Genomic DNA, 53,686 nt, shown 5'->3' on the forward strand with positions numbered 1-53,686 from the left:
TGTGGCCGCCCTCGAGGCGCTGCGCGCTCACCTCGCCGCGGTCGAGGCCGAGTTGTTGGCCGAGGTCCACGCGCGTGCTGCCGCCAAGACCGAGCTCGCCTGGGCGTCGACCGCGGACTGGTTCACCCACCTCGCCGGACTGCGCCGCGCGCAGGGCAAACGGGCGGTGGACCACGCCGGCCTGTTGCGCGGTGAGCGCCGCGCCACCCTCGAGGCGCTACGTCGTGGGGATGTCTCGCCCGAGCAGGCGGCGGTGATCGTCGACGCGATCGAGCAGCTCCCCACCAACCCCCAGCTCCGTGCCGAGGCCGAAGCCCTGTTGTTGGCCGAGGCCGGGGTCCTGGATGCCTCCGAGCTCGCCAAAGCAGCCCGCCACCTCATCCACGTCATCGACCCCGACCGCACCGAACGCGACCTCGAGAAGGCCCTCGACCGCGAAGAGCGCGCCGCCCACCTGGACCGGTTCCTGTCCATCGTCGATGACGGCGCCGGCGGCGTCCGCGTGAAAGGCCGGGGTTCGGTGGAGGACGCCGCGATCCTCAAAGCAGCACTGCTGCCGTTGACCAAACCCCAGCCCGCGCTCGACACCGGCGAAAACGATGAGGGATGCAGTGGTGAGGTCACCGACCCCCGCGATCATGGTGCCCGTCTGTGGGACGCACTGATCCAGAACGCGCAGCACGGCCTGGATACCGACCAGGCCCCCGACGGCCACGGCGCCAGGCCCCGGGTCACGGTCACCATCGACTACCAAGCTCTGGTCGGCCACCTCGACCGCACCGCCCTCTCCACGCTTGAGGGTGGGATCGACTGGCCACTGCTCGGCCTCGACCACACCGGCACCACCACCGGCTTGGCCGCGGACCTCGCTGCCGGCTTGGGGGTCACCGACGAAGGACTCGTCATGTCCGCGGCCACCGCACGCAGGCTGGCCTGTGACGCCGACATCATCCCCGTCGCACTCGGGGGTCCGAGTGAGCAGCTCGACGTCGGTCGGGCCTACCGCCTGGTCACCCCCGCGTTGTGGCGGGCCCTCGTCGTCCGCGACCGGCACTGTGCGTTCCCTGCCTGCACCAGGCCCCCGGTGATGTGCCACGCCCACCACATCACCCACTGGACCGACGGCGGCCCCACATCGTTGGACAACATGGTGCTCCTGTGCGGACACCACCACCGCACCATCCACCACACCCCCTGGGAAGTCAGACTCAACCCACGCGACGGGCTCCCCGAGTTCCAGCCACCACCACGACGACGACCCCGACGTGACAGCGACCCACCAGCCCAACCGCCCGGCTGGGGCAGACACCGGCCGCGCCGCGAATAGGGATGCCGACCTCGTGCCCAACCTGCGTGGACAGAACCGCTAGTCGAGCCCCGCGTCGAGCTCCTCGTCGGAGACGCTGCACAGCAACTCGTGCGAGTGGGGCACCTTCTCCTGTGCTCGTCTCAGTGCGTCGATCCAGCGAGCGTCGTCACCTCCGTGGATGGTGCCCCAACCCGACCCCGTCCCCACGATGTTGCTCACGAAGACGATCTCGGCCGAGAACAACACCCGCGTCCAGTCCAGACGTGACAGCGGACCACCGAGCTCTACGGCGGCGATGAGACGCTCGACCTGGCGCTCCAGGTCCGAGCACCCCGAGAAGCCCATGGCGATCGCCAGCGCCTCGTGGCAATAGGCCGGGCCGCCCCAGTCGCGCAGCCCATAGGTGAGCAGGGTCAGCTCGTCGTCGTCCAACTCAACCGATGACAGCTCGTCCAGGCCCTCCACCCGGACAGTATGTCGCTGCCCGGACAGGCTGACGCCCGAGCCCGTTCGGCCGTACCTTGCTCTCTGGACACGGCGGGAGGGACGAGGAGACCCCGGCGGGAGGCAACGCGTCTGCCGGTGCGACGAGCAAGGGCGGCAGATCCTCCGCTTCGTCCCGCGGAGTCTCGCCATGGACGACGCCCCGCTGGACGTCGACGTGGTCCGCGCCGCAGGGGCCGCGGTCCGGTCCATCCATGACGCGAGCGCTGGTCTGCCGGTCTCGGAGGATCGCCTGGTCTTCATCGACTGGGGCGGCGCAGGGCCCTCCACGCGGCTGTGGGACCTCGCCTACGCGGCGGTCTCGTTCGGTCACCTGTTCGCCGCCGCGGAGGTCCGCCGGTCAGCGGCTCGTCTCGCCGCCTTCGTGGATGGCTATGGCGCTGACACCGACCTGAGGGGCGCGCTCCCGGAGAGCATGGCGGAGGGGGCCGGAGCCATGCACGATCTGTTGCGGCGATCCCACGAGACAGGCCGCGAGCCGTGGGCCTCCTTGTATGCGCAGGGACATGGACGGCTCTGGCGCGACACGACGACGTTCATCACCGAGCACCTCGCCGAGTGGCGGCGTGCCGTCGCGCGCGACGTACCAGCACAATGAGTCGTATGCGCGCCGCTCCGGAGACCTCTCCCGCCGCGGTCGGATCCGCGCCGGACCGGCTCAACCGCCGCGTTCTGGTGAGCAACCTCGTCGCCGGCGCAATGTGGCTGGCGATCCCGGCCGGCCTCGGGTCGTGGCCCCTGTCCCTGCTCGGGGCGGTGTACGTCGTCCCGACCAGCATGTTCCTGGCGGCGGCGTACGCCGGCGGCCGGCTCCCCAAGAAGGCCGAGGCCCTGGTGTGGGCCACTCCGTGGCTGGCTGCGGGGGTGCTCTGGGCTGGAGTCCTCGTCAACCTCGACGGCGCAGACGAAGATCCGAGTTGGCTGTCGGCTCTGGTGGAGGGCCTGGTGATCGCCGCGCCCTGCTATCTGGGCTGGCAGATCCTGGCACTGGCGGTGCGGCGACTGCTCATCTGGAGGCACAAGTGAACGGCAATGAGCTCCTCGACGAGCTGGTGGCGCAGGAGTCGCGCCTCGTCTTCGATCGGTTCGACGAGGAGACGGCCTGGGCGCTCGGGGTCGCGTTGCGAGATGCCGCGCTGGCCGCGGCGCTCCCGGTCGCGATCTCGATCCGTCGCAACGGCCAGCGCCTGTTCCACGCTGCGCTCCCCGGTGCGTCGGCGGACAACGACGGCTGGCTCGCCCGCAAGTGCGCCGTGGTGGACCGCTATGGGCGATCCTCGCTGCGGGTGGGGGAGGAGTTCCGCGTCGAGGGTGGCTCGTTCGATGCTGACGCCCGACTGCCGCTGACGGAGTACGCCGCGCACGGCGGCGCCTTCCCGATCCTGGTGCGCGGCACCGGCTGCGTAGGGACCGTCGCGGTCTCCGGCCTCCCGGAGCTCGACGACCACCGGCTGGTCGTCGAGACTCTCGATGGCTTCCTCGCCGGGCCTTAGCCGGCGGGCCGCACCTCGCGCCGAGCTGCGACGCCGCAGACCACGGCGGCGAGGAGCAGCAGAGCGACGTTGGTGATCAGTGCGGCCGCGAAAGCGTCCTCGGGGCTGGCGCCCCCGGCGAGCTCGTGGCTGAACACCACACCGAGGATCGCCGGGCCCAGCGCCGCGCCGTACTGACGCAGCACGGTGTTGGTCGCGGCCGCCATGCCGGCCATCCGCATCGGAGTGGAGTTGATGGCGGCCGTGGTCACCGCGGTCATCATCGTGGTGTTGCCCAGGCCGAAGATCGCCAGGCGCCAGCCGAGGTCCCACACGCCGGTGTCGGCGGTGATGAAGGTCAGCGAGAAGAGGCCGGTGGCGCCGATGACCAGGCCGAGAGCCAGGACGTGCAGCGCCTTGAGTCGCTGCATCAGCTTGGCCGCGACCGGTCCGACCGCGACGCCGAGGCCGGTGGCGAAGAGCAGACGCAGCGCGATCTCGAGCGCGTCGAGCTGCTGCACGAAGCCGAGGAAGAGGCTGAGCAGGAACATGCCGCCGACGATGGAGAACATCGCGATGACCCCGGCGAAGCTGGAGGCGGAGAAGGCTGACGAGCGGAAGAGGGTCAGGTCCATCAGTGGGGCGTCGCTGCGGTGCTCGATCACCAGGAATGCAGCGAGCGCGACGGCGCCGACGATCAGGCCGCCGAGCGCCTGCCAGGACGTCCAGCCCTGCTCGCCGCCCTCGATGATGCCGAAGATCGAGAAGGCGATCGCGATCGTGGCGGTGGCCTGACCCGACCAGTCCAGGCGTCGGCCCTCGACCGGTGCCGACTCGGGGAGCAGACGCAGCGCGATCACGGCGGCGATGGCGGCGAGGGTGGTGGTTGGGGCATAGATCCAGTGCCACTCGCCGAGCTTCAGCACGGTCCCGGAGAAGATCGGTCCCAGGGCGAGCCCGGCCATCAGGCCCATCGACCAGAAGCCGATGAACTTGCCGCGGGCACGGAAGTCCGGGACCGCCTGGGCGATCAGGGCCAGCGTGGTCGGGATCAGCAGCCCGGCCCCGAGGCCGGCGATCGCCTGCCCGGTCCACAGCGAGCGGAGGGCGTGGTCGTCGAGCAGCGCCGAGCCGAGCCCGGCGGTCGCGCCACCCAGGACCGTGAGCACCAGACCTGCGAGGAACACCCGGCGTCGACCGTGGATGTCGCCGAAGACGCCGGCGGAGAGCACCGCCGCCGCCATCGGGATCACATAGGCGTCCGAGACCCACTGCAGCGCGGCCGTGGAGGCGCCGGTGTCCCTGCCGATGGTGGTGAGCGCGACGCTGACCGCGGTGATGGGGACGTAGGTGACGAAGATGCCCAGGATCGCCAGGGCGATGGTGGCTCTGGCGTGGTCCGGGTGGCCGGCGGGCAGAGCTGCGCCGCGCTCAGGCGCGGCGATGGCGGGTGACGACATCGGGTGGGGAGACCTCCAAGTTGTTTGACGCTAATGTAGTCACAGCGTTGAACTAATTTCTAACCGAGGAGGTCCCATGGTGGACAGCCCCCGTGACCGGGTCGACTCGATCCTGGACCACGTCCGCGGGCCCGGGGTGGACCTGACGCTCAAGGAGGTGCACATCCGGCTGCGCCGCCTGGCCCACTACGTCGACACCGAGGCGCGCCGCCGGCTCGCTCCTCAGGGCATCGAGTTCTGGGAGCTGCCGCTGCTCTCGAGCCTGATGCGATCTGATGGTCCGCTCAGCGTCCGCGCCATTCAGGACCTGGCTCAGGTCACCCCTGGAGCCGTCACCCACCGGATCGCCAAGCTCGAGGAGGCGGGCGCCGTGCTCCGCACCTTCGACGCGCGCGACCGGCGTCAGGTCAACGTCGAGATCACCGACGCGGGTCGCGCGCGCTTCGAGCAGCTCGTCGCCGCGGTCGCCGCCGTCGAGACGGAGCTGTTCGGTGAGGTCGACCGCGACCTGATGGAGCGTCTGGCTCGCGACCTGCGCCTCTTCATGCTGGCGACCGAGGGGCCGGATCCGGCCCCCGGCCCGGGTCAGGTGAGTACGGCGGTCGCCTCGAGCTCGACGAGCACGTCGGGCTCGAACAGGTAGGCGACCCCGATCAGCGAGGCCGGGGGCAGCGGGGACGGCAGGTCCAGCTCGTCGCTGACCTGAGCGACGCCGGCCATGAAGGCGTCGATCTGGTCCGGCGTCCACTGGGCGACGTAGAAGGTGAGGCGTACGACGTCGTGGAACCCCGCGCCGGCGGCCCGCAGGCCCGCCGCGGTGTTGCGCAGCGCCTGGGCGACCTGGCCGGCCAGGTCGCCGGGGGCCACCGGTGTGCCGTGCTCATCGCGCGCGATCTGCCCGGCCACGTGGACCTGGCGGCTGCCGGTCGCGATCGCGACGTGGTGGTAGGGGACGGGCTGCATCAGCTCGGGAGGGCTGAGGAGGTGGACGGGCATGGCGAGCTCCTGGTGCGGTGGTGGACGCGGCTGCGTTTTAGCCGGTATCGCATTGATATCTGGTCACCGCAGGACACTTCAACGAGACTAGGTGTCATGCTGGAAACCACGCTGGAGATCACCGCCCCCCATCGCGAGCTCCTCGACCAGGTGCTGGACAAGTGGTCGCTGGAGGTCCTGGAGACCCTGTGCGAGCGCCCCTCCCGCTTCAACGAGCTGCGCCGGGCCATCCCCGCTGTGACGAGCAAGTCGCTCACCGCGACGCTGCGTCGGCTCGAGCGCAACGGGATCATCGAACGACGGGTCGTGGACGCGCGTCCGGTAGCGGTGGAATACCGCATCACCCCCCTCGGCAAGACGATGCGCGACCCCGTCGACGCGTTGCTGGCCTGGAGCGCGACCCATCTGCCGGCTATCGAGGCCGCACGCGCCCGGTTCGACGTGAGGTAGCTCGACAGGGCAGCTGCTCCGGGGCTGCTCCGGAGCTCAGCGGCGCCGTGCTCCAGGGCCGGGCTCACCGAACCACGCCACCAACGCCTCGCGCAACGAGGGCGCTGCGGTCTCAGCGGCCTCGTCGACCCCGCCCGCCCACGCGATCTGGGCATCCGGCAGGAGGAGCAGGGCGTCCGCGGGCCGCTCCTCGAGCGCCCTGCTCACGACGTCGACGCGGTCCTGCCACGCGCCGGCGATCTCCCGCAGGTCCGCACGGTGGGCGAGGTCGAGGAGCACCGGCCGGCCGCGCCGCAGCATCCCGGCGGACCGGCGGTCCTCCTGCCCGAGACGCAGGGCGTGGTCGGTGGCGAAGGCACCCACCAGCGGGTGCACCACCGAAGCCGCCGCCCCCACGTCGGTGCCGGCCATCAGCGCTCCGAGACGGAGCAACGGCTGCTCGTCTGCGGTGAGCTCGAGAAGGAGCTTCCGCAGGGCGTCGCCCCCCGGGCCGTGCGCCCGGCGCAGCGCCACCTGGGCGCGGGTGTGCAGCAGCGTGCGCTCGGCGGCGGCGCGCCGCTCCTCGTCGTACGTGTCGAGCAGGCCGGACGGCGCCCAGCCCTCGACGCTGGCGGCCAGCTTCCACGCGAGGTTGGCTGCGTCGAGCATTCCGGCGTTGACCGCGACGCCGCCGGCGGGGAAGAGGTGCGCGGCATCTCCGGCGAGGAAGACGCGGCCGACGCGGTAGGTGTCGGCCTGCTTGGCCGAATAGCCGAAGCGCGTCATCCGCAGCGGCTCTCCCAGCGGCAGGTCGATGCCGAGGACCCGGCGCACGCTCGCGGCCAGCTCCTCGACGCCCATCGGCACGTTGTCGTCGTACTCCCTCGCCTCCACCTCGGCGGTGTAGACGCCCATCTGGTCGCCCATCCCGTTGCAAGCGAAGACGCCGCACTCGGTCGCGGTGTAGCCGAACGGGAGCCTGCCGACGCCCGCGACCTCGAGACTGCCGTCGTCCAGCACGCTCACCCCGGCGGGCACGGTGACCGAGGCCAGCCGCTCGATCTCGGGGAACGCTGTGCCCGGGAACCCGACACCGGCCAGCTCGCGGACCCGGCTGCGCCCGCCGTCGCAACCCACCACGAACTGACAGGCGAACTCATCGGGCCCGTCCGGACCACGCACCTCGACGGTCACCGCCTCCTCGTCCTGGCGCAGTCCCACCACCTCGTGCCCACGGCGTACGACGACGCCACGCTCGGCCGCGCGGTCGGCCAGGAGAGCCTCGAGGCGGGGCTGGGGGAGGGGCATGGCGCGCATCGGGGAGTGCTCGAGACGGGTGAAGTCCAGGTGCACACCGCCGAACGGGAACCGCGGAGCCGGCTCCGGGACGCCGCTCGCCGCACGGAAGCGCTCCAGCTCTCCGCGGTAGTGCAGCAGCTGCAGGACCTGCCCCGCGATGCCGCCGGCCTTGGCCGTCTCGGACGGCTCCGGCCGTCGCTCCAGCACCAGCGCCCGCAGGCCTGCCCGGCCCAACTCGCCGGCGAGCATCAGGCCGGTCGGGCCGGCCCCCACCACTGCTACGTCCACGTCCGCCATCGCCACTCCCCGGTTGTCCCTCGCCTGGATCCGGCCTTGGCCGCCGAGTGTGGAGGACGACAGGGGGCTTGTCGCAAGACCCCCACTGCCGTATACGTTGAGACTGGAGGGGCAGTTAGTCGGCGTCGCCCGTCACGCGATGGCGCAGCCACACGACGCCGTCCGGGAAGTGTCGTGCCTCCACGAGCGTCATCCGCCTGCCGATGGCGGGTGCGCCGCCATGCCACGGGCGCCTGTCAGTGGCGCCCGCGAGGGCGGGGTGGACCAGGAGGCTGATCTCGTCGACGAGGCCGGCGTCGAGCAGCGCTCCGTTGAGCGCGCCGCCGCTGTCCACCCGAACGACGCCGGCGCCGAACCGCTCCCGCATGGCCAGCAGCATCGCTGCGAGGTCGACCCGGTCGTCACCGGCCACGATCTCCGCGAAGCCATGGTCGCGGGGAGGGGTGCCGGCGGCATGGACCGCGACCACTCGCGACCAGTAGCCCGCGTCGAGCAGCGCTTGCCAGGCACGCACGCGGCCGCGTCCGTCGACGACCGCCAGGATCGGCCCGCCAGGGGCGGGGCCGGGCAGGTCGGCCGCGGAGAGCGCCGCCTCCTGGGCCAGGATGGTGTCGGATCCGGCCAGGGTGACGTCCTCGTGCCACGTGGCGGCCAGCTCGTAGAAGCGGCCCACATCGGGCTCGAAACCTGCCGTGGACCCATCCAAGGACACAGCAACGTGCACGATGACGCGCGGCCGCTGGTGGGTGCTGCCCATCTCCGGGCTGTTCACCTCGCCCACGCTACGCCTGTGCCGCGGCGGCATCAGCCAGTCCACGGGAGCGACACGGACGTGGCGGAGACGAAGCGGCTTCCTCCACGTGCAGTCGCCCTCAGGCGCTCAGGCGCTCTGCGTGTGGGGGAAGAGCCGGGTGAGCAGGTCCGCCATCGTGATCACGCCCGCCGTGGCGCCGTCCTTCTCGACCAGCACCAGCTGGCTGCCGGTACGCCGCATGTGGGCCAGCGCCTCATAGATCCTGGTGGTGTGCGACAGGATCCGCACCGGCCGCACGAGATCGTCGATCGGCGCGTCGCTCGGGCGGGTCAGGGTGTCGCGCACGTGCACCATGCCGACGTACTCGACCTGTCCTGCCTCCGGGGCGTGGACGAGGACCCGGAGGTGGCCCGAGTCCCGGGCGACTGCCTGGACGTCGTCGACCGTGGCGTCGCGGGACACACGACTGAGCGCGGTGGGCTCCACGAGGTCGGCGAGCGTCATCTCCTCCAGCTCCAGGACCCCGGAGAGCTGATCTGCATAGCTGGCGTCGAGCGCGCCCACGTTGACCGAGTGCTCGACGAGGTGCCGAAGCGCAGCCGGGTCCTGGCCTGCGGATGCGTCCACGTCGGGATCGACCCCGACCCGGCGCAGGCACCAGTTGGCGGACTCGTTGAGCCCGCGCAGCACGGGACGTGTCGCCCACATGAAGGCCCGCATCGGGAGAGCCAGCATGATCGCCGAGCGCTCCGGGTGGGCGATGGCCCACGACTTGGGCGCCATCTCCCCGACCACCAGGTGCAGGAACGTGACGATCGCCAGCGCGAGGACGAACCCCGTCGCGTCCGCTCCCCAGGCCGGCAGGCCCCAGGACTCGAACGCGGGCGTCAGCCAGTGATGGACCGCCGGCTTGGTGAGGGCGCCGAGCGCCAGCGTGCACACCGTGATGCCCAGCTGGGACCCGGCGAGCAGGAGGGTGAGCTCGGAGTGGCTGCGCAGGGCCGCGCGGGCGGAGCGGCTGGTCGCGGCGGCGTCCTCGATGCGGTTCCGGCGAGCCGCGATCAGGGCGAACTCGACGGCCACGAAGAAGGCGCTGAGAGCGATGATCACCGTGGTGACCGAGACGACGATCCAGGGGTTGTCGGTCACTGGTCTGCCTCCATGGCGTCGGACGCGAGCGTGATGCGGACCAGCGTGGGGATGTGGCCGACGACTTCGAGGACCTCGAGCTCGGCATGCTCGACGACCGGCTCGTCGGCCTGGGCCCAGCTGCGGGGGTCGATCGGCAGCGGCACCCGGACGACGTCGCCGGCCTCGGGGAACCTGCCGTGGTGGGCGATGACGAGCCCGCCCAGGGTCTCGTAGTCCCCGTCGGGCAGGTCGCGTCCCAGCGACCGCTCGACCTCGTCGACATGGGCTCCGCCGGGGACGGTCCACACCCGCTGCCCGGGCTCGGACGCCACCTCGGGGGCGGGCGCCCGGTCGTGCTCGTCGGTGATCTCGCCGACCAACTCCTCGGCGAGGTCCTCGACCGTCAGCACTCCGTCGAAGCCACCGTGCTCGTCCAGGACGCAGGCAAGCTGGTTGCGGGTGCGGGACAGCTCGCGTACGGCGTCGGGCAGCCGCATCAGCGTGGGCAGCATCAGGGCCGGACGGGCCAGGTCGAGGGCCCGCAGCTCTCCGCCATCACCGTCGATGTCGAGGATGTCGACGAGGTGGACCACACCGACGATCCGCTCGTCGTCAGCGAGCACGGGGTAGCGGGAGTGGCCGCCGGACATCTCGTTCCGCAGCGCGACCAGGGTCGCGTCGGCCGGCACCGTGTCGACGCGGACCCGGGGGATCATCGCGTGCCCGACGGTCTCCCCGGGGAAGTCCAGCACGCGGTCCAGCAGCATCGACAGCTCGACCGGAAGATCGCCGGTCTCCCGCGACGCCGCCACGATGTGCTCGAGGTCGCGGGCGGTCGCGGAGTGCTCGACGTCGTGCACCGGCTCGATGCGCAGCGCGCGCAGGAGCAGGTTGGAGGACTGGTCGAAGATCCAGATCAGCCAGCCGGCCACCTTCAGGTAGAGCAGCGTCGAGCCCGCGAGCCAGCGGGCGACGGGCTCCGGACGGGCGATCGCGAGGTTCTTCGGGAAGAGCTCCCCGAAGACCATCTGGATCCCGGTGGAGACCAGCAGCGCAAGGGCTGTCCCCACCGCCAGGCCGACGGCCGTGGGCACGCCGACGCCACCGAGCAGCTCGCCGAGGGACTCGCCGATCAGCGGCTCGGCCACGTAGCCGACCAGCAGTCCGGTCACCGTGATGCCGAGCTGCGCGCCGGACAGCATGAACGACGTGCGGCCGGTCACCTTCAGTGCTCGGGTGGCCGCGGCGTCGCCGGCCGTGGCGCGAGCGCCCAGCCGGGAACGATCCACCGACATGTAGGCGAACTCCTGGGCCACGAAGTAGCCGGTGACCACGGTGATCAGCAGCACCACCAGAAGGCCGAGTGCCAGGGTCAGGAGCGCGCTCACCTCAGCTGGTCCTCGGTCAGCAGCTCGCCGGGAGGCACGCGGAGGGGACGGATCGAGGTCGTACTTTGAGGCTCCATGGCTCTTTTCACGTCAGGCGATGTCACGGGGCTCAACGATCGAGGCACGGGCTTGGTTCCGAGAGGGCGAGTCATTCTCGCTGACCTTCGCCGTCAGGCGAGGGTGTGCGCAGCGGCGCCGGCGGTGGATAGTGGCAGCATCCCTGCACCCCAGACTCAGCATCGCGAGTGGAGCCATGGCCCAGACCTCGAGCCCGACGCAGCGACCTGATCTCGCCCAGCCGCCGGCGCCGTGGGCCTACCTGTGGTGGGCGGTCACCGGTGCCCTGCTCGCCTTCGGCGTGGTCGGCATCCTGACGATCGGCGTCGTCCTCCTGGCGATCGCAGTCGGGCTCGCCCTGGTGGGGGCTCGGTGGACGCCGCTGCGCAACCGGTCGGTCGTCGCCCTGGTGGGCGGGCTGTCGGCAGCACCCCTGTCTCTCGCCTGGCTCAACCGCGAGGGCCCCGGGACTGTCTGCGAGACGCTGCGCGACGACGTCACCCAGTGCACGGAGCGCTGGAGCCCCTGGCCGTTCCTGGCCGTGGCCGCCGTGCTCCTCGCGATCACGCTCACAGTCCTCGCGCGGCGCGGATCCCGAGGGTCGTCCCGGACCCGCTGACCGAGGTGCGCGCCGTACGCTCGAGCCTGCCCGCCGCTCCCGAGCGCCCCCAGGAGACACCGTGCCCCACGCCGCAGATCGATTCCGGACGATGATGCCCGGATCCGGCCGCGCCGCCCTCGGCGCGACCATCGCCGGCGGTGTGCTGACCGGCCTGGCCTCGGCCCCCGAGCGGATCGGCGGCCTGTTCCGTCGCCGCTACCCGACCGTGGCGGTCACGGGGATGACCGGGGTCGGCAAGACCCAGCTCGCCGACCGGCTCGCGCGGCGTACCTCCGGCGACGCCGTGGGCGAGGTCGGCTCGGCGGTGATGGAGCGCCGCACCCGCCGCTCCGCGCGGCTGCACGGCTTCCGCTTCCTGGTCGTGCCCGGCGACAACGCGGCCACCCGCCTCGGAGCCCTCGACGAGGTCTTCCACGACGAGCCCGTCGACGGGGTCATCCACGTGGTCGCCAACGGCCACGCCACCCCGCGCCGTACGGCGGGCACCACCGGGTCGGCCGTCGGCACCCGCGAGGAGCAGCTCGCCGCGGAGCTCGAGGACTGGTCGATCACCGCGCACCGGATCGCCTCGATGGCCGTGCGCCGCGACAAGCCGGTCTGGCTGGTGATCGCGGTGACCAAGGCCGACCTCTTCGCAGACGAGCTCGATGACGTGGTGCGCTACTACTCCCCGGGCAGCGGCTCGCCGTTCGCCAAGAAGATCGACGAGCTGCGGGCGCTGGCCGGAGGGGCGAGGCTCTCGGTCGACGTACTCCCCGTCTCCAGCCAGGGCGGTGACCGCACCTCGGCGATCTCGGCCAAGCGGGCCGGCGCGATGGTGGAGGCGCTCGCTGCGCGGTTGGAGCAGCTCAGCGGACACGTCTGAGTCCTGAAGATCCTATTTCGGACACTCTGACCTGATACTTGGTTCATGCATTCCTCCCGGCGGCCGCGGCGCGCCACGACGGCCCTGCTCGCGGCGACGTTCGCCGCGCTCATCGCCACGTCCTGCTCGTTCGCCTCGCAGTCCCCGAGCGCGGGAGGCACCGAGCCCGCTGCGCGCGTCAGCGCCGCACCGGAGGTCGCCCTCCCGGCACCGATCGCGATCCCCGCCCGCGCCGCCCGGGTGCCGGACTCGGCGCGTCCGAACATCGTGTTCATCTCCACCGACGACCAGCGCCTCGACGACATGGCCCACATGCCGTTCACCCGCCGGCTCCTGGGCGGGAGCGGGGTCACCTTCTCCGAGGCGGTGTCGCCGCACCCCCTGTGCTGCCCGGCCCGGGCCGAGTTCGTCACCGGACAGTACGGGCAGAACAACGGCGTCCAGCACAACTCGGGGGAGCAGGGCGGCTACAAGGCGCTGCGCGACCCGGGCAACAACGTCGCCCGCTGGCTCGACAAGACCGGCTACCAGACCGCGATGGTCGGGAAGTACCTCAACCTCTACAAGCCGACGACCGGCAGCGAGGCCGGCTGGGACCACTGGAACCCGGCCGTCAGGGACGTCTACTCCTTCACCAACACGACGTTCTACAACGACGGTCAGCAGGTGCTGCACACCGACCACATCGACGACGTGGTGACGGCCTATGCGAGCAACTACATCCGTGAGTTCGCCGCCAACCCCGCGCCCTTCTTCGTCTGGGCCTCGAACCTGTCCCCGCACGGCGCCACCGAGTCCGAGGGCGGCGACGAGTCGTCCTGGAGTGCGCCGGTCGTCGCTCAGCGGCACCGGGGCAAGTTCGCGGGCGTGCGGAACCCGGCGATGCGCAAGCCCTCCTTCAACACCTCGATCGTCAACGGCGAGGCCGGGAGCCTCACGGCGCGGGGGAGGTGGAAGGCGAGGACGTTCCACCAGGCGCGCGTCGAGTCGCTGCAGACCGTCGACGAGGGCGTGCGCGACATCGTCGAGACCCTGCGTGAGACCGGGGAGCTGGACAACACCTACATCGTGTTCACCTCCGACAACGGCTTCCTGCTGGGCGAGCACGCCAAGATGACGAAGAACTTCATCTTCGACGAGGCGCTGCGCGTGCCGATGATCGTGCGGGTGCCCGGACGCACCACCCCGGCCGTCTCGAAGGTCCCCGTCACCTCGGTCGACATCGCTCCCACGATCGCCGCCCTCGCCAAGGCGACGCCGATGCGCAAGGTGGACGGCGTCTCCTTCGCGGCGGCGCTCAAGGGCTCCGGCGCACGCTGGCGCGACACGCAGCTGATCCAGACGGGCACCAACAAACCCGGGACCGACGAGGCCGGCTGGGACATCCGGGGCGTGCGGACCGAGCGGTGGACCTACGGCCGCAGCGGCCGCACCCACGACGAGCAGCTCTACGACCGACTCCGGGACCCCTACGAGCTGGTCGACCTCGCGACGATCCCGCGCTTCCGGCGCGTGGTGCTCGAGCTGCGTCAGCGCACGCGCGCGCTCAAGGACTGCTCGGGGGCGGGGTGTTGGCGCTCGTTCGGTCCGGTGCCTGCGCCTGCGCCTGTGCCGAAGCGTCGCTGAAGGCCCGCGCGGAGTCGCGGAGGAATGCCTCCAGCGACCGCGCCGGCCGGCCCGTCACGCGCTCCACCGCCTCGCTGACGCGGGCGAAGCTGCCCGCGTGCACCCGCTCGAACGTCACCTGCGTGAGGTCGCGCTCGAATCCCTCCAGCCCCTCGAGACTGTCCTCGATGGTGATCTCGCGGTGCGCGACAGGATGCCCGGATGCGGCCGCGAGCAGCTCGGCGGTGCGCGTCAAGGAGAGCGCCTCCGGGCCCGTGATCTCGTAGGTCCGCTCGCTGTGACCCTCCTCGAGCAGCGCCCGCTCGGCCACCGAGGCGATGTCGCGGGCATCGATCCAGGCCACCTCGCTGCCGCCGCTGGAGAAGCGCAGCCGCCCGGTGGTCGCGATCTCCTCGAGGAAGAAGCGAGGGTCGGTGAAGACCTGCATGAACCAGCTCGGTCGCAGGATCGTCCAGTCGCGCCCACTGTCGCGTACGACGCGCTCGACGCGCAGCGCCCAGCCGTCGGGCGCCACGGAGTCGGCGTCCTGCTCAGAGAGCAGCACGAGGCGTGTGCCGGGGGCGGTCCGGGCGAGCAGGTCGCCGACCAGCTCCGGGGCGTCCGCGCGGTCCGGCCGCACGACGTACACCGCGTCGACGCCGGCGAGCGCGCCCGCCCAGCCGGACGGGTCGTCCCAGGAGAAGAGGGTGGGCCGCACGCCGGAGAGGCCCACCGTGGTCGGATCGCTGCTGCCGCCGAGCACCTCCACCTCGGGGTGGGCAGCGAGCAGTCGGGCCAGCGGATCACCGGTCTTGCCGCGCACCCCGGTCACCAGCACACGTGTCATCGGAGCTCCCCACCGAGCGGCTCACGGACCATCCGGCCATGATCCTCGCGTGATGCCGACCTGGCCAGAGGCGCCTAGGGTCGTCGCATGACCGAGACGCCGGACGACACCCCCGCACTCCGGGCGCTGACCGAGGCCGGCCTCGCGCACACCGTCACCCGGCACGGCCGCGTGCGGTCGCTGGCGGAGGCGGCCGAGATCCGCGGTGTGCCACCGCGGGCGATCGTCAAGACCATGGTCGTGCGGCGCGGGGCGGGCAACCACCTGTTCGTCCTCGTGCCCGGCGACCGCGAGATCTCCTGGCCCAAGCTCCGCGCCCTGCTGGGGGTCAACCGGATCTCGATGCCCGACGCCGAGGCAGCCCGCGAGGTGACCGGCTATGAGCGCGGCACGATCACGCCGTTCGGCTCGGCGACGGCGCTGCCGGTCATCGCCGACGAGCGGGTCGAGGGGACGATCTCCATCGGAGCCGGCGCCCACGGCGTCGCCGCCACGCTCGCGGCCGAGGACGTCATCGCGCACCTCGGGGCGCAGGTGGCGGACGTGACCGACCCGGCCTGAGGCGTGCCTGCGCTCAGTGGGCGAGCTTGAGCCCGATCACGCAGCCGAGCAGCCCAGCGAGCAGCAGCACCTTGACGACGCTGATCGCCTCGTCTCCCGTCGCCATGCCGTAGGTGACGGTGAGTGCCGCGCCGATCCCCACCCACACGGCGTACGACGTGCCGATGGGCAGCGTCCGCATCGCATAGGCGAGCCCCGCCATGCTCAACGCGAGACCACCGACGAAGACGAGCGACGGGGTGAGCCTCGAGAGGCCGTCGGACTTGCCGAGCGCCACCGCCCAGACCGCCTCGAGACCACCGGAGATGACCAGAACCAACCACGCCATGTCGAACTCCCTGGCGGCCGTCTTGTCGCGTTCCGGGTACGGCTCCCTCGTCCGGTCGAGCCCGCTCGGCCCGCGCGGCGAGTCTACGGGCCGGCTGCTGGCGCCCATCGCAGACGCGTGTCCTGCCTCAGAGGGAGATCCAGAAGCGACGCTTGCCCAGGAGCGTGCTCTCGAAGACGCCGCCCTGGGTCTCGATCGTGCGCGCGGAGGCGACGTTGTCCTCGTCGCAGGTGAGCAGGACCCGGTCCAGTCCGAGCTCGCGGGCCCGATCGAGCCCGAGGCCGAGGGCCCTCGCGGCGTGCCCGCGGCGGCGACGCGACGGGCGGATGCTGTAGCCGATGTGCCCGCCCTGGGTGCGCAGGAACTCCGTGTCGATCGAGTGGCGTACGGCGAGGAACCCGACCATGTCGGCGCCGTCGGTCACCCAGTAGTGGTCGCAGCGCACGTGGCCGTCGTTCGGCTTCGTCGCCGGATCGGTCGACGCCGCCACCACCTCGAGGAGGGCTGCGAACGACGCGGCGTCCGGCCCGAGCCCGGGGACCTGCCAGTCTCCCGAGCCGTCGCGTGGACCGTCGCCGAAGTCGCGGACGCAGCCCAGCCACGCGTCGTACAGGGCGGGCGACGGAGTCGAGAGCGCGGTCACGGCCCCATCCAAGCACCGCGCCAGCGGGGTGACCCGTAAGTAACTGGCGTTCTTCCTTCACCGGGTGCGTGCACATCTCCAGTTACCTGCGAGTTGCACCGAGGCCGGGGCCGGTGAGGCGCTGCGGGGCTAGGTTGGCGGCGTGCGCGAGCTCTGGGAGGTGGCCGAGTCGGTCGTGCTGCCGGCTGTGCGCGCCGTCTTCTCGAGCGGGAGCGATGCGGACTGGTCCGAGCGTCTCCGCGCCAACCCCCTTCGCGGTCGGGGGACGGGGCGTCGACCCGTCACTCGCTCCACGCCGTATGGCGTGTTTGGTCGAGGGAGTGACGGGTCGGCGGGTGGGGCTCAGGCGGTGACGGGCATCTGCGCGCCCAGCGAGGCATGTACGGCGAGCATCCGGTCGACGGCGAGGTCCCAGCCGAACAGCTCGGCGCGCGCCCGCGCCGCGGCCCGCCGTGCGTCCTCGGGGCGGGAGGCGACCTCGAGTACGGCGTCGGCCAGGCGGGCGGGGTCGGGGGCGGCCCAGGCGCCGGAGGTTGCGTCGACCAGCTCGCGGGCGCCGCCGCGGTCGGCCGTCACCACCGGGGTCCCGCAGGCCAGCGCCTCGAGCACGGCCAGCCCGAACGTCTCACCCGGACAGACCGACAGCGAGACGTCGGCCGCGGCGATGCGTCGGGACAGCGACTGGCGGCCGCCCACGTGGCCGTGGAACCGGACCGGCGCGTCCCCGGCGAGGGCCCGCAGCTCGTCGAGCATCGGCCCCGCGCCATACACGTCGAGGCGCACGTGAACGCCGCGGCGGTGCAGCTCGACGGCCGTCGCCACCGCCAGGTCCGGGGACTTCTCGCGGGAGAGCCGACCGGCGTGCACGAGGCGCAGCGGTGCGCCGGCGGCCCGGGGGAGCGGATGGCGGGGCCGGAATGTCGACAGGTCGACGCCCAGCGGCACCCGCACGACCGGGCAGCCCGCGGCGGCGGCCGGGGCCGCGAACTCACCGAGAGCGAAGTGCGAGGTCACCACGATCGTGTCGACGTTGCGCACCAGCACGCGGTCGAGCAGCTTCACCGAGGCGCGGGCGCTGGAGTCGAGGCCGGTGCGCATCGCGAGCATGTGGTCGAGCCGCTCGTGGGAGAGGAGGACGGAGGCGACGCCGTTCTTGCGTGCCCAGCGGGCAACGGGCAGCAGCGTGGTCTTGTCGCTCAGCTCCACCGAGGTCGGGTCGAACTCCTCGAGCACCTCGGTGACCCGCCAGGGCTCCAGGATCAGCCGATAGCCGTTGCCCACCCGCGGAGCGCGCAGCTGGACGACCTCGCCGTCCGCCGTCTCCCAGCGGGAGTCCCGGGGGCCGGGCACGACGAGGAGACGAGCGACGCCGGCCGCGGCGTACCCCGCACCGAGGGCGCGCAGGGCAGCCTTCATGCCACCGGAGGAGGGACCGACGAAGTTGGCGAGCTGAGCGATGCGCACCCGGCGACCATGCTGCAACCAGGTGAACCCTCGGAGACGACAGCACAGACGCCTCAAGAAGCCGCGGGTGTCCACCGAAGGTGACCATGATCCGCCCGCAGTTGCTTCCTTGAGACCGGCTGCGGGGGGATCGCTCAACGTGTGCAGGACCGCCAGAATGCGTGGAGCGGGCGATCGGAGCCCGACGAGGACGGAGATGTGTTGGCCGGTGTGACGATCGGCGAGGACGGCGTCGCGCGGTGCCCCTGGGCGGGCACGGCGCCGATGATGCGCGCCTACCACGACGAGGAGTGGGGCTGTCGCGTCGTCGGCGAGGCGGCGCACTTCGAGCGGCTCACCCTCGAGGCCTTCCAGTCCGGTCTGTCCTGGTCGACGATCCTCGCCAAGCGCCCCGCCTTCCGCGAGGTCTTCGCCGGCTTCGACGCCGACGTCGTCGCGTCGTACGGCGAGCAGGACGTGGCGCGGCTGATGGCCGAGGCCCGCATCGTCCGCAACCGTCGCAAGATCGAGGCAGCCGTCGTCAACGCCCGGGCCACCCTCGCCCTGCGTGACGCGGAGGGGCTGGAGGGGCTGATCCTGTCGTTCGCCCCCGACGTCGCACCGGCCCCGGCCACCACCGAGGAGCTCGCCACGACCTCCGCCGAGTCGCTCACCCTGTCCAAGGAGCTCAAGCGTCGAGGGTTCGCCTTCGTCGGTCCGACCACGATGTATGCGCTGATGGAGGCGATCGGCATCTTCGACCCCCACCTGGTGGACTGCCACCGACGCGGCCAGGCCCCGACAGGCGGTGCCGCGTGAAGACGCAGTTCGCCGCCATCGGCTTCGCCGTGCTCCTGGCGCTCTTCGGCAACTGGACCTCGTCCGAGAACGATCCCGAGGCCCAGCGCCCCGGCCAGCACGACCGTCGCGGGCCCGCCCCCGAACCGGCCACCGTGGGCCGCACCGAGTACGACGAGTACGACGCCGCCGACGGCGTCGTCGCCGCGTCGCTGCCCGCAGGTGGACTCGCCGGCGGCGTCTTCGACGGCAACGGGCCGCAGCTCGTCGGGGTCCTGCTCCCCGAGGTGCCGACGACTGACCCCTGGGCGATCGAGCCGGAGCTGCCGCTGCCGCTGCCGGAGGTGCCGGTCTGGGAGATCCCCGTCCCTGAAGAGACCGTCCCTGAAGAGACAGTTCCTGAAGAGACAGTCCCTGAGGAGACCGTCCCCGAGGAGACCCTCCCGGTCGACCTCGAGGCTCCGCTGCCGGTCATCGACCCTGTCACGGGTGAGCCCGTGCCGTCCCTCGAGGACGGCGAGGTCCCGGCCCTCGAGGTCACTCCGGAGCCCGAGACCGCCCCGATCGTCGGCGAGCCCGTGGTGACGGCGCCGGTGGTCGAACCCGAGCTCGAGGCACCGCTGGCCCCCATGGCCCCGGAGGAGACCCTTTCCTTCGAGCTCGTGCCGGCCGAGGCCGGCTCGACGGAGACCGGCTCGACCGAGACCGGCGGGCTCGAGCTCGCCTCTCCGGACGGCGTTCCCGGCCTGGGCGTGGTGGCCGTCGGCGCCCTCTGGTTCAGTGGGGGCCGACGTCGACCCGCACGGAGGACCGCATGCGCACCACTCTCACCGCCCTCGCCCTAGTCGCAGGCCTGGCCCTGTCGGGCTGCTCGGGCGACGACGACCCGGAGGGTGCGGAGCCCACGGTCTCCGACCCGACCCAGTCCCCGGAGGAGACCGACGACCGCGAGCCCGCCGAGGTGCTGCACGACGCGGTCGACGCCTCGCTCACCGCGACGTCGTTCGAGATCGACAACCGTGCCGAGCTCGACATCGGCGACCAGCGCCTGGTGCTCGACATCGACGGGGCGGTGGACTACGACGAGCTGATCGCGGACGCCACCATCGCCGTCGACCAGTCCGGCACGACCGGCGAGATCGAGATGCTCTCCGACGGCGAGCTGCTGTGGGTGCGCGGGGAGGGACAGGGCGTCGCCGAGTTCCCCGACGGGGCCACATGGGTCGAGGGCGAGTCGAGCCGGCTCGGCAACGACGGCTCCTTCGAGCAGGCCGGCCTGATGGGCGTCGTCCTCGTGCTCCGCGGGGCCGAGGACGTCGAGGAGGGCGAGACCGACGAGATGGACGGCGTGACCGTGCGTCAGTTCACCACCACGATCCCCTACGAGGACGCGGTCGAGGCGGCCGGCGACGGCGCCGACGACCTCGCCTCGTCCTTCAGCCTCACCGGCGGTGCGACGGAGTCCGACCTCGTGGTCGAGGTCTGGGTGGGCGAGGACGACGTCGTCCGCAGCTTCGACATGGAGATCGACGGCGGCGAGCTGCCCGTCGGGGGCGACTACGTCTTCACCCTCGAGAACGTCGACGGCGAGATCACGCCCCCAGAGGCGCCCGCTGACGACGAGATCCTCCGCGGCCCCGAGGCCGAGGAGTTCCTCGACGCGCTGATGGCGCAGTAGCCCTCAGGCGAGCGCCACGTCCGAGGGGTGCGTAGCCAGCGGCGTCACCGTGATCTCCATGTAGGGGAACAGCGGCAGCCCGGAGAGCAGGTCGTGCAGCTCGTCGTTGCTGTCGACGTCGAAGATGCTGACGTTGGCGTACTCCCCGACGATGCGCCAGAGGTGGGGCCACTTTCCCGAGCGCTGAAGCTCGTGGGAGTAGGCCTTCTCCCGAGCGACGACCTCGGCCCTGACCTCGGGGTCGAGGTCGTCGGGGATCCGGACGTCCATCTTCACGTGGAACAGCACGATGCTCTCCTTCTTCTCTCCGATGCGGAGGGTCAGCTGCGGACCGGGTCGAGCACGAAGCCGTAGTCGACCGTGACCGTGCCGTCGCCGGCGGGCTTGGGGTCGAGGATCAGCTCGGGCTTGACCGCCTGGGCGATGTCGTCGTCGTTGTGCTCGTCACCGGGGAAGTAGAGCTGCGCGGTGAGCAGCTCGTGGCCGGGCGCGGAGACCTTGACGTGCAGGTGCGCGGGGCGCCACGCGTGCCAGCCGGCGGCGGCGATGAGCTTGCCGCAGGAGCCGTCGGTCGGGATCTGGTACGGCGCGGGCTGGACGGTGCGGATCTCGAAGGCGCCGTCGTCGCCGACCGTGAAGGAGCCGCGCAGGTTCCACTCCGGGATGCCGGGCGCGAACTGCGAGTAGAAGCCCATGTCGTCGGCGTGCCACAGCTCGACCTTGGCGCCGGCCAGCGGCGTACCGTCCGTGGAGCGCACCGTGCCCGACCAGGCCAGCGGGGTGCCGGGCTCGTCGTCGCGCATCGGGACGGCGCCCTGGGCGCCCTGCTCGGGAGAGTTCGGCACGTAGTAGGGGCCCTCGATCGAGCCCTTGTTGCCCTCGCGGTGCTCGGTCGCGACGTCCTCGACGACGTGCTCGACCCACACGTCGAGGAACAGCGGCCACTCGCCGTCGAGCCCGACCTGGATCAGCCACGCCTTGAGGGCGTTGTACTCGTCGTAGGTCACCTTGTGCTTGCGGATCGTGGCGTAGACCGACTCCAGCACCTCGCGGGCGAGCAGGTCGACGCGCTCCTTCGGGGTGTCGCGGACCGCGTCGTAGGGCGACTTGTCGGAGATGAAGTGCTGGGTGGCGTTGGCGCCGGAGTCGGCGGCGCGGGCGGTCGCCTCGGTGGAGGCCTCGGGGGTGGTCTGGGTGCTCATGGCGGTGCTCCCTGGGTGGTGGTGGGGTTCTTTCGGGGTGGTGGTGCGGGACGTGGTGCTGCGGGGCGGCTGCCGCTCAGGTGTCCTGGCGGTAGCGCGCGAGCTTGTCGGGATCGATCTGGACGCCGAGTCCGGCGCCGGGGCGGACGGCGAGCTCCCCGCCGCTGATCACCAGCGGCTCGGTCAGCAGGTCGTCGCTCATGTCGAGGAAGTTGGAGAGCTCGCCGGCGCGCTGCGTGGTGTGGCGGAAGGCCGAGCCGAAGACGACCGTGCACATCGAGCCGAGCTGGCCGTCGATCTGGTTGCCCATCACGACCTCCAGACCGAGCCCCTCGGCGAGGTGCAGGGTGCGACGCGACGTGGTGAAGCCGGTGCGCGCGGTCTTGATGCTGATCGCGTTGGCCGAGCCGCCCAGGACCTCGCGGGTGACGTCGGCGGGGAAGACCGCGCTCTCGTCGGCGATGAACGGCACGGTGCACTGCTGGACCAGCCAGCGCCGGCCGAGCACGTCGTCGGCGGGGCACAGCTCCTCGGCGAAGGTGAGGGCGAGGTCGTCCATGTCGCGCATCGCCCGCGCCGAGGTCGAGGCGGACCAGCCGCGGTTGCCGTCGACGTACAGCTCGACGTCGTCGCCCAGGCCCTCGCGCAGAGCGCGGACCACGGCGGTGTCGAGCGTGTACGGCGTGCGGCCGACCTTCACCTTGAACGTCGTGATGCCGTAGGTGTCGCGCATCCGCTCCGCCTCCGCCACCATCGCGGCCGGGTCGGCGAAGCCGAGCATGTGCGAGACCCGCATCCGGTCGGTGTAGCCGCCGAGCAGCTGCGTGACCGGGAGGTCGAGGGTCTGGCCGAGCGCGTCCCAGATCGCCATGTCCACCGCGGCCTTCGCGACCGGGTTGCCGACGGTGCGGTGCAGACGGGCAGCGACGACCTCGCGCTCGAGCAGGGTGAGACCGACCACCTGCGGGGCGAAGATCTTGTCGATCACCGCGATCACGCCGTCCTGGGTCTCGCCGTAGGTGAACGGGCGCGGCGGCGCCTCGGCGACGCCGATGACTCCGTCGTCGGTGTGCACGCGCACCAGCACGTGCTCGGCGACGTGGACCTCGCCGGAGGCGAAGCGCAGCGGCTTGGCGTAGGGGATGGCGAAGGGGATCGCCTCGACCTGGGTGATCTTCATCGGAGTACCTCGATGTCGGGGAGGGACGCGTCGGCCGCGGTCGGCAGGGGAGAGGAGTCGAAGAGTCCGTGCGCCTCGAGCATCGTCACGACGGCCTCGACCAGCGCCGAGGAGGAGTCGCGCCGCCAGGCCAGGGCGAGCTCGCTGACGGCGGCCCCCTCGACCTCGCGGAAGACGACGCCGGCCAACGGTGCGGCCTGGACGGAGTCGGGGACGAGCGCGACGCCGAGCCCGGCCGCGACCAGCGCCAGCAGGACCGTCGTGCCGGGGGCGTCGTGCTCCCGGTGCGGGGAGAAGCCGGCGTCGCGGCAGGAGCGGAGCACGGCCTCGTTGACCGCGGAGTGGCTGTCGGCATACATCACGAACGGCTCCGGGCGCAGGTCGCGCATCGCGATCTCGGGCTCCTCGACCAGCCGGTGGTCGGCCGGCAGCGCGAGCACGAGCCGCTCGACGGCGATCGTGCGCACCTCCAGGTGATCCCCCGAGACCGGCGGGCGGAGCACGCCGAGGTCGAGACGCCCGTCGAGCAGGCCCGCGCTCTGGGCCGGGGTGAGCAGGTCGGCGTGGATCTCCAGCGCCACGTGCGGCAGCTCGGCCTTCACCAGGCGGGCGATGCGGGGGAGCTGGGTGTAGGCCGCGGTGCCGGTGAAGGCGATCCGCAGCAGGCCCAGGCGGCCGTCGGCCAGGCGTCGTACGCCGCGGACGCTGTCGTCGACGGCGCCCAGGATCCGCTGCGCCTCGGCCTGCAGGAACTCGCCGGCCGGCGTCAGCGACACCTGGCGGGTGGTGCGCGTGAACAGCGGCGTGCCGAGCTCGGCCTCCAGCTGACGCACGGACTGGGAGAGCGCGGGCTGGGCGAGGTGCAGCCGCTCGGCGGCCCGGCCGAAGTGGCGTGTCTCCGCGACGGCGGCGAAGTAGCGCAGATGCCGCAGCTCCATGGCGATGCCTCCTCGAGTCGTGTGACCAGCCGCTGTGGCTGCCGTCACAGGCAGCCGTGATTCATTCACGGTAGGTCTCAGTATTGAGAAAGAACAAGGTCCGATATGGGGGCCATTGATAAGCCAACGTGATCAAAGACCCCCCGGGTCAGGACTGGGGGTTCCCCCGGTGTGACGGGGGCCACTCGGTGTCACTGTCGAAAGGGCAAGCACTCGCCCCACCGCTCGCCCCCCTGTTCGCCCCTGTTCGCTCGACCTGGAGGAACCGATGACCGAGACCCTCGACAAGGTGCGCGCCACCCTCGCCGACGCGGTCGTGGACGACCCCGCGGCCGGCGTCTACCGCGCCAACCGCAGGATCTTCACCGACGAGGAGATCTTCGAGCTCGAGATGAAGCACATCTTCGAGGGCAACTGGATCTACCTGGCCCACGAGAGTCAGGTGGCGAACCCCGGCGACTACTTCACCACCTACATGGGCCGCCAGCCCGTCGTGATCACCCGCGACAAGGACGGCGAGCTGCACCTGCTGATCAACGCCTGCGCCCACCGAGGCGCGATGATCTGCCGCAAGAAGACCGACAATCGGACCACGCTGACCTGCCCGTTCCACGGCTGGACGTTCCGCAACGACGGCACCCTGCTCAAGGTCAAGGACCCTGAGGGGGCCGGCTATCCCGCGACGTTCGACAAGGACGGCTCGCACAACATGACGCGGGTCGCACGCTTCGAGAGCTATCGCGGGTTCCTCTTCGGCAGCCTCAACGAGGACGTCTCCACGCTCGCCGAGCACCTCGGCGACACCACCAAGGTCATCGACATGCTCGTGGACCAGTCCCCCGAGGGGCTCGAGGTGGTGCGCGGCGCGTCGTCGTACACCTATGACGGCAACTGGAAGGTCCAGGCCGAGAACGGCGCCGACGGCTACCACGTCACCGCCACCCACTGGAACTATGCGGCGACCACGTCGCGGCGCGGCACCGGGGAGTCGGCCAACGAGACGAAGGCGCTCGACGCCGGCGGCTGGGGCAAGTCCGGTGGCGGCTACTGGTCCTACCCCAACGGGCACCTGTGCCTGTGGACGTGGGCGGCCAATCCCGAGGACCGGCCGCTGTGGGACCAGATGGACCGGCTCAAGGAGAAGTACGGCGACGCCAAGGGCGAGTTCATGGTCAAGGGGTCGCGCAACCTGTGCGTCTATCCCAACGTCTACCTGATGGACCAGTTCTCCACGCAGATCCGGCACTTCCGCCCGATCGCTCCGGACCGGACCGAGGTCACGATCTACTGCATCGCTCCCAAGGGCGAGAGCCGCGAGGCCCGCTCCGCGCGGATCCGGCAGTACGAGGACTTCTTCAACGCCTCGGGGATGGCCACGCCCGACGACCTGGAGGAGTTCCGCTCCTGCCAGCTCACCTTCCGCGCCACCAACGCGCCCTGGAACGACATGAGCCGCGGCGCCGAGCACTGGCTGACCGGGCCCGACCCGGTGGCCGAGGCGCTGGACATGCCCGGCGTGATCTCCGCCGGCCTGAAGAACGAGGACGAGGGGCTCTACCCCGTCCAGCACGGCTACTGGCTCGACACCATGCGCGCGGCCGTGGAGAAGGAGGAGAGCGCCCGATGAGCATCGATCGACACACCATCGAGCAGTTCCTCTACCGCGAGGCGCGCTACCTCGACGACCGCGAGTTCGAGAGCTGGCTGGGCTGCTACGCCGACGACGTGGAGTACTGGATGCCGTCGTGGGGCGACGACGACCAGCTCACCGAGGACCCCCAGACCGACATTTCGCTCATCTACTACGACAACAAGGGCGGACTCGAGGACCGGGTCTTCCGGATCCGCACCGAGCGGTCCAGCGCGACGTCCATCCCCGAGCCGCGGACCAGCCACAACATCAGCAACGTCGAGATCATCGAGCAGCGCGGCGACCTGGTCGACGTGCGCTTCAACTGGCACACGATGTACTTCCGCTACAAGACGATCGATCCCTACTACGGGACCTCGTTCTACACGATCGACTTCTCCGGCGACTCCCCGCTGATCCGGCGCAAGACCGTGGTGCTCAAGAACGACTACATCCACCACGTCGTCGACATCTACCACTTCTGAAGTCAGCGATCTCCACACCACCGAGGGGCCCGTCATGAGCCACCAGGTAGCCCTGTCCTTCGAGGACGGCGTCACCCGATTCATCACCTGCGCGGAGGACCAGACGGTCGCCGACGCGTCGTACCGCTCGCGCATCAACATCCCGCTGGACTGCCGCGACGGCGCCTGCGGCACCTGCAAGGCGCTCTGTGAGTCCGGCGAGTACGACGGGGGCGTCTACATCGAGGACGCGCTGAGCCCCTCGGAGGAGGAGGCGGGCTACGTGCTGCCGTGCAGCATGCGCCCGCGCTCGGATCTCGTGCTGCAGATCGCCAGCACGTCCGCGGTCGCGAAGACCCGCGCCGCGACGTACACCGCGACGGTCACCGGTCTCGAGCGTCTCTCGGCCACCACCGTGGCGCTGACGCTCGAGACCCCGCAGCGCGGGGAGCTCGCCTTCCTGCCGGGGCAGTACGTCAACCTCGCCGTGCCGGGCACCGACGAGACCCGCTCCTACTCCTTCAGCAGTGCCCCCGACGAGGAGCGGCTCACCTTCCTCGTCAAGCTCACCCCCGGCGGGCTGATGTCGACCTGGCTCAGCGAGCGCGCCGCGGTGGGCGACGAGGTCTCCTTTACCGGCCCCAACGGCAGCTTCTTCCTGCGTGAGGCCCAGCGGCCGGTCCTGCTGCTGGCCGGCGGCACCGGGCTCGCCCCGATCCTGTCGATCCTGCGGACGCTGCGCGACACGGGCTCGACCCGCCCCGCGCACCTCGTCTACGGCGTCAGCACCGACGAGGACCTCGTCGAGCTCGACACCCTGGCCGAGCTGGCCGGTCAGGTCGAGGGGCTCACCTGGAGCCACTGCGTCTCCGACCCCGAGACGACCGCCGAGCACCAGGGCTACGTCACCGCGTTGATCGAGCCCGGCCACCTGTACGACGGGGACGTCGCGGTCTACCTGTGCGGCCCGCCGCCGATGGTCGAGGCGGTGCGCACGCACTTCGCCGACGCCGGGGTCGAGCCGACGGGGTTCTACTACGAGAAGTTCGCGCTGTCGGGGACCGGCGCGTCGGAGTCGGCGCCGCCGCCCGTTCCCGAGTCCCAGTCCCAGCCCCAGTCCCAGCCCAAGTCCCAGCCCGAGCCCGAGCCCGAGTCCCAGCCCGAGTCCCAGCCGCAGACCGTCGACGCGGCGACGGCGATCGAGCCGATCACCGTGCCGGAGGCCCGGACGATCGCCGGCCAGGTGATGCTCGAGGCCACGGACCTCGCGCCGCTGCGTGTCCGTCCGCCCGGCAGTCCCCGGGCGGCCCTGCCGGCCGAGGTGCCGGAGGCCCGCACGGTGGCCGGCCAGCGGATCTGGGCCGAGCACGACCTCGAGCCGCTCGTCGCGCGCCCCGCCGTACCCCCCTCTGCCGAGGCGGCCACCTCCACGCCCGCCCCCTCCCCGGAGGGCGGCTACGAGATCGGCGAGGAGCACCCCTCGGTGCACCAGTCCGACGCGATCTTCGAGGCACGGCAGGCGCTCGAGCTCGGAGCGCTGGAGCTGGTGCTGGGCCGGCTGTCGTCGGGACAGGTCGCGGGCTACCGACTGCTCGCGGAGTCGACGGTGCCCTATGTCGAGGGGGACCGGTTCACCGATGCCGCGGCCTACACCGAGACCAACGCGGCGTTCCACGACTACCTGTTCACCCTGACCGGCAACGAGCACCTGCTGCAGGCCTACCAGGCACTCGGGGTCAAGGGGCACATGGAGGAGGTGCTGCGCCACGCCACGTGGTGCCACCCCCGCTGCGCGCAGGACCACCTCGAGATCGTCGACGCCGTCGAGCTGGCAGACCGCCAGCGCGCCCGGACGCTCATCGTGGAGCACGCCGAGCGATCGAAGACGACCATGCGTCGCGCGATGGACGACGCCCGGATCCGCCAGCTGCCGGCCTTCTTCAGCCCCGGTCGCTTCGAGGGCCGGGTCGTGCTCGTGACCGGTGCTGCCCAGGGCATCGGGGAGCGGACCGCGCGCCGGATCAGCGCCGAGGGCGGCACCGTGGTCCTCGCCGACCGTGCCGAGCTGGTGCGCGACCTGGCCGACGAGCTCGGCAGTGCCGCCCGCCCGGCGCTCGCGGTCGTCGCCGACCTCGAGACGTGGGAGGGCTCCGAGCTGGTCGTCTCCGAGGCGATCTCCCGCTTCGGTCGCATCGACGTCTCCGTGCACACCGTGGGCGGCACGATCTGGGCCAAGCCGTTCGAGCACTACCCGCCCGAGCAGATCCAGGCCGAGATCAACCGGTCGCTGTTCCCGACCCTCTGGTCGTGCCGGGCGGTGCTCCCGCACCTGATCGCCCAGGGGCACGGCACGATCGTCAACGTCTCGTCGGTCGCTACCCGCGGCCTCAACCGGGTGCCGTACGCCGCAGCCAAGGGCGGCGTCAACGCGATCACCTCCGCGCTCGCCCTCGAGGCCGCGCCCCACGGCGTACGCGTCGTCGCGACCGCCCCCGGCGGCACCGACGCCCCTCCGCGCCGGGTCCCGCGTGGTCCGTCGGCGCAGTCCGAGCAGGAGCAGGACTGGTATCGCACGATCGTCGACCAGACCGTCGGCTCCTCGCTGATGAAGCGCTACGGCACGCTCGACGAGCAGGCGGCCGCGATCTGCTTCCTGGCCTCCGACGAGGCGTCCTACATCACCGGCACGACGCTGCCCGTGGCCGGCGGCGACCTGGGCTGACTTCTGTGGCCCCTCCGCCGGGTCGCTCCGTCGCCCCTCCGTCGCAGTAGCCACGACCCACGGGGGAGGTCGTGGCTACTGTGACGAGGTGACGACGCCCCGCCTCGTCGGTCGTGACGACGAGCTAGCCCGCCTCGAGCAGCTGCTGCTCGGGGTCGGCGAGCGCGGCGCCGCCGTGGTGACCGTCTCCGCGGTGGCGGGAGCGGGTCGTACGGCGCTGCTCGACGCGCTCGTCGCCCGGGCGGCACAGGGCGCCGGCACGACCGTGCGGCTCAACGCGGTCGCCTGGGAGTCGGACCGGCCCTCCGCGCTGGTCTCCCAGCTGATCGGCAGGCTGCCGGGCGCGCCCCCGCACGGGACGGGGCTGGATGGGGAGGGGCCGGACGGGGAGACACCCGATCCGTTCGCCCGCGCCGAGCAGTTGGCCGGCGCGCTGCGCGGGTGTTCGGGACCGGTGCTGATCGCGGTCGACGACGCGCACTGGTCCGACCGCGCCTCCCTCCAGAGCCTCTCCACCGCCCTGCGCCACCACCACGACCTGCCGGTGCTGGTGGTGCTGACCCGGTGCAGCCGCGTCGAGGGCCTGGACGCGGATGACGAGGACGTCCTGGACCGCGTGTCGGACCACGCGCTCCACCTCGGGCCGCTGGACCCCGGCGACCTGGCGGCGCTGGCGTCCGCGCGCGGCATCGAGCTGTCCTCGACGCAGGGGGCGCACCTGCTGGCGCACACCGGCGGCATCGCGCGCCACGTCGTCGCCCTGCTCGACGAGCTTCCCCCGGACGTGTGGGCTGACCGGACGCCGGTGCTCCCCGCGCCGTCCGCCGTCACCGCCCAGGTGGGTCGCAGCCTCGAGCGTCTGCCGGCGGGAGCGCGGGCGCTGGTGCAGGCCACCGCGGTGCTGGCCGTCGTGGTGCAGGCGGAGCCGTCGTACGGCGAGCCGGGCCGGCACCGACCGGTGCCGGTGCCGGAGGCGGCCGCTCTGGCGGGGCTCGACGACGTGCTCGTCGACCTGGACCTGGCGCACCGCGCCGGTCTGCTCGAGCTGGCCGACATTGGGGGCGCGCTGGTGCTGCGGCCGCCCGACCCGATGGTGCGCTCGGCGGTGCTGGCCGCGCTCGGGCCGGCGGCCACAGCCCGGCTCCATGCCCGCGCGGCGGACGTCGTCGACGACCCCGAGGTGGCCCTGGAGCACGCCGCCGCGGCCTCGCCGCTGCCCGACGCGGGCATCGCTGACCGCCTCGAAGGGCTGGCCCGTCAGCGGGCCCTCGAGGGCGCCTGGGCCGCCGCGGCGCGGCTGCTCATCCGCGCCAGCCGGCTCACCGCCGACAAGGTGCGGCGCGAGGAGCGGCTGGTGGGCGGCGTCGACGCCCTGGTGGGGGCCGGGGACGCCGCGGCCGCATCGGCCCTCCGCCCGGAGGTCGAGGCGCTTCGCGAGACGCCGATGCGCAACGCCGTGCTGGGCTACCTCGCGATCGTCCGCGGCCGACCGGGAGAGGCGGAGGCGCGGCTCACCCGCGCCTGGGACCTCGTCGATCCCGAGCGGGCTCCGGAGGTGGCGGCCCTGGTCTGCCAGCGGCTGGTGCTGCACGCGCTGGCCAGGTGCGCCGGCGGTGACCTGGTGACCTGGGCAGACCGGGGCCTGGCTCTGGCCGGCTCGGACGAGCCCGCCGCCGTCGAGACGGCCGCCATCCGGGGCCTCGGGCTCGCCGCCACCGGAGAGGTCGAGCGTGCGCGGGCCTGCTATGGGGAGCTGGCCGCTCGCTCCCTGCCCGGGGCGGTGCTCCAGCGGGTGCGGATGGCGCACGGCTGGCTCCACCTCGTGACCGACGACGTGGAGGCGGCGCGCGCCGAGCTCGAGAGCGCGTGCAGCACGGACCTGCTCGGCGGCTCGGTGCGGATCGCGCAGTGGGCCCACGCCTGGCGAGCCCGAGCCGAGTTCGCCGTCGGTGACTGGGACGCCGCCCTGAGGACCGTCGACGAGGGGCTCGCCCTGGTCGACCGCTCGGGCATGCGGCTGGTCGCGCCCCTGCTGCACTGGACCGCGGTGCAGGTCCATGCGCTGCGCGACGACATGGACCGTGCCGAGGAGCGCCTGCGACTCGGCGACGCCGGTCCCGACGACTACGAGATCATGCGGATCCCCGCGTGCCTGGCCCGGGCCGCCCACGCCGAGACGCAGGGGGACTACCCGGCGGTGCTGCGGGCGCTGGCCCCGCTGACCCGGCCGTGGGCGCGCGGCCGGGTCGACGAGCCGGGACAGTGGCCGTGGTCCGACGTCTACGCCAACGCACTGGTGATCGAGGGACGCCTCGACGAGGCCGACGTCTTCCTGGCCGGCCACGAGGACCTGGCAGTGGAGCGCGGCCACCGCTCGGCCCAGGCCCGGCTCGGCTACGTCCGTGGCCGCCTGCACGGCGCACGAGGCGACGTCGGCGCCGCCCGAGCGTCGTTCGACGCCGCACTGGCTGCGATCCAGGACCTCCCGCTGCGCTACGACCGGGCCCGGATCAACTTCGCCTACGGCATGACGCTGCGTCGGGCGGGCAAGCGCCGGGAGGCCGACGTGGCGCTCTCTGCGGCGCGGGAGGGCTACCTCGCGCTCGGTGCCACCGCCTACGTCCGTCGCTGCGACCGCGAGCTGAAGGCCGGCGGGCTCGCGACCGGGCCGCACGCCGTACGACGGGAGCGGTCGCTGGACGCGCTCACGCCGCAGGAGCAGACGGTCGCCGACCTGGTCGCGTCGGGCGCCAGCAACCGCGACGTCGCCGCCGAGCTGTTCCTCGCGGAGAAGACCGTGCAGTACCACCTCACCCGGGTCTACGCGAAGCTCGGGATCCGCTCGCGCGCCGAGCTCGCCGCGCGCCGGGGCTCACCCGACGAGACCGAGCCCGGCCCGTCTCCGTGAGGTGAGGCGCTGGCCCGAGGTCAGGCGAGGGCGTCGGCCACGACCCGCGCGCCGGTGCGCTCGGTGATCTCCTCGACGGTGACGCCGGGCGCCAGCTCGACCACACGGAACGCGCCGGCGTCGACGTCGAGCACGCCCAGGTCGGTGATCACCCGCTGCACGACGGCCTTCCCGGTCAGCGGCAGGTCGCAGGACGCCAGCAGCTTCGGCTCGCCCTTCTTGGTGGTGTGCTCCATCAGCACGACGACCTTGCGGGCGCCGTGGACCAGGTCCATCGCGCCGCCCATCCCCTTGACCATCTTGCCGGGGATCATCCAGTTGGCCAGGTCGCCGGTCGCCGAGACCTGCATCCCGCCGAGCACCGCGACGTCGAGGTGGGCGCCGCGGATCATCGCGAAGCTGGTGGGGGAGTCGAAGTACGACGCGCCCGGGAGCACCGTGACAGTCTCCTTGCCGGCGTTGATCAGGTCGGGGTCGATCTCGTCCTCGTAGGGGTAGGGCCCGACGCCGAGGATGCCGTTCTCCGCGTGCAGGATCACCGTGTGCCCCTCGGGGAGGAAGCCGGGGATCAGCGTGGGCAGCCCGATGCCGAGGTTGACGTACTGACCGTCGGAGAGCTCCGCGGCGGCGCGGGCCGCCATCTGGTCGTGGGTCCAGGGCATGTCAGCTGCCTTCCTGTGCTGGGGAGGGGGCGGACGTGGGACGCGGCCGCGTGGTGCGCTTCTCGATGCCCTTCTCGGCCGCCTGCTCGGGGGTGAGCTCGACGACGCGCTGCACGAAGACGCCGGGCAGGTGCACGTCCTCCGCCCGGATCTCGCCGGCCTCGACGACCCGCTCGGCCTCGACGATCGTGAGCCGGCCGGCCATCGCGGCCGCCGGGTTGAAGTTGCGCGTGGACGCGGCGAAGACGCAGTTGCCGTGCCTGTCGGCGACGGTGGCGCGCACGAGCGCGACGTCCGTGACGATCGACTCCTCGAGCACCATCTCGCGACCGTGGAAGGTGCGGACCTCCTTGGGCTCCGAGGACATCACGACCGTGCCGTGCTCGTCGTACCTCCACGGCAGGCCGCCCTCGGCGACCATCGTCCCCACGCCGGTCGGCGTGAAGAACGCGCCGATGCCCGCGCCGCCGGCCCGCAGCCGCTCGGCCAGCGTGCCCTGCGGAGTGAGCTCCACCTGGAGCTCGCCGGCGAGGTACTGCCGGGCGAACTCCTTGTTCTCCCCGACGTACGACGCGACGACGCGCGAGATCCGGCGCTCCTCGAGGAGCAGGCCCAGGCCCGCCCCGTCGACGCCGCAGTTGTTGGAGACGACGGTGAGGTCGTCGGCGCCCTGCTCGAGGAGCGCCGCGATCAGGAACCACGGGATGCCGACCAGGCCGAAGCCGCCCACGGCGATGCTCGCGCCGCTGCGGATGTCGGCGACCGCCTCGGCGGCCGAGGCGACGGTCTTGTCCAGACCCTCCCGGGGCGCGGCGTGGGCGCTCATCGGACGGCCTCGAAGATCGCGGCCAGGCCCTGGCCGCCGCCGATGCACATCGTCTCGAGGGCATAGCGGCCCTCGCGACGCTGCAGCTCGTGCGCCATCGTGGCGAGGATCCGGGCGCCGGTGGCGCCGACCGGGTGGCCCAGCGAGATGCCGGAGCCGTTGGGGTTGAGCCGCTCGTCGCCTGCGTCGAGCCTCCACTCGCGCAGGCAGGCGAGGACCTGGGCCGCGAAGGCCTCGTTGAGCTCGATCAGGTCGAGGTCGTCCATCGTCAGTCCGGCCCGCTCCAGCGCTGCGGCGGTCGACGGGACCGGGCCGATGCCCATCACCTCCGGGCCGACGCCGGCGAGCGCCCAGGAGCGCAGCGCGAGCAGCGGGCGCAGGCCTCGACGCTCGGCCTCGCCGCGGGTGGTGACGACGCACATGGCGGCGCCGTCGTTCTGGCCGCTGGCGTTGCCGGCGGTCACGGTCGACTCCGGGTCCAGCCCGACCCGGATCGGGCGCAGCCCGGCGAGGCTCTCGACGGTGGTGCCGGGTCGCGGGTGCTCGTCGCGGTCCACGACGACGTCGGGCTTGCCGCGGCGGCCGGGCACGGTGACCGGCACCAGCTCGGCGGCGAAGCGGCCCTCCTCGTGTGCGGCGACCGCTCGCTGCTGGGAGCGCGCCGACAGCTCGTCCTGCTCGTCGCGGCCGATGCCGTAGTCGCGGCGCAGGTTCTCCGCCGTCTCGAGCATCCCGCCGGGCACCGGGTGGTGCTTGCCGCCCGCGGTCTCCCGGGCGCGCTCGAGACGGTCCATCAGCTCGACGCCGCCCCCGCGGACGCCGGTTCGCAGCGTGGCGTAGTGCTCGACCTGCGACATCGACTCGGCGCCGCCGGCCACGACGAGCCTCGCGGCTCCCGTCGACACCATGCCCGCGGCGTAGAGCACCGCCTGCAGACCCGAGCCGCAGCGGCGGTCGATCTGGATGCCGGGGACGCCGGTGCCGAGGCCCGCGTCGAGCGCGGCGATCCGGCCGATGGCGGGGTTCTCGCCGCTGGGATAGCAGTTGCCGAGGATCACGTCGTCGACGTCGCCCTCGCCCAGTCCGGTGCGGCTGACCAGCTCGCCCAGCAGACCCGAGGCAAGGTCGACCGAGGTCAGCGACGCCAGGGCGCCGCCCTGGCGGCCGACCGGCGTGCGGATCGGCTCGCAGATCACGATGTCGGAGGTGTGGCTCATGCCTCCACCGTAGGACGCCGGAGCCATATGCAGAAGTATCTGTTTACCGGGCTATCGAGACTCTGCGAGTATCAATGCATGGAACTCCGCCACCTGCGCTACTTCGTCGCCGTCGCCGAGGAGCGGCACTTCGGGCGGGCCGCCGAGCGCCTGCACATGGCCCAGCCCCCGCTGTCCCAGCAGATCCGTCAGCTCGAGGGTGAGCTGGGCGTCGAGCTGCTGCGGCGTACGACGCGACGCGTGGACCTCACCGACGCCGGGGAGGCCTACCTCGGTCGGGCCCGCGACATCCTGGCCCGGGTCGACGAGGCCGGGGTCGAGGCCCAGCGTGTCGACGCCGGGCTCGCCGGGCGCCTGGCGATCGGCTGCGTCGGCTCCGCGACGTACAGCCTGCTGCCGGAGCTGGCGCGCGGCCTGCGTGAGGCGCTGCCGGGCATCGACTTCGCCTTCCGCGGCGAGATGCTCGTGCCCGACCAGGTGCGCGCGCTGCTCGACCGCGAGATCGACCTCGCGCTGCTGCGACCGCCGGTGGACGACGCGCTGCTCAGCGTGACGACGCTGCGCCGCGAGCGGCTGGTCGCGGTGCTTCCCGAGGGGCACCGGCTCGCCGCGCGCAAGCGGCTGCGGGTGCGCGACCTGCGCGACGAGGACTTCATCGTGCACTCCGCCCGGCGGCGCTCGGTGATGCACGCGACCGTGCTCGACGTGTGTCGTGAGGCCGGGTTCGAGGCGCGGGTGCGCCACGAGGTCGTGGAGACCTCGACGATGGTGACGCTGGTCGCCGGGGGGCTCGGAGTCGCGCTGGTGCCCGAGCCCGTGACGCAGCTGGGCATCGCCGGTGCGACCTATCGCCCGCTCGTCGGCCTCGCCACCCGCGTCGAGCTCGCCGCGGCCACCCGCGCCGACGACGACGACGCGCCGCACCTGGCGCGCACCCTCGAGGTGGTCTCCCGGATCGCCCGTGGTGCGGTGCGGCGGTGACCGCGATGGCATCGTTCTCCCGGGCGCGGGCGGCGCGTCCGCCCGATCTACGAGGTGGGACCGAGGAGGACGCGTGCTGGTCGGACTGACCTGGCTGCTGGTGTGCCAGCTGGTCGGCGAGCTCGTCGTGCGGCTCAGCGGGCTGCCGGTCCCCGGCCCCGTGGTGGGGATGGTGCTGCTCTTCGTCGCCCTCCAGGCGCACGCCCCCGGGCCCGAGCACGCGATCTTCCGGGCCTCCGACCGGCTGCTGCGCCACCTGCAGCTGCTGTTCATCCCGGCCGGGGTCGGCGTGATCACGGCGCTGTCGCGGTTCGCCGACGACGCCCTGCCGATCACCGTCGGCCTCGTCGGGTCGTGGCTGCTCGGGCTCGTGGTGGTCGGCGGGCTCGTCGAGGTGCTGCTGCGCTGGCGCGGTCGGCGCCAGGGTCGACCAGAGGGGGAGCCCGCGTGAGCGACACCCTCGACTGGCTGCGGACCTCGCCGCTGGTCTTCCTCGTGCTGACCCTGCTCGCCTACCGGGTCGGGGTCTGGGCGCGCGACCGCTCCGGCGGGCACGCCCTGGCCCAGCCGTCGCTGATCGGGATCGTCCTCGTCGGAGCGGTGCTGCTGGCCGTCGACGTGGACTACGGCGACTACTTCTCCGGGACCGAGCTGATCAGCTTCCTGATGGGCCCAGCCACGGTCGCGCTCGCCGTACCCCTGCATCGCAACGCGCGTCGCCTCCACGGCCTGGTCGGCCCCATGCTCGTCGCGATTCCGCTGGGCGCCGTCGTCTCGGTCGCCAGCGCCCTGCTGCTCGTGCGGGCCCTCGGCGGCGGGGAGAGCCTCGCTCTGACGATGGCGCCGCGCGCCGCGACCACCCCGGTCGCCATAGCGCTGGCCGAGGAGGCCGGCGGCGTCGCGTCGCTGACCGCCGTGCTCGTCATCGTCAGCGGCGTGCTCGGCGCCATCGCCGGGCCCGCGGTGCTCACCCTGCTCCGCATCCGCGATCCCCGGGCTCGCGGTCTGGCGATGGGCGCCTCCGCGCACGGCATCGGCACCTCGCGCTCGCTCGCCGACGACGAGACCGAGGGGGCCTTCGCCGGCCTCTCCATGGGCCTCACCGCCCTCGCCATCAGCGCCCTCCTCCCGCTGGTCGTCCTGCTCCTCACCTGACCCTGCGCAGGTGGACGTGTCCGGCCTGCGACACCTCAGGTCCCGCTGACTGGGTACCGTGCCCGCCATGCCCCAGCCCCACTCCCCGCGCCAGTCCCAGGGCCAGTCCCAGGGTCAGCGCGTGCACGCGTTCACCGACGACGCCCTCGGCGAGCTCGATGCCGTCGGCCTGGCGGAGGCCCTGCGCGCGGGCCGCGTCTCGGTCCGCGAGGTCGTCGACGCCGCGATCGCGCGGGCCCGCCGCGTCGAGCCGGAGCTCAACGCCCTGGCCTTCACCGACTTCGACCACGCCCGCATGCTGGCGGCCGTCCAGCCGGACCGGGACGGCCCGTTCCTCACCGGAGTGCCGAGCCTGCTCAAGGACAACGTGGACATCGCCGGCATGCCGTCGCTGCACGGGACGGACGCGTTCGTGGGCACGCCGCACCGCAAGGACGGCGACCTGGCCCGGATGTGGCGCGGCACCGGGCTGGTCGTGCTGGGCAAGAGCCAGCTGAGCGAGTTCGGGTTCAGTGCGGCCGCCGAGCACCCCCGGCTCGGGGCTGTGCGCAACCCCTGGGACACCGACCGTACGGCGGGAGCGTCGTCGGCGGGCTCCGCGGCGATGGTCGCCGCGGGCGTGGTCCCCATCGCGCACGCCAACGACGGCGGCGGCTCGATCCGGATCCCGGCGTCGGCCACCGGCCTCGTCGGTCTCAAGCCGACCCGGGGGCGGTTGGCGCAGGACAAGCTGATGCGCCAGATGCCGGTGCGCATCGTCTCGGACGGGGTCGTCACCCGCTCGGTGCGCGACACCGCGGTCTTCCTGCGCGAGGCCGAGCTGGTCTATCGGGCGCTGGACCTGCCCCCGATCGGCGACGTGAGCCGGCCCGGACGCCGGCGCCTGCGGATCGCGGTGTCCACCCACGCCCCGCACCGCCCCTCGACGCCGGAGGTGGAGCGGCTCACCCTCGAGACCGCCGAGCTCCTCGAGAGCCTCGGCCACCAGGTCGAGCAGGTCGACGTGCCGATTCCCGACGGGTTCGCCGACGACTTCGTGCGCTACTGGGCGCTGCTGGCCACCGCCAGCATGCGTGGCGGCCGAGCGTCGTTCGGGCGCACCTGGGACCGCACCCGCCTCGACGAGCTCACCCGAGGCCTCGACCGGCACGCGCTGCGCAACGCGCACCGGCTGCCGGGCACGATCCGACGGCTGCGGGCCGCGGAGGCGATCAGCGCCGAGGTCTACCGCCACCACGACGTGCTGCTGACGCCGACGGTCTCCCACGAGACGCCGCGGGTGGGCCACCTCGACCCGTCGCTGGGCTACGACGAGGTGATCGAGCGGCTGCTCACGTGGGTCACGTTCACGCCGTTCCAGAACGTCACCGGCGACCCGGCCGTCTCGCTGCCGCTGACCCGCACCGAGCGGGGGCTGCCCCAGGGGATGATGCTCGCCTCCGGGCAGGGGCGTGAGGCCCTGCTGCTCGGGCTGGCCTACGAGCTCGAGCAGGCCAGCCCCTGGCCCCTGCTCGCGCACGCCGACGCGACGACCTGAGGCCTACCGGGGCTGGATCAGCAGGGCCTGCGACGACCGCGCCACGAGCCCGCGCTGGTCGTGGATCTCGCTCTGGGCCATCGCCACGGAGCCCTCGCCCAGCGTCGTGTGCGCGTCGAGGCAGAGCCACTCGCCCACCGGGGCACGCAGGACGTGGACGGTGAGCTCGGTGTTCTGGAAGCCCCAGTGCCGGGCGTCCAGCTCCGCGGAGACCCCGGAGGCCGAGTCGGCGCAGGCCAGCAGCCGCTGCAGCGGGGACATGGCCTCGCCCTCGACGAGCGTGGGCGTGCGCATCCAGACCGTGGCGGGGCCGACCTGGTCGGCCGCCCCCTTGACCCACCGGAAGTCGACCGCGTCGACGTAGCCGGGCGCCCACCCGCGCGGACGCTCGTGCCTCACCCCGTCCTCGGGTCCGTGGGGGAGGGGCGAGCCGGCGGCGGAGGCCCCGGCGTCGATCGCGCCCGTGGTCGCGGACGGGAAGACCCACGCCCGCGCCTGGGCCGCGACGCGGCCGCGCGCCACGTCGTACAGCTCGGCGCCGATCAGCTGCACCAGCCGCCCGGGACGCAGCACCTCCGCGCGCACCTCGAGCTCGGTCGTCGGCACCGGACCGAGGAGCTCGAGGGTGATCCTGCCCACGGCGTACGGCGTGCCGGCCACCGCGCGCTCGACCGCCCGGCCGAGCAGGGCGGCGGGTGGGCCGCCGTGCTGGCTGCCCGTCCCCCAGGGGGATCCGGTCGATGCCAGGGGCTGGGCGCGCTCGGTGGAGGCGGGCTCGCGCGCCTGTCCCGCGGCGGTGGAGGAGGCGTCCAGGAGGCGATAGAAGGGGCCGCTGACGTGCGTGGATGGAGCCGATTTCTCTTTCATGCGATGGCCTGTGTAACCTTCCTTCGTCGCTGGCCCCTTTAGCTCAGTCGGCAGAGCGTCTCCATGGTAAGGAGAAGGTCTACGGTTCGATTCCGTAAAGGGGCTCTGGGTTGGGGTTCTGCCAGTCGCTAGTCTGGCTGGCAGAACACCTCGTCCCGGTGGCGGGGTAGCTCAGGTGGTTAGAGCACACGACTCATAATCGTGGTGTCGCGGGTTCAAGTCCCGCTCCCGCTACTCAGACCTGACGCACACAGCATCACCAATTGACGAAGGACATCCCGTGGCCAGCAAGAGCTCTGACGTTCGCCCGAAGATCACGCTTGCGTGCGTCGACTGCAAGGAGCGGAACTACATCACCAAGAAGAACCGGCGCAACGACCCCGACCGGCTCGAGCTGGCGAAGTTCTGCCCCCGTTGCCGCAAGCACACGGCTCACCGCGAGACCCGCTGATCCGCGGCTGATCTCCAGCACACGCCTCACGAGGGCGGTCTCCCATCCGGGAGGCCGCCCTCGTTGCGTCTGCGCCGCACCCGCTAGTTTGGACGCCATGCCAGTCGATGCCTCCTTGCTCGGGCGGACCTACCCGCCGACCAGGCCCTACGCCGTCTCCGAGGAGAAGGTGCGCGAGTTCGTCGCCGCGACCGGGGACGAGTACGACGGCGGCCCGGCGCCGGCGACCTTCCCCGTCGTGCTGGCCTTCGAGGCGATGAACGCCTTCCTGGCCAGCGAGCGCATCGACCTGTCCCGCATCGTGCACGGCGAGCAGCGCTTCGCCTACCGCCGCCCGGTCGTCCCGGGCGACGTGCTCACCACCAGCCTCACCATCGCCTCGCTGCGCCAGATCGGCGGCAACGACATCATCGGCACCCGCAGCGACATCACCGACGCCGCCGGCGAGGTCGTCTGCTCGACCTCCGCCACGCTGGTCCATCGGGCACCGGCGAGCCAGGACCAGGAGGCGGGCGCATGAACGTCGGCGACACCCTCGAGCCCCAGCGCTTCGTCGTACGGCGCGCGGACCTGGTGCGCTATGCCGGCGCGAGCGGCGACTTCAACCCCATCCACTGGTCCGACCGGGTCGCGACCGCGGTCGGCCTGCCCGGGGTGATCGCGCACGGGATGTTCACGCTGGCCCTGGCCGCGCGAGCCGTCCGCACCTGGACGGGCGGCGCCGAGGTCGTCGAGCTCGGCTGCAAGTTCACCAACCCGGTCGTGGTGCCCGACGACGACGAGGGCGTGGAGGTCGTGGTCGAGGCCACCGTCAAGACGATCGAGGACGGACTCATCACCCTGGCGTTGCACGTGACCAGCGGCGGCCAGAAGGTGCTCGGCATGCCCAAGGCCGTCGTCCGTGCCTGAGCTCGCCGACCAGCAGCTGCGCCAGCACACCACCCTGCGGCTGGGTGGGCCGGCCGGACGGTTCGTCGAGGCCGAGACCGACGACGAGCTGCTCGCCGCGATCCGCGAGGCCGACGCGGCCGGGACCCCGCTGCTGCTGCTCTCCGGCGGCAGCAACCTGGTCGTCGCCGACGAGGGCTTCGCCGGCACCGTCGTCCACGTCGCCACCCGCGGCGTGCGCCCGGACGCCGAGGACGGCGTCTCCTGCGGCGGGGTCGTGGTCCGGGTCGCGGCCGGCGAGGACTGGGATGCGTTCGTCGCGCGGGCGGTGGCCTCAGGCTGGGTCGGCGTCGAGGCGCTCTCGGGCATCCCCGGCGCGGTCGGCGCGACGCCGGTGCAGAACGTCGGTGCCTACGGCCAGGAGGTCGCCGACACGATCGCGTCCGTGCGCACCTGGGACCGCACCGAGCAGCGGATCCGGACCTTCGCGGCCGCCGACTGCGGCTTCGGCTACCGCACCAGTCGGTTCAAGGCCGAGCCCGGTCGCTACGTCGTCCTCGAGGTGACCTTCCAGCTGCGCCAGGGCGACCTGGGCGCCCCGGTGGCCTATGCCGAGCTGGCCCGCCGCCTCGGGGTCGAGCAGGGCGCCCGAGCGCCGCTGAGCGAGGTGCGCGACGCCGTCCTCGCGCTGCGCGCCGGCAAGGGGATGGTGCTGGACGCCGCCGACCACGACACCTGGAGTGCCGGGTCCTTCTTCACCAACCCGCTGCTGAGCCCCGAGCAGGCCGACGCGCTGCCGGACGACGCACCGCGCTGGCCCCAGCCCGACGGCCGGGTCAAGAGCAGCGCCGCCTGGCTGATCGAGCACGCCGGCTTCGCCAAGGGCCACGGGCCGGGCCGGGTCGGCCTGTCGACGAAGCACACGCTCGCCCTCACCAACCGCGGAGGGGCCTCCACCGAGGAGCTGCTGCGGCTCGCCCGCGAGGTCCGTGACGGCGTGCAGGCCGCGTTCGGCGTACGCCTGGTCAACGAGCCGGTGCTGGTCGGCTGCGCCCTCTGAGGGCTCTCAGTAGGTGGAGCCGCTCGAGCTGGACGAGTCGACGCTCAGCGCGAGGGCGATCACGACGATGGTGGCCAGCACGCCGAGGACGAGCAGCACGGTCCCGATGATGCCCATGATCATCCCGGCCTTGCCCTGCTCACGGCCGCTGAGCTGACCGCCGCTGGCGTCGACGGCGCGCACCGCGCGTGACCCCATCACCCAGGCGAACGGGGCCGCGAAGATCGGGAAGATGCAGAACATGGTGCCCACCAGGCTGACGATCCCCAGCACCATCGCCATCGTGGCGCCGGGGGCCTCCTGCCGCGGCGGGGTGCCGTAGCCGTAGCCCTGCGGGTAGGCGCCTTGCGCGTTCTGGTCCTGGGGGTACTGACCATACGGCTGCTGGCCGTAGGGGGCCTGGCCATAGGGCTGCTGACCGTACGGCGCCTGCCCGTACGGCTGCTGGCTGTAGGGCGACTGAGCTGAGGGATCGCCGTACGGCGCCTGGCCGTAGGGCTGCTGCTCCTCGCCGGACGGGGAGGGGGTCGGCTCGTCGCTGCGCTTGCGCAGGTAGTCGTCCGGCAGCCGGTTCGGGTCGTCTTCGCTCATGGCGACATCCTCTCAGTCGACTGCGGGCGGCGCAGCCAGCCACGCATCGATGTCGCGAAGTGCGGCGCTCTGCACGTCCGACGGGGCGCGGGAGGCTCGCATCGACATCCGGGCCAGCTCCGCCAGCGTGGCATCGTCGAGCTCATGGGCGGCGCGCATGGTGGCGTACTGCGCCGCGAGCTGCGAGCCGAACAGCAGCGGGTCGTCGGCGCCGAGTGCCACCGTGGCCCCTGCCTCGAGCAGCTGGGGGAGTGGGACGGAGGTGAGGTCGGAGTAGACGCCCAGGGCGACGTTGGAGACCGGGCACACCTCCAGTGCGATCCCTGCGTCGACGATCCGGGAGAGCAGGGCAGGGTCCTCGACGCTGCGGACGCCGTGGCCGAGCCGCCCGGGGTGCAGGTGGTCCAGGCACCGGTGGACGTGCTCGGGTCCGCGCAGCTCGCCACCGTGGGGGACCAGGAGCAGGCCGGCGCGCTCGGCGATCGCGAACGCCGGCCCGAAGTCGGGTGTGCTGCCGCGTCGCTCGTCGTTGGAGAGCCCGAAGCCGACGACGCCGCGGTCGGCGTACTGCGCCGCGAGGCGGGCCAGTGTGCGGGCGTCCATCGGGTGCCTGGTCCGGTTGGCCGCGACGACCACCGCCATGCCGAGCCCGGTCTCGCGCGACGCCTCGCGCACCGCGTCGAGGACGAGGTCGGTGAACGCCGTGATCCCGCCGAAGCGCGCCGCATAGCCGCTGGGGTCGACTTGGATCTCCAGCCAGCGACCGCCGTCGCGCACGTCGTCCTCGGCCGCCTCACGGACCAGTCGTCGTACGTCGCCCTCGGTGCGCAGGACCGAGCGCGCGACGTCATAGAGGCGCTGGAAGCGGAACCAGCCCTTCTCGTCCGCCGCCGAGAGCTGCGGGGGCCACTCCTCGACGAGCGAGTCGGGCAGCACGATGCCGTCCCGCGCCGCGAGCTCCAGCAGCGTCTGGTGACGCATGGAGCCGGTGAAGTGCAGGTGCAGGTGCGCCTTGGGAAGTCGGCGCAGGTCCCGGCCCGTGCGCAGACGACCGGCGCTCAGGCGAAGAGCCTCTGCAGCCGGCTGACACCCTCGACGAGGTCGTCGTCGCCGAGCGCATAGGACAGTCGCAGGTAGCCGGGGGAGCCGAAGGCCTCGCCCGGGACGACGGCCACCTCCGCACGCTCGAGGATGATCTCGGCGAGCTCGGCGGAGTCGTTCGCCACCGGCCCGTCGGGACCGCCGACCGGCTTGCCCAGCAGCCCCTTGACCGAGGGGTAGGCATAGAACGCGCCCTGCGGCGTGGGGCAGACGACGCCGTCGATCTCGTTGAGCATCGAGACGATGAGCTTGCGGCGACGGTCGAAGGCCACCTTCATCTCGTCGACCGCGGTCAGGTCTCCCGAGACGGCCGCCAGGGCCGCGCGCTGGGAGACGTTGGCGACGTTGGAGGTCGCGTGCGACTGCAGGTTGGTGGCCGCCTTGACGACGTCGGTGGGGCCGATCAGCCAGCCCACCCGCCAGCCGGTCATCGCGTAGGTCTTCGCGACGCCGTTGACGACCAGGCAGCGGTCGGCCAGCTCCGGGCAGAGCACCGGCAGCGAGCCGGTGTCCACACCGTCGTACACGAGGTGCTCGTAGATCTCGTCGGTGAGCACCCACAGTCCGTGCTCGTGTGCCCAGGCGCCGATCGCGCGGATCTCGTCGGCGGTGTAGACCGCGCCGGTGGGGTTGGAGGGGGAGACGAAGAGCAGCACCTTGGTCTGCTCGGTGAGCGCCCCCTGCAGCTGCGAGACCGTCACCTTGTAGTCCTGCGTCTCGTCGGCGAGCACCTCGACGGGCACGCCCCCGGCGAGCTTGATCGACTCGGGGTACGTCGTCCAGTACGGCGCCGGCACGATGACCTCGTCGCCCGGGTCGAGGATCGCGGCGAACGCGGCGTAGATCGCCTGCTTGCCGCCGTTGGTCACGAGCACCTGGCCGGGCTCCACCGCCCAACCGCTGTCGCGCAGGGTCTTCTCCGCGATGGCCTTCTTCAGCTCGGGGAGCCCGCCGGCAGGCGTGTAGCGGTGGTTGGCCGGAGCGCTGCACGCCTCCACGGCCGCCTGCACGATGTAGTCGGGCGTGGGGAAGTCGGGCTCGCCGGCACCGAAGCCGATCACCGGGCGTCCTTGCGCCTTGAGGGCCTTGGCCTTCGCGTCGACCTTCAACGTCGCGGACTCGGCGATCGAGCCGATGCGCAGGGAGACGCGGCGCTCACGCGGGAGCGTGGGGCGGCCGGCGGCAGGAGACGGGGAGCTGTCGGGCGTCGTGGCGGTCATGGTGCCATCGTAGGGGCGGGGTGACCGGGCCCAAGCGCGTGTTCCACGCCTGCCCTCGCGTGGGCCCCGTGGCGGGTGGGCCGGGTGCGTTTGGACGCGGCCTCGGTTCGCCCCGTACACTTCCACGATGTGGTTCTCCACACCACTGAGGCGTGCCCTCGGTGCTCCGGCTCGCCGGAGGGTGGAAAACGACTGAAGGGCACTAGCTCAACTGGCAGAGCATCGGTCTCCAAAACCGAAGGTTGGGGGTTCAAGTCCCTCGTGCCCTGCAAGGACAACTGGTCGATCGACAACGACAAGGTGGAAGAACGTGTCGGACAGCAGCGCGGTGCAGAACCAGCGCGGCAGTACGCCCGGTGATGACGGGGGCAAGCGCACGAGCCCCTTCACCTTCTACCGCCAGGTCGTCGCCGAGCTTCGCAAGGTCGTCTGGCCGACCCGGCCCCAGCTCGTCACGTACTTCATCGTCGTGCTGGTTTTCGTGCTGACGTTGATCGCGATCGTCTCGTTGCTCGACCTCGGGTTCGGCAAGCTCGCCTTCGAGGTCTTCAGCGGCAGCGACGGCCAGTGACCACCGCCGCCGACGATGAGTCGCGCGGCAGTCAGACCTGAGGTGTCCGGCACCAGCCGGACGCGTAACGCACATCGAAGTGACGGAGCATCACGTGTCGGAGCAGTACGAGTCGGTCGAGGCCGAGGAGACGCAGGCTGTCGCCGGCGACTCCCTCGAGGAGACCGCCGCGTCCGCAGAGGACGCCGTCGAGGACGCCACTGAGCCCGTGGAGGCCCAGTCGGCTGAGGACGAGTCCGCCGAGGACGCGTCCGCTGAGGACGAGTCCGCCGAGGACGCGTCCCCCGAGGACGAGGAGTCCGTCGAGGAGGGCGAGGACCCGCTCGAGGACTTCCGCCGCGAGCTGTGGGCCAAGCCCGGCGACTGGTTCGTCATCCACACCTACTCCGGCATGGAGAACAGGGTGAAGGCCAACCTCGAGAACCGCATCATCTCCTTGAACATGGAGGACTACATCCACGAGATCGTGGTCCCCACCGAGGAGGTCGCGGAGATCAAGAACGGCCAGCGCAAGCTGGTTCGCCGCACCGTGCTCCCCGGCTACGTGCTCGTCCGCATGGACCTGACCGACGAGTCGTGGGCAGCCGTGCGCCACACGCCCTCGGTCACCGGCTTCGTCGGGCACAGCCACCAGCCCGTGCCGCTGAGCATGACCGAGGTCGAGAACATGCTCGCCCCGGCCATCGTGGCGAAGGCTGCAGCCGACGCGCAGGCGTCGGGCCAGCCGGCCCCCGCGGGCGCACCGGCGAAGAAGGCCATCGAGGTCGCCGACTTCGACGTGACGGACTCCGTCATGGTCGTCGACGGTCCGTTCGCCACGCTCCACGCCACGATCACCGAGATCAACGCGGAGTCCCAGAGGGTCAAGGCCCTCGTCGAGATCTTCGGCCGGGAGACCCCGGTCGAGCTGAGCTTCAGCCAGATCCAGAAGGTCTAGCTCAGGACGGCGCCGGGGAGGTCGGCTGACGTCCCCCCGGTCGTCACGCAACAACCAGGTGGCAGAGCCCGACCGGTCCAGCACCGGCACCGGACTCGTCGAGACCACGACGCACAAGCAAAAAGGACCCGAAGTCATGCCTCCCAAGAAGAAGAAGATCGCTGCCCTGGTCAAGGTGCAGCTCCAGGCTGGCGCTGCTACTCCTGCTCCTCCGGTCGGTACCGCTCTCGGTCCGCACGGCGTGAACATCATGGAGTTCTGCAAGGCCTACAACGCGCAGACCGAGTCGATGCGCGGCAACGTGATCCCCGTCGAGATCACGATCTACGAGGACCGGTCGTTCACGTTCGTCACGAAGACCCCGCCGGCCTCCGAGCTGATCAAGAAGGCCGCCGGCCTGCAGAAGGGCTCGGGCGTCCCGCACAAGGAGAAGGTCGGCAAGCTGACCAAGGACCAGGTGCGCGAGATCGCGACGACGAAGCTTCCCGACCTCAACGCCAACGACGTCGAGGCCGCCATGAAGATCGTCGAGGGCACCGCCCGCTCGATGGGCGTCACGACCGACTGATCTGCGTCGGGCCGCGAGGCCCTGACGACCGGCATCACTGAATCTGTGGCAGGGCCGCGCTGGCCCACCAGACCACGCCTGGAAGAGAAGAGAACCAGACATGCAGCGCAGCAAGACCTACCGCGCGGCGGCGGAGCAGTTCGACAAGGACGAGCTCCACGCCCCCCTCGCGGCCATCAAGATCGCCAAGAGCACCAGCAAGAAGAAGTTCGACGAGACCCTGGACGTCGTCATGCGTCTCGGCGTCGACCCCCGCAAGGCGGACCAGATGGTCCGCGGCACCGTCAACCTCCCGCACGGCACCGGCAAGACCGCCCGGGTCCTGGTCTTCGCCAACGCCGAGAAGGCTGACGCCGCCCGCGAGGCCGGCGCCGACGTCGTCGGTGGCGACGAGCTCATCGAGAAGGTCGCCGGCGGCTGGCTCGACTTCGACGCCGTCGTCGCGACGCCCGACATGATGGGCAAGGTCGGTCGCCTCGGCCGCGTGCTCGGCCCCCGTGGCCTCATGCCGAACCCGAAGACCGGCACGGTCACCCCCGACGTGGCCAAGGCCGTCACGGACATCAAGGGCGGCAAGATCGAGTTCCGCGTCGACCGGCACGCCAACCTGCACTTCATCATCGGCAAGGCCTCGTTCACCGAGGTCCAGCTGGCGGAGAACTACGCCGCCGCGCTCGAAGAGGTGCTGCGTCTCAAGCCCAACAGCTCCAAGGGCCGCTACATCAAGAAGGTGACGGTCTCGACGACCATGGGCCCCGGCGTCCAGGTCGACCCCAACCGCACCAAGAACGTCGCCGTGGAGGAGGAGACCCAGGCCTGAGCCTGACTCTCCCGCACAGCAGCACCGCATCTCAGCAGCACCGCCCCGGCCCGTCGTCCCTGACGACGGGCCGGTCGCATCTCTCGGCCCAGCCCGCCCCGGCCCAGCCCAGCCCGGGCGCGTGCGATGCACCGTCGATTTGGTGCGACGCGTGTCGGGCCCTAGAGTTCTCGATTGAAGCCAGAGACCGCCGGTTGTCGCCCCCCAGGGGTGACCGAAGGTTCGCAGACGCGGATGCCAGCGCAGGTGCAACAGAGCCAGAGTCCGCCTCGTGCGGACTTCACGCCCCGTGCGCCTCGCGCCGGGGCGTTCGTCGTCTCCGCGCCAGGACCGGCATCTCGACAAGAGAAGTCCGGAAGGAGACCCATGGCGCGGCCAGAGAAGACAGCAGCCGTGGCGGAGATCGTTGAGTCCTTCAACGGTGCCGCTGGCGCTGTACTGACCGAGTACCGCGGTCTCACCGTGAAGCAGCTGCAGGACCTGCGGCGCAATCTCGGCGAGAACGCCAACTACGCCGTGGTCAAGAACACGCTGGCCAAGATCGCCGCCCATGAGGTGGGGATCGAAGGCTTTGACGACCTGCTGACCGGCCCGACCGCCATCGCCTTCATCAGCGGTGACGTCGTCGAGGCGGCCAAGGGTCTGCGTGACTTTGCCAAGGCCAACCCCGCCCTCGTCATCAAGGGCGGCGTACTCGACGGCAAGTCCCTCGACGCCTCGGAGATCGCCAAGCTGGCGGACCTCGAGTCGCGCGAGGTGCTCCTGGGCAAGATGGCGGGCGCGATGCTCGCCTCGCTGAGCCAGGCCGTCTACCTCCTCAACGCCCCGCTCGCACAGGCTGCCCGGCTCGCCGGCGCCCTGCAGGCGAAGGCCGAGGAGGACCCCTCGATCCTCGCAGGTGGTGCCGGCGTGCCGGCCGCTGCCGAGGAAGCCCCGGCTCCGGCCGAGGGCGCCCCGGAGGCCGACGAGGCCGCCGAAGCCGCCGACGCCTGATCCACGGCTGACGCACACACCACCTGAAACCCAGGTCCGCCCGCAAGACGGGCCGGACCACGAATGGAAGGAACCGCCACCATGGCGAAGCTCACCACCGACGAGCTGCTCGACGCGTTCAAGGAAATGACCCTCATCGAGCTCTCCGAGTTCGTGAAGCAGTTCGAGGAGACCTTCGGCGTCACCGCTGCTGCTCCCGTTGCCGCTGCTGCCGCTCCTGCTGCCGGCGGCGCCGGCGGCGGCGAGGCCGCTGCCGAGCAGGACGAGTTCGACGTCGTCCTGGAGTCGGCCGGCGAGAAGAAGATCAACGTCATCAAGGAGGTGCGCGCCCTCACCTCGCTCGGCCTCAAGGAGGCCAAGGAGCTGGTGGAGTCCGCCCCCAAGGCGATCCTCGAGAAGGTTGCCAAGGACGCCGCGGAGAAGGCCAAGGAGGCCCTCGAGGGCGCCGGGGCCACCGTCTCCCTCAAGTGATCCCCGGCGTGGGCCCCGCCCGCGCCTGATCGCTGCGTGACCCGCAGGAGGGCACACCTCCTCGCCGCGAAGGGCGGCCACCCACTGGGTGGCCGCCCTTCGTCGTACCTGCCCCAGCCGACTCGGCGTCGTAAGGCCGTGCGCTCGTGCCGACTCGGCGTCGTACGGCGGTGCGCTGGGGCCGAGTCGGCGTTGTTTGGGGGTGCGTTCGTGCCTACTCGGGGGCGTACGACGTGCTCGAGGCGTGGACGGGTGTCCACTGAGCGTGAACAGGCCTTGTCACACCGGGTGTACCTGTGAGTAACATGCGGCGTTCAGTTTTGATGGATCCGCGGCAAGGGAGTGACGCTGTGCCGAATCCAGCGTAACTTTGCGCAGCCGCCCCCGTTGACATGTGGGAGCGGTCACGTCGGGGGAGCCGGATCGGTCAACACGAGGGTGGTGCGTGGCATGTTCACGCCCCCAAGAGGGAGAGTGCCAGCATGGGTGTCGAGATCCAGGTCGACGGTCTGACCAAGTCGTTCGGCAAGCAGCTCATCTGGGGCGACGTCACCCTGACCATCCCGGCCGGCGAGATCTGCGTGATGCTCGGCCCGTCCGGCACCGGCAAGTCGGTCTTCCTCAAGACCCTCATCGGTCTGCTCAAGCCCGACAAGGGCTCGATCATGATCGAGGGGACCGACATCGCCAGCTGCTCCGAGAAGGACCTCTACGAGATCCGCAAGCTCTTCGGGGTGCTCTTCCAGGACGGCGCGATGTTCGGGTCGATGACGCTCTACGACAACGTCGCCTTCCCGCTGCGCGAGCACACCAAGAAGTCCGAGTCCGAGATCCGTCAGATCGTGATGGAGAAGATGGACCTCGTCGGCCTGGTCGGCACCGAGGACAAGCTTCCCGGCGAGATCTCCGGCGGCATGCGCAAGCGCGCGGGCATCGCCCGCGGGCTGGTGCTGGACCCCGAGATCATCCTGTTCGACGAGCCCGACTCCGGCCTCGACCCCGTGCGCACGGCCTTCCTCAACCAGCTGATCGTCGACCTCAACGCCCAGATCGACGCGACGTTCTTGATCGTGACGCATGACGTCAACACCGCCCGCACGGTGCCCGACAACATCGGCCTGCTCTACCACAAGCACCTGGCGATGTTCGGGCCCCGCGAGATGCTGCTCAGCTCCGAGGAGCCGGTCGTGCGTCAGTTCCTCAACGCCCAGCGGGTCGGCCCGATCGGCATGTCCGAGGAGAAGGACGCCGACGAGCTGGCCTCCGAGGAGGGCCAGGAGCTGCCGCCGCTCCCTCCAATCCCGCTGCAGCAGGAGCCGTCCAACGGCATCCCGCGTCGCAGCCAGCGGGCTCCTGGGGAGTGGTGCCGTCTCAACGGCGTGACGCCGCCTCCCGGCTCGTTCCAGGACCAGTACGCCGGCATCGTGACGGGAACCTGATTCCCGGTGGCAGGCATCACCGCATCGAGGGCGCTCGCCCCGATCGGGACTGCGGGCAAGCTCTTCGCCTTCGGTCTCGACGTGGCCCGCGGTCTCTTCCGCAGGCCGTTCCAGTTCCGTGAGTTCATCCAGCAGGCCTGGTTCGTCGCCTCGGTCACCATCATCCCGACCGCCCTGGTCGCCATCCCCTTCGGCGCCGTCATCGCGCTGCAGGTCGGCGGCCTGGTCAAGCAGCTCGGCGCGCAGTCCTTCACCGGCTCCGCCGCGGTTCTGGCCGTCGTCCGAGAGGCAGGACCCATCGCGACCTCGCTGCTGATCGCCGGTGCCGGCGGCTCGGCGATCGCCGCCGACCTGGGCGCCCGCAAGATCCGCGAGGAGCTCGACGCGATGATGGTGCTGGGCATCGACCCGATCCAGCGGCTCGTCGTACCCCGCGTCCTGGCGTGCATGCTCGTCGCCGTCTTCCTCAACGGCCTGGTCAGCGTGGTCGGGGTGAGCGGCGGCTACGTCTTCAACGTCATCCTCCAAGAGGGCACACCAGGGGCCTACTTAGCGAGCTTCACCGCGCTCGCCCAGCTCCCCGACCTCTGGCAGGGCATGGCCAAGGCCCTCGTGTTCGGCCTGATCGCCGCGATCGTCGCCTGCTACAAGGGCATGAACGCAGGCGGTGGGCCCAAGGGGGTCGGCGATGCCGTGAACGAGTCCGTCGTCATCACCTTCATGCTGCTGTTCGTCGTCAACTTCGTGATGAGCGCGATCTATCTGCAGCTCGTCCCGCCGAAGACAGGTTGACGCCCATGGCCACGATCAAGTCCGTCTACGAGCAGCCGATGAAGATGCTCGACAAGCTCGGCGAGGAGCTCGCGTTCTACCTGCGCGCCATCGCCTGGGCGCCGCGCACCATCCGGCGCTACAAGAAGGAGATCCTGCGGATCCTCGCGGAGATCACCCTCGGCTCGGGTGCCCTGGCCGTGATCGGCGGGACCGTCGGCGTCATCGCCGCGATGTCGTTCTTCACCGGCACCGAGGTGGGCCTGCAGGGCTACGCGGCGCTCAACCAGATCGGCACCGCCGCCCTCTCCGGCTTCGTCTCCGCCTACTTCAACACCCGCGAGATCGCGCCGCTGGTGGCCGGCATCGCCCTGGCCGCCACGGTCGGCTGCGGCTTCACGGCCCAGCTCGGCGCCATGCGGATCTCCGAGGAGATCGATGCGCTCGAGGTGATGGCCATCCCCTCGCTGCCGTTCCTGGTGACCACCCGGATCATCGCGGGGCTGATCGCGATCGTGCCGCTGTACGTCGTTGGCCTGTTCTCGTCGTACTTCGCGACCCGGTTGACCGTCACCCAGTTCTACGGGCAGAGCACCGGGACCTACGACCACTACTTCAACCTGTTCCTGCCTCCAGGTGACGTGCTCTGGTCCTTCGGCAAGGTCCTCGTCTTCGCCGTCGTCGTGATCCTGATCCACTGCTACCACGGCTATAACGCCTCGGGCGGCCCCGCCGGCGTGGGCGTCGCCGTGGGGCGCGCAGTGCGGACCAGCATCGTGGCGATCAACGTGATCGACCTCTTCCTGTCCATGGCGATCTGGGGCGCCTCCACGACCGTGAGACTGGCGGGGTGAGGCGCGGATGAAGTCGATCAAGCTGAAGACCTACGGCGTGGTCTTCCTGTGCCTGCTGCTGGCCGGCGTCTGGCTGACCTATGCGGTCTTCACCAAGAAGTTCACCGACTACGACAAGGTCACCCTGCAGACGAGCACCATCGGTCTGCAGCTGCCGACTCGCGCCGACGTGAAGATCCGCGGCGTCATCGTCGGCGAGGTGCTCGAGTTCGAGTCCGTCGCCGACGGCGCCGAGATCACCCTCGGCCTCTATCCCGACCAGGTCGACACGATCCCCGCCAACGTGACGGGCGCGATCGTGCCGAAGACGCTGTTCGGCGAGAAGTACGTCTCGCTGGAGATCCCGGACTCCCCGGAGCAGAAGGCGATCAGCGCAGGCGACACCATCGAGCGCACCGACGTCTCCATCGAGGTCGAGAAGGTGCTCTCCGACCTGAACCCGCTGCTGCGCACCGTGCAGCCGGCCGACCTCAACAAGACGCTCACCGCGCTGGCGACGGCGCTGAGCGGACGCGGTGACCAGATCGGCGAGAACCTCGAGACCCTCGACAGCTACCTGACCCGGATCAACCCGGAGATCCCGGCGCTCGTGGAGGACCTGCGGCTGACGGCCCAGGTGTCCGACCTCTACGCCAGCGTCGTCCCGGAGATCGCCGACATCCTGGACAACACCATCAAGACCACCGGCACCCTCGAGGACAAGGAGCAGGAGGTGGAGACCCTCTTCGCGGACGTCTCGACCTTCGCCGACACCGCGGACGCCTTCCTCGAGGAGAACGGCGACAACCTGATCCGGCTCGGGCAGGTGAGCGCACCCCAGGCGCGGGTGCTGGCCAAGTACGCCCCGCAGTACCCCTGCCTCACCGGCGGCATCGTCGGCGCCGGCAAGCGCCAGGCCGAGGCCTTCCGCGGCTTCACGCTGCACATCAACCTCGAGCTGCTCCCCAACCAGCCCCGTGGCTACAACGCCAACGACAAGCCCCGGTACGGCGCCAAGAACGGCCCCTACTGCGGCCAGCTCCCGGCGCCTGGCTACACCCAGGCCAACCGCTTCGACGACATTCCCAACTTCGACGACGGCGTCGACGAGCCGACCGGCAAGGGCACCATGCGCACCCAGCCCGGCTTCGGGGTCACCGACGCCGCCCCGGGCGGGTACGCCGGCAGCCCCACCGAGGCCGCCCTGCTCAAGTCGCTGCTGGGCTCCACGTTGGGCATGAGGATGAGCGAGGTCCCCGACCTCGGCGTGCTGCTGCTGGGCCCGATGGCCCGTGGCAAGGAGGTGAGTCTGCGATGAAGCTGCTGGACAAGGCGACCGCCACCGCAGGCATCAAGCTGCTTGTCTTCATCGTCGTCACCACCCTGGCCACCGGCCTCCTGGCGATCATCATCGGCAACGTGAGCTTCGGCGCCAACCGCGAGTACAAGGCCGTCTTCGCCGACGCGACCGGCGTGGTCAAGGGCGACGACGTCCGGGTCGCGGGAGTCAAGGTGGGCTCGGTGAAGGAGATCGAGATCGTCGACCGCACCCTTGCCCTGGTCACCTTCACGGTCGCCGAGGACAGCCCGGTGACCGACGCGACCAACGTCGCCATCCGCTACCGCAACCTGGTCGGCCAGCGCTACCTCGCCCTCACCCGCGAGGTCGGCGACACCGACCGGCTCGAGGAGGGGGCGACGATCCCCGTCGGCAAGACCACGCCCGCCCTGGACCTGACCGTGCTGTTCAACGGCTTCAAGCCGCTGTTCCAGGCGCTCTCGCCCTCCGACATCAACAAGCTCTCCTACGAGATCGTGCAGGTCTTCCAGGGCGAGGGCGGCACGCTCGAGAGCCTGCTGGGCCACACGGCATCGGTCACCTCGACCATCGCCGGACGCGACGAGCTGATCGGCGACCTCATCGACAACCTCAACACCGTCCTGGTGACGGTCGGCGACCGCGACGACCAGCTCTCGAAGCTGATCGTGAACTTCCGCAAGCTCGTGCGCGGCCTCAAGAACGACCGGCAGGCCATCCTCGGCTCGCTCGAGGGGATCTCCGACCTCTCCGTCGAGACCGCTGACCTGGTCTCGGGCATCCGCAAGCCGTTCGTGGACGACGTCCGCGGGCTGCGCCGCCTGGCCCGGAACCTCGACCGGGGCAAGGGGGAGATCGATCGGGCCCTGCAGGTGCTGC

58 protein-coding genes, 3 tRNA genes and 1 riboswitch (1 of these 62 only partly in view) are annotated in these 53,686 nt (G+C 71.5%); of the genes, 39 read left to right on the forward strand and 22 right to left on the reverse strand.

Annotated elements, in window-relative coordinates; genetic code table 11:
- On the forward strand, positions 1-1,327 hold a 1,327-nt coding region (locus ACYU7L_RS08165), incomplete at its 5' end, for an HNH endonuclease signature motif containing protein (protein WP_460794889.1).
- 39 nt (positions 1,328-1,366) lie between these two features.
- Here ACYU7L_RS08165 and ACYU7L_RS08170 read toward each other — a convergent pair.
- A complete protein-coding gene (locus tag ACYU7L_RS08170) occupies positions 1,367-1,774 on the reverse strand; it encodes a hypothetical protein (protein WP_460794891.1) in 408 nt (135 codons plus the stop codon).
- Positions 1,775-1,943: 169 nt separating this feature from the next.
- Between ACYU7L_RS08170 and ACYU7L_RS08175 the strand changes: the two genes are divergently transcribed.
- From ACYU7L_RS08175 to ACYU7L_RS08185, 3 genes are read left to right on the forward strand one after another with little or no spacing between them, the layout of a single operon-like run.
- Positions 1,944-2,411, forward strand: a complete 468-nt coding sequence (locus tag ACYU7L_RS08175; RefSeq protein WP_460794893.1) for a BUD32 family EKC/KEOPS complex subunit — start codon at positions 1,944-1,946, stop codon at positions 2,409-2,411.
- Positions 2,412-2,416: 5 nt separating this feature from the next.
- Positions 2,417-2,839, forward strand: a complete 423-nt coding sequence (locus tag ACYU7L_RS08180; protein ID WP_460794895.1) for a hypothetical protein — start codon at positions 2,417-2,419, stop codon at positions 2,837-2,839.
- On the forward strand, positions 2,836-3,306 hold the full coding sequence (locus ACYU7L_RS08185) for a heme-degrading domain-containing protein (RefSeq protein ID WP_460794897.1): 471 nt from the start codon (positions 2,836-2,838) through the stop codon (positions 3,304-3,306). The genes ACYU7L_RS08180 and ACYU7L_RS08185 overlap by 4 nt, the downstream gene beginning before the upstream one ends.
- Here the strand turns inward: ACYU7L_RS08185 and ACYU7L_RS08190 are convergent.
- A complete protein-coding gene (locus ACYU7L_RS08190) occupies positions 3,303-4,745 on the reverse strand; it encodes an MFS transporter (protein ID WP_460794899.1) in 1,443 nt (480 codons plus the stop codon). The two genes, ACYU7L_RS08185 and ACYU7L_RS08190, sit on opposite strands and share 4 nt — an antisense overlap.
- 76 nt (positions 4,746-4,821) lie before the next feature.
- On the opposite strand from ACYU7L_RS08190, the gene ACYU7L_RS08195 reads away from it, so the two are divergent.
- Positions 4,822-5,388 carry a MarR family winged helix-turn-helix transcriptional regulator gene (locus tag ACYU7L_RS08195; RefSeq protein ID WP_460794901.1) on the forward strand — a complete coding sequence of 189 codons (567 nt, stop codon included), beginning with the start codon at positions 4,822-4,824 and terminating at the stop codon, positions 5,386-5,388.
- On the opposite strand, the gene ACYU7L_RS08200 is transcribed toward ACYU7L_RS08195, so the two are convergent.
- Complete coding sequence (locus ACYU7L_RS08200; protein WP_460794903.1) at positions 5,331-5,741, reverse strand: RidA family protein; 411 nt, start codon at positions 5,739-5,741, stop codon at positions 5,331-5,333. The two genes, ACYU7L_RS08195 and ACYU7L_RS08200, sit on opposite strands and share 58 nt — an antisense overlap.
- A gap of 96 nt (positions 5,742-5,837) precedes the next feature.
- Between ACYU7L_RS08200 and ACYU7L_RS08205 the strand changes: the two genes are divergently transcribed.
- Positions 5,838-6,191, forward strand: a complete 354-nt coding sequence (locus tag ACYU7L_RS08205) for a winged helix-turn-helix transcriptional regulator (protein ID WP_460794905.1) — start codon at positions 5,838-5,840, stop codon at positions 6,189-6,191.
- A 36-nt stretch (positions 6,192-6,227) separates the two neighbouring features.
- On the opposite strand, the gene ACYU7L_RS08210 is transcribed toward ACYU7L_RS08205, so the two are convergent.
- The 4 genes from ACYU7L_RS08210 to ACYU7L_RS08225 all read right to left on the reverse strand — a co-directional run bounded on the left by ACYU7L_RS08210 (position 6,228) and on the right by ACYU7L_RS08225 (position 11,039).
- The gene (locus ACYU7L_RS08210; protein ID WP_460794907.1) at positions 6,228-7,766 is read right to left on the reverse strand and encodes an FAD-dependent monooxygenase; all 1,539 of its coding nucleotides are present in this window, start codon (positions 7,764-7,766) and stop codon (positions 6,228-6,230) included.
- A gap of 115 nt (positions 7,767-7,881) precedes the next feature.
- Complete coding sequence (locus ACYU7L_RS08215) at positions 7,882-8,538, reverse strand: RibD family protein (protein ID WP_460794909.1); 657 nt, start codon at positions 8,536-8,538, stop codon at positions 7,882-7,884.
- Between the two features lie 108 nt (positions 8,539-8,646).
- Positions 8,647-9,669 (reverse strand): hemolysin family protein, encoded by a 1,023-nt coding sequence (locus tag ACYU7L_RS08220; RefSeq protein ID WP_460794911.1) that lies wholly within the window; start codon positions 9,667-9,669, stop codon positions 8,647-8,649.
- Positions 9,666-11,039 (reverse strand): hemolysin family protein, encoded by a 1,374-nt coding sequence (locus ACYU7L_RS08225; RefSeq protein WP_460794913.1) that lies wholly within the window; start codon positions 11,037-11,039, stop codon positions 9,666-9,668. Before ACYU7L_RS08225 ends, ACYU7L_RS08220 begins: the two co-directional genes overlap by 4 nt.
- 253 nt (positions 11,040-11,292) lie before the next feature.
- Here ACYU7L_RS08225 and ACYU7L_RS08230 point away from each other — a divergent pair, with 253 nt between their 5' ends.
- The 3 genes from ACYU7L_RS08230 to ACYU7L_RS08240 all read left to right on the forward strand — a co-directional run bounded on the left by ACYU7L_RS08230 (position 11,293) and on the right by ACYU7L_RS08240 (position 14,209).
- A complete protein-coding gene (locus ACYU7L_RS08230; RefSeq protein ID WP_460794915.1) occupies positions 11,293-11,715 on the forward strand; it encodes a hypothetical protein in 423 nt (140 codons plus the stop codon).
- A 91-nt stretch (positions 11,716-11,806) separates the two neighbouring features.
- Entirely contained in the window at positions 11,807-12,583 is a 777-nt protein-coding gene (locus tag ACYU7L_RS08235; protein ID WP_460794917.1) for a DEAD/DEAH box helicase family protein, read from the forward strand.
- 45 nt (positions 12,584-12,628) lie between these two features.
- Entirely contained in the window at positions 12,629-14,209 is a 1,581-nt protein-coding gene (locus tag ACYU7L_RS08240) for a sulfatase family protein (protein WP_460794919.1), read from the forward strand.
- Here ACYU7L_RS08240 and ACYU7L_RS08245 read toward each other — a convergent pair.
- On the reverse strand, positions 14,130-15,035 hold the full coding sequence (locus ACYU7L_RS08245; RefSeq protein WP_460794921.1) for a Rossmann-fold NAD(P)-binding domain-containing protein: 906 nt from the start codon (positions 15,033-15,035) through the stop codon (positions 14,130-14,132). The genes ACYU7L_RS08240 and ACYU7L_RS08245 overlap by 80 nt on opposite strands.
- Positions 15,036-15,122: 87 nt before the next feature.
- Here ACYU7L_RS08245 and ACYU7L_RS08250 point away from each other — a divergent pair, with 87 nt between their 5' ends.
- Positions 15,123-15,596 (forward strand): aminoacyl-tRNA deacylase, encoded by a 474-nt coding sequence (locus ACYU7L_RS08250; RefSeq protein WP_460794923.1) that lies wholly within the window; start codon positions 15,123-15,125, stop codon positions 15,594-15,596.
- Between the two features lie 13 nt (positions 15,597-15,609).
- Here the strand turns inward: ACYU7L_RS08250 and ACYU7L_RS08255 are convergent, their stop codons facing one another.
- The 3 genes from ACYU7L_RS08255 to ACYU7L_RS08265 form a co-directional block, all read right to left on the reverse strand.
- Entirely contained in the window at positions 15,610-15,924 is a 315-nt protein-coding gene (locus ACYU7L_RS08255; RefSeq protein WP_460794925.1) for a DMT family transporter, read from the reverse strand.
- Positions 15,925-15,936: 12 nt separating this feature from the next.
- A riboswitch (guanidine-III (ykkC-III) riboswitch) is annotated at positions 15,937-16,001 on the reverse strand.
- A 50-nt stretch (positions 16,002-16,051) separates the two neighbouring features.
- Complete coding sequence (locus tag ACYU7L_RS08260) at positions 16,052-16,567, reverse strand: GNAT family N-acetyltransferase (RefSeq protein ID WP_460794927.1); 516 nt, start codon at positions 16,565-16,567, stop codon at positions 16,052-16,054.
- 342 nt (positions 16,568-16,909) lie between these two features.
- A complete protein-coding gene (locus ACYU7L_RS08265) occupies positions 16,910-18,031 on the reverse strand; it encodes a glycosyltransferase (RefSeq protein ID WP_460794929.1) in 1,122 nt (373 codons plus the stop codon).
- Between the two features lie 198 nt (positions 18,032-18,229).
- Between ACYU7L_RS08265 and ACYU7L_RS08270 the strand changes: the two genes are divergently transcribed.
- The 3 genes from ACYU7L_RS08270 to ACYU7L_RS08280 are packed head-to-tail and all read left to right on the forward strand — an operon-like array spanning position 18,230 to position 20,486.
- Positions 18,230-18,829, forward strand: coding sequence for a DNA-3-methyladenine glycosylase I (locus ACYU7L_RS08270; protein WP_460794931.1), 600 nt, complete (start codon positions 18,230-18,232; stop codon positions 18,827-18,829).
- Positions 18,826-19,653, forward strand: coding sequence for a hypothetical protein (locus ACYU7L_RS08275; protein WP_460794933.1), 828 nt, complete (start codon positions 18,826-18,828; stop codon positions 19,651-19,653). The genes ACYU7L_RS08270 and ACYU7L_RS08275 overlap by 4 nt, the downstream gene beginning before the upstream one ends.
- The gene (locus ACYU7L_RS08280; protein ID WP_460794935.1) at positions 19,623-20,486 is read left to right on the forward strand and encodes a hypothetical protein; all 864 of its coding nucleotides are present in this window, start codon (positions 19,623-19,625) and stop codon (positions 20,484-20,486) included. The genes ACYU7L_RS08275 and ACYU7L_RS08280 overlap by 31 nt, the downstream gene beginning before the upstream one ends.
- Before the next feature lie 3 nt (positions 20,487-20,489).
- On the opposite strand, the gene catC is transcribed toward ACYU7L_RS08280, so the two are convergent.
- The 4 genes from catC to ACYU7L_RS08300 form a co-directional block, all read right to left on the reverse strand.
- Positions 20,490-20,774, reverse strand: coding sequence for a muconolactone Delta-isomerase (gene catC / locus ACYU7L_RS08285; RefSeq protein WP_460794937.1), 285 nt, complete (start codon positions 20,772-20,774; stop codon positions 20,490-20,492).
- A 32-nt stretch (positions 20,775-20,806) separates the two neighbouring features.
- Complete coding sequence (gene catA, locus ACYU7L_RS08290) at positions 20,807-21,688, reverse strand: catechol 1,2-dioxygenase (RefSeq protein WP_460794939.1); 882 nt, start codon at positions 21,686-21,688, stop codon at positions 20,807-20,809.
- A 76-nt stretch (positions 21,689-21,764) separates the two neighbouring features.
- A complete protein-coding gene (locus ACYU7L_RS08295; RefSeq protein ID WP_460794941.1) occupies positions 21,765-22,868 on the reverse strand; it encodes a mandelate racemase/muconate lactonizing enzyme family protein in 1,104 nt (367 codons plus the stop codon).
- A complete protein-coding gene (locus ACYU7L_RS08300; protein WP_460794943.1) occupies positions 22,865-23,806 on the reverse strand; it encodes a LysR substrate-binding domain-containing protein in 942 nt (313 codons plus the stop codon). Before ACYU7L_RS08300 ends, ACYU7L_RS08295 begins: the two co-directional genes overlap by 4 nt.
- Before the next feature lie 268 nt (positions 23,807-24,074).
- Here ACYU7L_RS08300 and benA point away from each other — a divergent pair, with 268 nt between their 5' ends.
- The 4 genes from benA to ACYU7L_RS08320 all read left to right on the forward strand — a co-directional run bounded on the left by benA (position 24,075) and on the right by ACYU7L_RS08320 (position 31,530).
- Entirely contained in the window at positions 24,075-25,433 is a 1,359-nt protein-coding gene (gene benA, locus ACYU7L_RS08305; protein WP_460794945.1) for a benzoate 1,2-dioxygenase large subunit, read from the forward strand.
- Positions 25,430-25,921 (forward strand): benzoate 1,2-dioxygenase small subunit, encoded by a 492-nt coding sequence (benB, locus tag ACYU7L_RS08310; protein WP_460794947.1) that lies wholly within the window; start codon positions 25,430-25,432, stop codon positions 25,919-25,921. The genes benA and benB overlap by 4 nt, the downstream gene beginning before the upstream one ends.
- Positions 25,922-25,955: 34 nt before the next feature.
- Positions 25,956-28,622 (forward strand): benzoate 1,2-dioxygenase electron transfer component BenC, encoded by a 2,667-nt coding sequence (gene benC / locus ACYU7L_RS08315; protein WP_460794951.1) that lies wholly within the window; start codon positions 25,956-25,958, stop codon positions 28,620-28,622.
- Positions 28,623-28,710: 88 nt separating this feature from the next.
- Positions 28,711-31,530, forward strand: a complete 2,820-nt coding sequence (locus tag ACYU7L_RS08320) for a helix-turn-helix transcriptional regulator (RefSeq protein WP_460794953.1) — start codon at positions 28,711-28,713, stop codon at positions 31,528-31,530.
- 20 nt (positions 31,531-31,550) lie between these two features.
- Here ACYU7L_RS08320 and ACYU7L_RS08325 read toward each other — a convergent pair whose 3' ends face one another.
- From ACYU7L_RS08325 to ACYU7L_RS08335, 3 genes are read right to left on the reverse strand one after another with little or no spacing between them, the layout of a single operon-like run.
- Positions 31,551-32,192: a CoA transferase subunit B gene (locus ACYU7L_RS08325; RefSeq protein WP_460794955.1), complete on the reverse strand. Its 642-nt coding sequence runs from the start codon at positions 32,190-32,192 to the stop codon at positions 31,551-31,553.
- Position 32,193: 1 nt separating this feature from the next.
- Complete coding sequence (locus ACYU7L_RS08330) at positions 32,194-33,018, reverse strand: CoA transferase subunit A (protein ID WP_460794957.1); 825 nt, start codon at positions 33,016-33,018, stop codon at positions 32,194-32,196.
- Entirely contained in the window at positions 33,015-34,235 is a 1,221-nt protein-coding gene (locus tag ACYU7L_RS08335; RefSeq protein ID WP_460794959.1) for an acetyl-CoA C-acetyltransferase, read from the reverse strand. Before ACYU7L_RS08335 ends, ACYU7L_RS08330 begins: the two co-directional genes overlap by 4 nt.
- Positions 34,236-34,313: 78 nt before the next feature.
- On the opposite strand from ACYU7L_RS08335, the gene ACYU7L_RS08340 reads away from it, so the two are divergent.
- From ACYU7L_RS08340 to ACYU7L_RS08355, 4 genes are all read left to right on the forward strand, one after another.
- Complete coding sequence (locus ACYU7L_RS08340; RefSeq protein WP_460794961.1) at positions 34,314-35,216, forward strand: LysR substrate-binding domain-containing protein; 903 nt, start codon at positions 34,314-34,316, stop codon at positions 35,214-35,216.
- Positions 35,217-35,289: 73 nt separating this feature from the next.
- Positions 35,290-35,667: a CidA/LrgA family protein gene (locus ACYU7L_RS08345; RefSeq protein ID WP_460794963.1), complete on the forward strand. Its 378-nt coding sequence runs from the start codon at positions 35,290-35,292 to the stop codon at positions 35,665-35,667.
- On the forward strand, positions 35,664-36,371 hold the full coding sequence (locus ACYU7L_RS08350) for an LrgB family protein (protein WP_460794965.1): 708 nt from the start codon (positions 35,664-35,666) through the stop codon (positions 36,369-36,371). The genes ACYU7L_RS08345 and ACYU7L_RS08350 overlap by 4 nt, the downstream gene beginning before the upstream one ends.
- A gap of 67 nt (positions 36,372-36,438) precedes the next feature.
- Positions 36,439-37,908 carry an amidase gene (locus ACYU7L_RS08355; protein ID WP_460794967.1) on the forward strand — a complete coding sequence of 490 codons (1,470 nt, stop codon included), beginning with the start codon at positions 36,439-36,441 and terminating at the stop codon, positions 37,906-37,908.
- Positions 37,909-37,911: 3 nt separating this feature from the next.
- Here ACYU7L_RS08355 and ACYU7L_RS08360 read toward each other — a convergent pair whose 3' ends face one another.
- The gene (locus tag ACYU7L_RS08360) at positions 37,912-38,775 is read right to left on the reverse strand and encodes a thioesterase family protein (protein WP_460794969.1); all 864 of its coding nucleotides are present in this window, start codon (positions 38,773-38,775) and stop codon (positions 37,912-37,914) included.
- Positions 38,776-38,807: 32 nt separating this feature from the next.
- On the opposite strand from ACYU7L_RS08360, the gene ACYU7L_RS08365 reads away from it, so the two are divergent.
- The 6 genes from ACYU7L_RS08365 (at position 38,808) to ACYU7L_RS08390 (ending at position 41,174) form a co-directional block, all read left to right on the forward strand.
- A tRNA-Thr gene (locus tag ACYU7L_RS08365) sits at positions 38,808-38,880 on the forward strand.
- Positions 38,881-38,935: 55 nt separating this feature from the next.
- Positions 38,936-39,009, forward strand: a tRNA-Met gene (locus ACYU7L_RS08370).
- Between the two features lie 46 nt (positions 39,010-39,055).
- Complete coding sequence (gene rpmG / locus ACYU7L_RS08375; RefSeq protein WP_121804265.1) at positions 39,056-39,226, forward strand: 50S ribosomal protein L33; 171 nt, start codon at positions 39,056-39,058, stop codon at positions 39,224-39,226.
- A 97-nt stretch (positions 39,227-39,323) separates the two neighbouring features.
- Entirely contained in the window at positions 39,324-39,746 is a 423-nt protein-coding gene (locus ACYU7L_RS08380; RefSeq protein ID WP_460794971.1) for an FAS1-like dehydratase domain-containing protein, read from the forward strand.
- Positions 39,743-40,135, forward strand: a complete 393-nt coding sequence (locus tag ACYU7L_RS08385; protein WP_460794973.1) for a MaoC/PaaZ C-terminal domain-containing protein — start codon at positions 39,743-39,745, stop codon at positions 40,133-40,135. The genes ACYU7L_RS08380 and ACYU7L_RS08385 overlap by 4 nt, the downstream gene beginning before the upstream one ends.
- On the forward strand, positions 40,128-41,174 hold the full coding sequence (locus ACYU7L_RS08390; RefSeq protein WP_460794975.1) for a UDP-N-acetylmuramate dehydrogenase: 1,047 nt from the start codon (positions 40,128-40,130) through the stop codon (positions 41,172-41,174). The genes ACYU7L_RS08385 and ACYU7L_RS08390 overlap by 8 nt, the downstream gene beginning before the upstream one ends.
- Positions 41,175-41,180: 6 nt before the next feature.
- Here the strand turns inward: ACYU7L_RS08390 and ACYU7L_RS08395 are convergent, their stop codons facing one another.
- From ACYU7L_RS08395 to ACYU7L_RS08405, 3 genes are read right to left on the reverse strand one after another with little or no spacing between them, the layout of a single operon-like run.
- A complete protein-coding gene (locus tag ACYU7L_RS08395; protein WP_460794977.1) occupies positions 41,181-41,765 on the reverse strand; it encodes a DUF4190 domain-containing protein in 585 nt (194 codons plus the stop codon).
- Positions 41,766-41,777: 12 nt separating this feature from the next.
- Entirely contained in the window at positions 41,778-42,812 is a 1,035-nt protein-coding gene (locus ACYU7L_RS08400; RefSeq protein ID WP_460796629.1) for an adenosine deaminase, read from the reverse strand.
- An 11-nt stretch (positions 42,813-42,823) separates the two neighbouring features.
- Positions 42,824-44,086, reverse strand: a complete 1,263-nt coding sequence (locus ACYU7L_RS08405) for a pyridoxal phosphate-dependent aminotransferase (protein WP_460794979.1) — start codon at positions 44,084-44,086, stop codon at positions 42,824-42,826.
- A gap of 196 nt (positions 44,087-44,282) precedes the next feature.
- On the opposite strand from ACYU7L_RS08405, the gene ACYU7L_RS08410 reads away from it, so the two are divergent.
- From ACYU7L_RS08410 to ACYU7L_RS08465, 12 genes are all read left to right on the forward strand, one after another.
- A tRNA-Trp gene (locus ACYU7L_RS08410) sits at positions 44,283-44,355 on the forward strand.
- Between the two features lie 41 nt (positions 44,356-44,396).
- Positions 44,397-44,657 carry a preprotein translocase subunit SecE gene (gene secE / locus ACYU7L_RS08415; RefSeq protein ID WP_460794981.1) on the forward strand — a complete coding sequence of 87 codons (261 nt, stop codon included), beginning with the start codon at positions 44,397-44,399 and terminating at the stop codon, positions 44,655-44,657.
- Positions 44,658-44,751: 94 nt separating this feature from the next.
- Positions 44,752-45,594, forward strand: coding sequence for a transcription termination/antitermination protein NusG (gene nusG / locus ACYU7L_RS08420; RefSeq protein WP_460794983.1), 843 nt, complete (start codon positions 44,752-44,754; stop codon positions 45,592-45,594).
- A 136-nt stretch (positions 45,595-45,730) separates the two neighbouring features.
- Positions 45,731-46,162, forward strand: coding sequence for a 50S ribosomal protein L11 (rplK, locus tag ACYU7L_RS08425; protein ID WP_460794985.1), 432 nt, complete (start codon positions 45,731-45,733; stop codon positions 46,160-46,162).
- Positions 46,163-46,262: 100 nt separating this feature from the next.
- Positions 46,263-46,982, forward strand: coding sequence for a 50S ribosomal protein L1 (gene rplA / locus ACYU7L_RS08430; RefSeq protein ID WP_460794987.1), 720 nt, complete (start codon positions 46,263-46,265; stop codon positions 46,980-46,982).
- A 366-nt stretch (positions 46,983-47,348) separates the two neighbouring features.
- Complete coding sequence (rplJ, locus tag ACYU7L_RS08435; RefSeq protein WP_460794989.1) at positions 47,349-47,975, forward strand: 50S ribosomal protein L10; 627 nt, start codon at positions 47,349-47,351, stop codon at positions 47,973-47,975.
- Positions 47,976-48,056: 81 nt separating this feature from the next.
- Positions 48,057-48,446 (forward strand): 50S ribosomal protein L7/L12, encoded by a 390-nt coding sequence (gene rplL / locus ACYU7L_RS08440; protein WP_460794991.1) that lies wholly within the window; start codon positions 48,057-48,059, stop codon positions 48,444-48,446.
- Between the two features lie 482 nt (positions 48,447-48,928).
- Positions 48,929-49,885, forward strand: coding sequence for an ABC transporter ATP-binding protein (locus ACYU7L_RS08445; RefSeq protein ID WP_460794993.1), 957 nt, complete (start codon positions 48,929-48,931; stop codon positions 49,883-49,885).
- A gap of 15 nt (positions 49,886-49,900) precedes the next feature.
- Positions 49,901-50,677 carry an MlaE family ABC transporter permease gene (locus ACYU7L_RS08450; RefSeq protein ID WP_460796631.1) on the forward strand — a complete coding sequence of 259 codons (777 nt, stop codon included), beginning with the start codon at positions 49,901-49,903 and terminating at the stop codon, positions 50,675-50,677.
- A 5-nt stretch (positions 50,678-50,682) separates the two neighbouring features.
- The gene (locus ACYU7L_RS08455; protein WP_460794995.1) at positions 50,683-51,510 is read left to right on the forward strand and encodes an MlaE family ABC transporter permease; all 828 of its coding nucleotides are present in this window, start codon (positions 50,683-50,685) and stop codon (positions 51,508-51,510) included.
- Positions 51,511-51,517: 7 nt separating this feature from the next.
- Complete coding sequence (locus ACYU7L_RS08460) at positions 51,518-52,807, forward strand: MCE family protein (RefSeq protein WP_460794997.1); 1,290 nt, start codon at positions 51,518-51,520, stop codon at positions 52,805-52,807.
- Positions 52,804-53,686: the 5' portion of an MCE family protein gene (locus tag ACYU7L_RS08465; protein ID WP_460794999.1), read on the forward strand. It continues 152 nt past the right edge of the window; the window shows 883 of its 1,035 coding nt (coding positions 1-883); it begins with the start codon at positions 52,804-52,806; the stop codon falls past the right edge of the window. Before ACYU7L_RS08460 ends, ACYU7L_RS08465 begins: the two co-directional genes overlap by 4 nt.

The organism is Nocardioides pacificus (assembly GCF_054775955.1).

What these genes read in the sequence shown, in the direction of transcription:
- ACYU7L_RS08190 (WP_460794899.1), bottom strand. Translation starts at nt 4,745, where the DNA reads ATGTCGTCACCCGCCATCGCCGCGCCTGAGCGCGGCGCAGCTCTGCCC.
- ACYU7L_RS08325 (WP_460794955.1), bottom strand. Translation starts at nt 32,192, where the DNA reads ATGCCCTGGACCCACGACCAGATGGCGGCCCGCGCCGCCGCGGAGCTC.
- ACYU7L_RS08300 (WP_460794943.1), bottom strand. Translation starts at nt 23,806, where the DNA reads ATGGAGCTGCGGCATCTGCGCTACTTCGCCGCCGTCGCGGAGACACGC.
- ACYU7L_RS08380 (WP_460794971.1), top strand. Translation starts at nt 39,324, where the DNA reads ATGCCAGTCGATGCCTCCTTGCTCGGGCGGACCTACCCGCCGACCAGG.
- ACYU7L_RS08445 (WP_460794993.1), top strand. Translation starts at nt 48,929, where the DNA reads ATGGGTGTCGAGATCCAGGTCGACGGTCTGACCAAGTCGTTCGGCAAG.
- ACYU7L_RS08385 (WP_460794973.1), top strand. Translation starts at nt 39,743, where the DNA reads ATGAACGTCGGCGACACCCTCGAGCCCCAGCGCTTCGTCGTACGGCGC.
- ACYU7L_RS08250 (WP_460794923.1), top strand. Translation starts at nt 15,123, where the DNA reads ATGACCGAGACGCCGGACGACACCCCCGCACTCCGGGCGCTGACCGAG.
- ACYU7L_RS08205 (WP_460794905.1), top strand. Translation starts at nt 5,838, where the DNA reads ATGCTGGAAACCACGCTGGAGATCACCGCCCCCCATCGCGAGCTCCTC.
- ACYU7L_RS08175 (WP_460794893.1), top strand. Translation starts at nt 1,944, where the DNA reads ATGGACGACGCCCCGCTGGACGTCGACGTGGTCCGCGCCGCAGGGGCC.
- catA (WP_460794939.1), bottom strand. Translation starts at nt 21,688, where the DNA reads ATGAGCACCCAGACCACCCCCGAGGCCTCCACCGAGGCGACCGCCCGC.
- ACYU7L_RS08405 (WP_460794979.1), bottom strand. Translation starts at nt 44,086, where the DNA reads ATGACCGCCACGACGCCCGACAGCTCCCCGTCTCCTGCCGCCGGCCGC.
- ACYU7L_RS08340 (WP_460794961.1), top strand. Translation starts at nt 34,314, where the DNA reads ATGGAACTCCGCCACCTGCGCTACTTCGTCGCCGTCGCCGAGGAGCGG.
- ACYU7L_RS08295 (WP_460794941.1), bottom strand. Translation starts at nt 22,868, where the DNA reads ATGAAGATCACCCAGGTCGAGGCGATCCCCTTCGCCATCCCCTACGCC.
- ACYU7L_RS08360 (WP_460794969.1), bottom strand. Translation starts at nt 38,775, where the DNA reads ATGAAAGAGAAATCGGCTCCATCCACGCACGTCAGCGGCCCCTTCTAT.
- ACYU7L_RS08180 (WP_460794895.1), top strand. Translation starts at nt 2,417, where the DNA reads ATGCGCGCCGCTCCGGAGACCTCTCCCGCCGCGGTCGGATCCGCGCCG.
- ACYU7L_RS08210 (WP_460794907.1), bottom strand. Translation starts at nt 7,766, where the DNA reads ATGGCGGACGTGGACGTAGCAGTGGTGGGGGCCGGCCCGACCGGCCTG.
- ACYU7L_RS08200 (WP_460794903.1), bottom strand. Translation starts at nt 5,741, where the DNA reads ATGCCCGTCCACCTCCTCAGCCCTCCCGAGCTGATGCAGCCCGTCCCC.
- ACYU7L_RS08230 (WP_460794915.1), top strand. Translation starts at nt 11,293, where the DNA reads ATGGCCCAGACCTCGAGCCCGACGCAGCGACCTGATCTCGCCCAGCCG.
- ACYU7L_RS08245 (WP_460794921.1), bottom strand. Translation starts at nt 15,035, where the DNA reads ATGACACGTGTGCTGGTGACCGGGGTGCGCGGCAAGACCGGTGATCCG.
- ACYU7L_RS08280 (WP_460794935.1), top strand. Translation starts at nt 19,623, where the DNA reads ATGCGCACCACTCTCACCGCCCTCGCCCTAGTCGCAGGCCTGGCCCTG.
- benB (WP_460794947.1), top strand. Translation starts at nt 25,430, where the DNA reads ATGAGCATCGATCGACACACCATCGAGCAGTTCCTCTACCGCGAGGCG.
- benA (WP_460794945.1), top strand. Translation starts at nt 24,075, where the DNA reads ATGACCGAGACCCTCGACAAGGTGCGCGCCACCCTCGCCGACGCGGTC.
- rplK (WP_460794985.1), top strand. Translation starts at nt 45,731, where the DNA reads ATGCCTCCCAAGAAGAAGAAGATCGCTGCCCTGGTCAAGGTGCAGCTC.
- ACYU7L_RS08330 (WP_460794957.1), bottom strand. Translation starts at nt 33,018, where the DNA reads ATGAGCGCCCACGCCGCGCCCCGGGAGGGTCTGGACAAGACCGTCGCC.
- ACYU7L_RS08335 (WP_460794959.1), bottom strand. Translation starts at nt 34,235, where the DNA reads ATGAGCCACACCTCCGACATCGTGATCTGCGAGCCGATCCGCACGCCG.
- ACYU7L_RS08255 (WP_460794925.1), bottom strand. Translation starts at nt 15,924, where the DNA reads ATGGCGTGGTTGGTTCTGGTCATCTCCGGTGGTCTCGAGGCGGTCTGG.
- ACYU7L_RS08355 (WP_460794967.1), top strand. Translation starts at nt 36,439, where the DNA reads ATGCCCCAGCCCCACTCCCCGCGCCAGTCCCAGGGCCAGTCCCAGGGT.
- ACYU7L_RS08455 (WP_460794995.1), top strand. Translation starts at nt 50,683, where the DNA reads ATGGCCACGATCAAGTCCGTCTACGAGCAGCCGATGAAGATGCTCGAC.
- ACYU7L_RS08240 (WP_460794919.1), top strand. Translation starts at nt 12,629, where the DNA reads ATGCATTCCTCCCGGCGGCCGCGGCGCGCCACGACGGCCCTGCTCGCG.
- ACYU7L_RS08235 (WP_460794917.1), top strand. Translation starts at nt 11,807, where the DNA reads ATGATGCCCGGATCCGGCCGCGCCGCCCTCGGCGCGACCATCGCCGGC.
- ACYU7L_RS08395 (WP_460794977.1), bottom strand. Translation starts at nt 41,765, where the DNA reads ATGAGCGAAGACGACCCGAACCGGCTGCCGGACGACTACCTGCGCAAG.
- ACYU7L_RS08195 (WP_460794901.1), top strand. Translation starts at nt 4,822, where the DNA reads ATGGTGGACAGCCCCCGTGACCGGGTCGACTCGATCCTGGACCACGTC.
- rplL (WP_460794991.1), top strand. Translation starts at nt 48,057, where the DNA reads ATGGCGAAGCTCACCACCGACGAGCTGCTCGACGCGTTCAAGGAAATG.
- ACYU7L_RS08460 (WP_460794997.1), top strand. Translation starts at nt 51,518, where the DNA reads ATGAAGTCGATCAAGCTGAAGACCTACGGCGTGGTCTTCCTGTGCCTG.
- rplA (WP_460794987.1), top strand. Translation starts at nt 46,263, where the DNA reads ATGCAGCGCAGCAAGACCTACCGCGCGGCGGCGGAGCAGTTCGACAAG.
- benC (WP_460794951.1), top strand. Translation starts at nt 25,956, where the DNA reads ATGAGCCACCAGGTAGCCCTGTCCTTCGAGGACGGCGTCACCCGATTC.
- rplJ (WP_460794989.1), top strand. Translation starts at nt 47,349, where the DNA reads ATGGCGCGGCCAGAGAAGACAGCAGCCGTGGCGGAGATCGTTGAGTCC.